A 57,671-nucleotide genomic window follows, 5' to 3' on the forward strand; every position below is an offset into this window, starting at 1 on the left:
GTGCGGCCTTGTCGATCTGGACGACCTCGGCGAGATAGCGGGAGAGCTCCTCGCGCAGGTCGTCGCGGGCCAGCGCGAAGGCCACCGTGGCCTGCAGGAACCCGGCCTTGGAGCCGCAGTCGAAGCGCTGGCCGCGGAACCGGTAGCCATAGACCGGCACGTCGTTCGCCAGATCCTCGGCGATCGCGTCGGTCAGCTGGATCTCGCCCCCCGCCCCGGTGCGCATCCGGTTCAGGTTGCGCAGCACCGAGGGGCCCAGAATGTAGCGCCCGATCACCGCCAGGTTCGACGGCGCCGTCCCCGGCTCGGGCTTTTCCACCATGCCGCGCGCCCGCACCACCTGGCCCATGTCCTCGGCCACGTCCAGCACGCCATAGGCGCTCGCCTTCTCCGGCGGCACCTCCATCGCGGCCACCATGTTGCCGCCGGTCTCCTCGTAGGCCTCGATCATCTGTTTCAGGCAGGGCGTCTCCGCCGCGATCACGTCGTCCGGCAGGATCACCGCGAAGGGCTCGTTGGCGATCAGACGCCGCGCGCACCACACCGCGTGGCCCAGACCCAGCGCCTGGTGCTGGCGCACATAGGCGATCTCGCCCGAGTCCATGTTGGTCGCCCGCAGCTCCTCCAGAAGCGCCGTCTTGCCCTTCTTCTTCAGCTGGTGCTCCAGCATCGGCGAATGGTCGAAGTAATCCTCCAGCGCCGACTTGCCGCGCGAGGTCACGAAGATGAATTCCTTGATCCCCGCCGCCCGCGCCTCGTCGATCGCGTATTGCACCAGCGGACGGTCAACCAGCGTCATGATCTCCTTGGGAACCGACTTCGTCGCCGGCAAGAACCGTGTCCCCAGACCCGCGACCGGAAAAATCGCCTTCGTCACTTTCTTGCGCATGAAATCCTCAATTCAAATACTGTCCCCCGCCCCGGCGGTACCAAAATCTCCCCGCCGGGTTCCCGATGTGTAGCCCCCGGCCCGCCGCGACGCAATCGCCCCGCCCGCGGGCCCGGCCGGGTCGGCCTTTTCCCGCCCGCTCAAAACCCGCTCACCGATCCCGGCGAAACAGGTTTCCGATGGTCTGGAACACCAGGTCGAAATCGTAGCAGACGCCCTGATGGCGCTGATAGATCAGGTCCAGCCGCGCCTTCATCGGCACGCAGACGCGGGAATAGACGGCGTCGGTTTCTTCCGGCGTCTCGCAGCGCGCCAGCAGCGCCGCCTCGTGCCGGTGATAGGCGATCGAGGCCAGCCCGGTGACCCCGGGGCGCGATTTGAGCACCTCGGCGTAGATCTCCGGGTGGCGCTCGACATATTCGCGCAGCGGCGGGCGCGGCCCGACAAAGCTCAGATCGCCGCGCAGGATGTTCCACAGCTGCGGCAGCTCGTCCAGCCGCCGGGCGCGCAGCCAGACCCCGGTGGGGGTGATGCGCGCCGCCTTGTCGCCGCCCGAGACCCCGGTATCGGTCTGCACCACGCGCATGGTGCGCAGCTTCCACAGCATGAAGGGCTCATCCACCCCCTTCATCCGCTCGGCCACATAGAACAGCGGCCGCCCCTCTTTCCACAACAGCCAGAGCAGCAGCCCCAGCAGGACGGGTCCGAGGATCCCCACCAGCAGCGAGGCGAAGACCAGATCGAAGATGCGTTTGCGCCAGGTCATGGGGCCGGCTTTTGCGCCAAAGCCCGCCATTCGGCAACCAGCTTCTCCGCCGTCCCGGCCGCCGGGTCGAGGGCGACCAGCCGCCCCAGCGCCGCCACGTCCAGCGCCACCTCCGGGATCGCCCCCGCCGGTGCCGGGCGCGGCGTCCAGACCAGACCGGCCGCGTCGAGCAGCGCGCCCATCTCCACCGTGCCGGGCGCGGCGATGTTGAGACAGCCCGGCAGATCGCCGCGCCGCGCCGCGCGGCCGGCCAGGGCCGCCAGCACATCCGCCAGGCTCGCCGGGCCGATATAGCTGCGCCGCGGCGTGCGCCCGTCGGCGAAGCGGTCAAGCGTGAAACCCGGCCGCCAGCCGCCGAGGATCGCATCGGCCCCGGCCACATTGCCGATCCTGAGCGATGTGACGGGAACGCCCAGCTCCGCCCCCAGGGCGGCGGCGCGGATCTCCATTTCCGCCTTGGCGCGGCCGTAGTCATTGACCGGGGCAAGCCGGGCGGCTTCGGACAAAAGCCCGCCCTGGGCGCCGTAGACGGCGGCCGAGGAGGCCAGCAGCACCGGCGCCCCGGCCCCGCTGTTTCCTTTTGCGCCGGCGCGCACCGCGGCCAGCCCCAGGGCGGCATTATCGCCCAGATCGGCCCCCCGCGCGGCCGCCGCCGGGGTGACGCCGGCCAGGCACAAAATCGCTGCCGCCCGTTCCGCCGCCGCCGCCAGCGCCGCCGAATCGCTCAGCGGGTCGAGCCGCAGCCAATCCGCGCCCTGGTCCGCGACCCGGGGCGTGGATTGGGGCGCGGATTGGCCGGTTTGCGCGTCCGGGCGGGCCTGCCACAGCCCCTGCCCCGCGGGCCAGCGCCGGCGCAGCATCGCGCCAAGCCGCCCGGTGGCCCCCAGCACCAGAATCCGCGGAAAATCCATCTTCGTTCCTCCGCACCTTGCCGTAACGGTTGACCGCCCTCAGGCTGGCAGTATCTTGCACCCGGGAAATTGCAACGGTTTTCCAACGATACGGATTTCCCTGAACGGACAGGCCCCAGGCATATGCGCACAGCTCTCAACCTTCTCGTGATCCTGGGGCTCGTCGCCCTCACCGCCGGCTGCACCGCCCGCGGCCGGCTGCCCGGCGGTGCCCCGGTGCGCGAAGAGGTGCTGCGCCAGTCCTCCGACGAGACCCCGGAGTTCGCCGTCTACGAGGTCACCCGCGCGTTTCTGCCGACGGTGGCGCAATGGCCGGCCACCGGGCCGCAGGAACGGCTGGGCTGGATCGGCACCAGCCGCGGCCCCGGCACCCAGATCATCCAGCCCGGCGATCTGCTCACCATCCGCATCTGGGACAGTTCCGACAATTCGCTGCTGACCGCGCCCGAGCAGAAGGAGACCAGCCTGGAGGCGGTCAAGGTCGCCGCCAACGGCACCATCTTCGTGCCCTATGTGGGCGACATCACCGTCACCGGGCTGACCCCGGACCTGGCCCGGGCCGAGCTGCAAGGCGCGCTGGAGGCAATCGTGCCCTCGGCCCAGGTGCAGCTCAACATGGCCGAAGGGCGGGCCAATTCAGTCGATCTGGTCGGCGGCGTCGGCCGCCCCGGCAGCTATCCGATGCCCGACCGCAACTATACCGTGCTCGGCCTGCTGGCCGCCGGCGGCGGGGTGAACGAAAGCCTGGTCAACCCGCAGATCCGGCTGATGCGCGGCGGCGCCATCTACGGCACCTCGGTCGACACGCTGCTGAACAATCCCCGGCTCGACACCCGCCTGCGCGGCGGCGATCAGGTCTTCGTCGAGGCCGACACCCGCTATTTCCTCTCCTTCGGGGCCTCGGGCACCGAGGATCTGCACCGGTTCCGCAAAGACGATGTCTCGGCGATGGACGCGGTCGCGATCATGGGCGGGGTGAATGACAGCAAGGCCGATCCGCAGGGGCTGCTGGTGCTGCGCGAATATCCCGACACCGCGGTGCGTCCCGGCCAGCGCGGGCCGCGCCAGACGCGGGTGGTGTTCACCGTCGATCTGACCAGCGCCGACGGGCTGTTCTCGGCGCGCAACTTCCTGATCAACCCGGGCGATCTGGTGGTGGCCACCGAATCGCCGATCAACGACGCGCTGACGATCTCCAACATCATCGGCAACTTCTTCGGGGTGTTCAGCCGCGCCGGTGTGCTCTGACCGGAACCGGGGCCGGACCGGGCCCCGGTCCGGCGTTTCGTCTCAGCCCAGCAACCGGGCCAGATACTGTCCGTAGCCGTTCTTCTTGAACAACTCGGCCCGCGCCGCCATCTCCTCGGCCGAGATCCAGCCCTGCTGATAGGCGATCTCCTCCGGGCAGCCGGTCTGCAGGCCTTGGCGTTTTTCCAAGGTGCGCACGAAATTTCCGGCATCGAGCAGGCTGCCATGGGTCCCGGTGTCGAGCCAGGCATAACCGCGGCCCATCCGTTTCATGGTCAGGAGGCCGTCGGCCAGATACAGTTCCAGCAGCGTCGTAATCTCCAGCTCGCCGCGGTCCGACGGGCGCACCGCACGGGCCCGTTCGGGCGCGCTGCCATCCAGGAAATAGAGCCCGGTCACCGCATAATTCGACGGCGGCACCGCCGGCTTCTCGATAATCGCCCGGACGGCGCCGTCGGCGTTGAAATCGACCACGCCATAGCGCTCCGGGTCCGAGACGTGATAGCCGAAGACGGTGCCCCCCACGGCCTGCCGGTCCGCCTCGGCCATCAGGTCCGGCAACCCGTGGCCAAAGAAGATATTATCGCCCAGCACCATCGCCGAGGGCGCGCCGGCCAGGAACTCCTCGGCCAGGATATAGGCCTGGGCCAGACCGTCGGGGCTGGGCTGTTCGACATAGGTGAGCGAGATGCCCCACTGGCTGCCGTCGCCGAGGCTGCGTTCGAACTGCGCGCGATCCTGCGGCGTGGTGATCATGCAGATCTCGCGGATCCCCGCCAGCATCAGCACCGAGATCGGGTAATAGATCATCGGTTTGTCATAGATCGGCAGCAGCTGTTTCGACACCCCCATGGTAATCGGATAAAGCCGCGTGCCGGAACCGCCGGCAAGAATGATACCTTTGCGTTTGGTCATGTGACTGCGTCCAACTCCTTCAGAATACGTGCCAACCCGGCCTTCCAGTCCGGCGGGTCGATATTGAAATCGCGTTGGATCCCGGTGCAATCGAGCCGCGAATTGAGCGGCCGGCGCGCCGGGACCGGATAATCGGATGAGGGAATGCCGCTGACCGCCACCGCGCGGCCCGCCTGCGCGAAAATTTCGCAGGCGAAGTCCTTCCAGCTGACCGCCGGGACCCCGCCGTAATGATAGGTGCCCCCGGCCTGGCCGCCGCCCATCGCCGCCGCCATCTTCAGCAGGGTGGCGGCGATATCGGCCGCCGGGGTCGGCCCGCCGATCTGGTCGTCGACGATGCTCAGCGCGTCGCGGGTCTCGGACAGCCGCAGCATGGTCCGAATGAAATTGGTGCCATGCGCCGACACCACCCAGGAGGTGCGCAGGATCGCGTGGGTGCCGCCGGCGGCCCGCACCCCCTCCTCGCCCGCCAGCTTGGAGCGGCCATAGGCGTTGAGCGGCGCCACCGGTTCCTCGGGCCGCCAGGGCGCCGTGCCGGAGCCGTCAAAGACGTAATCGGTCGAGATATGCAGAAACGGCACGCCTTTTTCGGCGCAAGCCCGCGCCATGGCCGTGGGGGCGGCGCCGTTGATCACCGTGGCAAGCGCCTCGTCCTGCTCGGCCTTGTCGACGGCGGTATAGGCGGCGGCGTTGATCACCGCGGTGGCATCGCAGGCGCGGATCGCTTCGCCGCAGGCCGCGGGATTGGAGAGATCGGCCTCGGCCCGCGACAGGAACCGCGCCTCCGGCGCCAGACGCTGCAGTTCGCGCGCCACCTGCCCGGTCTGGCCGAAGACGAGCAGGCTCACGCCGTCACTCCCAGCCGCTTGCCGACGCCGGCGCGGTCCTGCAGCGCCCGCCACCAGGCCTCGTTGCCCAGATACCACTGCACGGTGCGCCGCAGCCCCTCCTCGACCGTCACGCTGGGCCGCCAGCCCAGCTCGTCGCGGATGCGGGTGGGATCGATCGCATAGCGCGCGTCATGGCCCGGCCGGTCGGTGACGAAACTGATCTGATCGGCATAGGAGCCCGCCGGTTTCGGCCGCAGCTCATCGAGAATGCCGCAAAGCGTCTGCACCAGCTCCAGGTTGCTGCGCTCGTTCTCGCCGCCGATGTTGTAGGAGCGGCCCACCCGCCCCCTTTGCAGCACGGTCAGCAGCGCGTCGGCGTGATCCTCGACATAGAGCCAGTCGCGCACGTTCGAGCCGTCGCCGTAGATCGGCAGCGGCTTGCCCGCGAGCGCATTGAGGATGATCACCGGGATCAGCTTTTCCGGGAAGTGATAGGGCCCGTAATTGTTCGAGCAATTGGTCAGGACGACGGGCAGCCCATAGGTCTCGTGCCAGGCCCGCACCAGATGGTCGGAGCTGGCCTTGGAGGCCGAATAGGGACTGCGCGGATCGTATGGGGTGTCCTCGGTGAATTTCACCGATCTGTCGGCGGGCAGCGAGCCGAAGACCTCGTCGGTCGAGATATGGTGGAAGCGGAACCCCTCCGGCCGGCCCTTGTCCTCCCACAGCCCGCGGGCGGCCTGCAGCAGGTTGTAGGTGCCCATCACGTTGGTCTCGATGAACACGCCGGGCCCGTCGATCGAGCGGTCCACATGGCTCTCGGCGGCCAGATGCATCACCGCGTCGGGGCTGTGCCTGGCGAAGGCCGCCTCCACCGCCGCGGCGTCGCGGATATCGACCTGCTCGAAGGCATAGAGCGGGCTCGCGGCGACGCTGGCGACATTGTCGAGACAGGCGGCATAGGTCAGCGCATCGAGGTTGACCACCTCATGGCCCTGCGCCACGGCCTGGCGCACCACCGCCGATCCGATGAAACCGGCCCCCCCGGTAACAAGAAGTTTCATGATGTCTTACCCTTCAAAAACGAACGGGCTGTCGAACGCCGCAAAGCTCTGGGCGGCGGCATCCTTGCCCGACAGCATCGCATCGCCGGTGAGACCCCAGTCAATACCGATATCCGGATCGTCGAAGCGCACCGCCCCGTCGCACTCGGGCGCGTAGTAGTCGGTGCATTTGTAAAGGATCTCGGTCTCCGGCTCCCGGGTGACAAAGCCGTGCAGAAAGCCCGCCGGGATCAGCATCTGTTTGCCGTTCTGCGCGCTCAGCTCCACACCGAACCAGCGCCCGTAGGTCGGGCTGCCGCGGCGCGCATCCACCGCCACGTCATAGAGCCGCCCGCGCCCGCAGCGCACCAGCTTGGCCTGAGCATGCGGCGGGGCCTGGAAATGGAGCCCGCGCACGGTGTTCGGGGCGGCCGACAGCGAATGGTTGTCCTGCACGAAATCCAGATCGAGCCCCTGTTCGGCCATCCGGCGCCGATTCCAGCTTTCGGAAAAGAACCCGCGGGCGTCGCCGAACCGGTCAGGGATCAGAATTTTCAGGCCGGAAATAAATGTCTCTTCAATCTGCATGGAATTCAAACTCTGTTTCAGTGTCACCGCCCTCAGCGCCGGGGCCGGGAGCGGGCCAGCGCCCCCCCGCATCGCACCGCCGGTCTAACGATCTGGCGTCACGAGGCCAACTTAAAACATTCACCGTTCCCGACGTTTCCCCACCCAGCCCAGAAAGGCCGCGTCGGGGCTGCGCAGCCGCGGCGCGCCGGAGCGCGCCCAGACCGCGCGCCAGTCGGCCTCCAGCGCATAGACGTCCCAGCCCGGCATCAGCACCCGCGCCCGCTCCAGCGCCGCTTCGCTCAGCCGCGGCGGGGTCGCCGGCGCCTCGATCATCCGGTCCCTGGGGGTGAAGCGGATCAGGTCGCCGTCGAGTTCCTCCATCGCGTAATCGGGCAGATGATCGGCCGCGATCATGTCGCGCAGCATGCGCCGGAACACCCGGCGCGGGCTGGCCGAGCCGGATTTCTTCAGCAGCGTCTCGACCGAGACGGTCCAGCCCTCCTGCCGGCCGCAATGCTTGCGGGTCAGCTCGTAGATGCGCCGCTCCAGCGGCTTGCGCAGCCGGAAGTAGTCGCGCGACAGCGTCAGCACCGATTTCGACAGCACCGCGCGATAGAGCCAGTCGCTGAGCGTGACCGAGACCGAAACCATGCGCCCGCCGCGCGTCTTGCGCACGATCTCCCAGGCCTCGATCAGGCCAAAGCCGCTGGTGGTCTCCTGCGCGCCGGTAACGATATTGGTGGTGATGCGGGTGCCGGCCAGCCGCTCAAAGGCCTCGCGCAGCCGCCGGTAGGCATCCCCCGAGGTCTCGCGGTTGGTGGCCATCAGCAGATCATGCGCCTTCAGATGCAGCGTGCGGCTGACCTGCCGGCCGGCGTTGATCGCCGCCATCAGCTGGCTGATGCAGAAGATCAGGATGTCCTTGTCATGGATCGTGGCCAGCCCCTTCACGCTCGGGGTCACGGTGATCTCCACCCCGTTGTGGGCATAGGACAGGATCCTCCGGTCGGGCCGGGTGGCGAGCGAGAACAGCGGATGTTCCATGCTGGCCAGATCGTCCTTGGGAATCGCGTCGAAGATATCGCAGAGGAAGAAATCCCCCTGCCGGTGACGGTCGGGCAACAGCCCCCCTGCCCCGCTGCTGATCGCACTGCTCATGGTCGGTTTCCGACTCGCGTTTTATCGTGGTTTCAATGACGCCCAGCCTAGGGTTATCCACAGGCTGCCGCAACGGGGGTTCGGAATCGGATGATCGGGGGTTCAGAGTCGGATCATCGGGGGTTCGGATTCACAACCGCCCCCAGAGATCGCCGAAAGCCCTTTGTCAACAGCGTCTTATCTGGCAGGCTGTGACTGCGTAACTATAAAATAACACAAAAATAACAGAGCAAAAAAATCAAGACGCCCGGCTCCCCGCCCGCGCGCCCGGAGCCCACCCCCTGAATTTGCTTAGAAAAAAAGGTATTGTGCGCCTTTTGCTTCCATGTGCGGCGTTTTGTGATATTCTGCCAAAAACACGGCATATCGAGCGGTTTTCTTTATGGCAAAAGACAGCGCGGCGCTGCCGCCCTATTTCAACATCGATCCCGACGCGGCGCTGGAGGAGCTGGACAGCGCCACCGACACCGCCGGTTTCGCCGCCATCGCCGAGGCCTGCGCGCGGGGGCGGGCCGATCTGGCCAGCCGGGGCATGGACGAGGCCGGGCGCAAGCAGCTGCGGCTGTTCTCCACCTGGGAAATCACCCGCTATCTGATCCCGGTGGCCAGCGCCCATTTCCGCCGCGTGCTGAAACAGAACCCCGAGCTGCCGCAGGGCCGGTCCGAGACCGAGGGCGGCGCCAAATGGTTCTCGCTCGACGAGGTGCTGCGGCTGCGCGCCTTCTTCGCCGCGCAGGGGTCCAAGGCCAAGAACTACCTGCCCTACCGCCCCGAGGGGCTGCCGGCGAAACTCGTCGCGGTGGCCAACTTCAAGGGCGGCGTCGGCAAGACCTCGACGGCGGCGCATCTGGCGATGTCGGCGGCGCTCGACGGCTACAGGGTGCTGGTGATCGATCTCGACAGCCAGGGCTCCATGACCTCGATCTTCGGCGGCACGGTCGAGGATGAATGGCGCACCGCCTTTCCGCTTCTGGCCCGCCACTACGGCGAGCATCTGCGCGCCGACAACCAGCGCCGGCTCGACCGGGGCGAGGCGCCGCTGCCGCTCGACGATACCCTGGGCGCGGCGATGGACATGACCGCCGGGGACGTGATCCAGTCCACCCATTGGCCCAACATCGACCTGATAGGCGCCCAGTTGAACCTCTACTGGGCCGAGTTCCAGATCCCGGTCTGGCGGATGCAGGCGCGCGGCTGGAAGCTGTGGGATGCGCTGACCGACCGGCTGGCGGCCGACGGGGTGCTGGAGCGCTACGACGTGGTGTTCATCGACACGCCGCCGGCGCTGGGGTACCTGACCATCAACGGGCTGGCCGCGGCCGACATCCTGCTGGTGCCCTTCGGCGCGTCCTTTCTCGAGTTCGATTCGACGGGGCGCTTCTTCGACATGCTGCATTCCACCTTCGCCTCCATCGAGGAGGGCGAGAACATCGCCGCCCGCGCGCTCGGCCGGCCCGGGCTGGCCTTCGAATGGGACGCGGTGCGGGCGGTGATCACCCGGTTCGACGGCGCCCAGCAGGGCGAGCTCTCGGCGCTGATCCAGGCCTATCTGGGCCGCACGCTGTCGCCGCACCGGCAGGATTTCACCGCGCTGATCGGCCAGGCCGGCGAGCAGGTCTCGGGCATCTACGAGGCCGATTACCGCGATTTCAACCGCGAGACCTACGCCCGCGGCCGCGAGACCTTCGACGAGACCTATGCCGCCTTCAAACGCCTGCTGACCGGTGTCTGGCGGCGCGAGGAGCGGGCAATGCGAGAGGCCGAAAAGGCAGAGGCCGCCGCGCGCCCCGTTGAGCCGGGCTTAACCGCAAGCTGACACAGCCGGCGCGACAAGGAGACAGGACATGGCGAAACGCAGGCGACTGACCCCGGCCCAGGCCCATTACCTCGAGTCCGCGCCGGTGCGCCTCACCGGTCCGGGAATCGGCGCCGACGCGGGCACCGCTTCCGCCCCGATCGCTCAGGTCAGCGGCGACGCCTCGGCGCGCGCCGCGCTGGCCGATCTCGCCGCCGAAGTGGAGGCGGCCCGCGCACAGGGTCTGATGCTGGAGCTTTTGCCGCTCGGTGCGATCGACATCGGGCATCTGGTGCGCGACCGCATGGTGCAGGACGAGGACGAGATGACCGCCCTGATGACCAGCCTCGAGGCGCGCGGCCAGCAGACGCCGATCGAGGTGGTCCGCCTGCCCGATCCGCAGGGCGGCCGGACCCACGGGCTGATCTCCGGCTGGCGGCGGCTGACCGCGCTGACCAGACTCTATGAACGGACGAACGACCCGCGCTTTGCCTCGGTCCGCGCGCTGGTGGTCGATCCCGGCAGCGCCCAGGCGGCCTATGTGGCGATGGTCGAAGAGAACGAGATCCGGGTCAACCTCAGCCATTACGAGCGCGCCCGCATCGCCCTGCGCGCGGTGGAGGAGGGCGTCTACGACAGCCGCCGCGCGGCGCTGCTCAGTCTCTACAACGCGGCGCCGCGCGCCAAACGCTCCAAGATCGGCAGCTTCATGGCGCTGGTCGAGGCGCTGGACCCGGCGCTGCGCTTTCCCACCGCGATTCCCGAAAAGCTGGGGCTGGCCCTGACCCGGGCGCTGACCGAGGATCCGGGCCTGGCCCCGCGGCTGACTGCGCGGCTCGCTGCGGCGCAGGCAGGCAGCGCCGAGGCGGAACTGCGGATCCTGGCAGAGGCGGCGGCTCCCCCTGCCCCGGTCCTGAGCCCCGAAGTGCCCGCCGAAGTTTCTGCCGAAGCATCCGCCGAACCATCCCCTGATCCGCGCCCCGGGACGGCCCGGGAAAAAGACTCTAAATCAGGATCAGAGACAGATATCAGCGACACCTATACGGGGCCGCTGCCCTCTGCGCCGCGCTCGGTCCTGGCCGCGCCGGGGGTGCAGCTGAGGTTTGACCGCGCCCGCGGCCGGATCGACCTGAGCGGCGAGGGCGTGGATCAGAGCCTGTTCGAGGCGCTGCAGCTCTGGCTCGCGCAGCGGGACGACTGACAGGTCAGACTCTCTGCCGTTCTGTTTCGCGCGCGAAACCTTTTGCGGTCATGTCCCCGGAGACGGGATTTTGCCGTGAAATCGGTGGCCGAAAATAGGTCAGTAATAATTACCTATTGTTTCGTGCGCGAAACATCGCATGCCCCATCTTCCGGGCTGTCTCCTGTGCCCCGGCGGCTCACAGCCGGTAATAGTCCCGGTACCAGGCGACGAAGCGGCGCAGCCCCTCCTCCACCCCGACCTTCGGCGCATAGCCGGTCAGCTCGGTCAGAAGCCGGGTATCGGCCCAGGTGGCCGGCACGTCGCCGGGCTGCATCGGGTGCATCACCATCGACGCCTCGCGCCCGCAGGCGGCCTCGATGGCGGCGATGAACTCCATCAGCGCGGTGGGCTTGCTGCCGCCGATATTGACGATGCGGAACGGCGCCACCGGGCTGAGGCTGTCCTGCGCCGAGACCGGCGTGTTCCCCGGCACCGCCCCGGCCAGCCCGAGGATGCCGTCCACCAGATCGTCGATATAGGTGAAATCGCGCTGCATTTTCCCGTGGTTATAGACGTCGATCGGCTCGCCGCGCAGGATCGCGCGGGTGAACTTGAAATGCGCCATGTCCGGCCGGCCCCAGGGGCCGTAGACGGTGAAGAAGCGGAACATGGTGGTGGGCAGGCGATAGAGATGGGCATAGGAATGCGCCATCGCCTCGGTCGCCTTCTTGGTGGCGGCATAGAAGGACATCTGCGTATCCGCCTTGTCCCGCTCGCCATAGGGCATGTCCGTGTTGGCGCCATAGACCGAGCTGGTCGAGGCCAGCAGCAGATGCCCGGGCGGATGCGCCCGTGCCGCCTCCAGAAGCTCGAAGGTGCCGATCAGATTGGCCTCGACATAGTCGCGCGGCGCCTCGATCGAATGGCGCACCCCGGCCTGGGCGGCCAGGTGGATGACCAGGTCTGGCGCCGCGTCCCGCATCAGGGTCTTCAGCCGGCCGGGATCCTCCAGCCTGCCGATCACCGGGGTGAAGTTCGGATCGGTTTCCAGCAGCGCGTGACGCCGCCGCTTGAGCTCGACGTCATAGTAATCGGACAGGCAATCGAGCCCGGTCACCTGCCAGCCCTGGGCCAGCAGCCGGGCGCAGAGATGATAGCCGATGAAGCCGGCCGAGCCGGTGATGAGGGCGCTGCGCATGGCGCCTTGGTGGCGCAGCGGGGCGCGGCTGTCAAACAGGTTCGGCGGCGGCGGATCCGACGCGGATTTGACACCGGCGCCGAATTGTGAGTTTTGCGGCGTCAATGCCTGGTCCCGATAGTCAAAACCGGTCCCTTCAGGCAGGCAGGCAAGCAAGAGGCGCACGCCCCGTGAGTGAAGAGCAGATCCGAGAGCCCCAGAGCCTGGTGGCGGTGGTGGTCACCTACAACCGGCTGGACAAGCTCAGGGCGGTGCTGGCGCGGCTGCTGGAGAGCCCGCAGGCCGAGCTGCAGGCGGTGGTGGTGATCGACAACGCCTCCACCGACGGCACCGGGGCCTGGCTGGCGGCACAGCCCGACCCCCGGCTGGTGGTGATGACGAGCGCCGAGAACCTGGGCGGCGCCGGCGGCTTCGAGACCGGCATGCGGCTGGCCTCCGAACGCTTCGATCCCGACTGGATGGTGGTGATGGACGACGATGCCCGCCCCGCCCCCGGCGCGCTGGCCGCCTTTCACGCCGCGGACAAGACCGGCTGCGACGCCGTCGCGGCGGCGGTCTATTTCCCCGACGGGCGCATCTGCGAGATGAACCGCCCCTCGCGCAACCCGTTCTGGCACGGGGGCGCCTTCCTGGGCACCCTGCTGCGCGGCCGCGGCGGCTTTCACATCGCGCCGGACGATTACCGCGGGGAGGGGCGCTGGGTCGATGTCGCCTCCTTCGTCGGGCTCTTCGTGTCGCGCGCCGCCATCGGACTGGCGGGGTATCCGGACGGGCGGCTCTTCGTCTATGGCGAGGACGGCATTTTCACCCTCGCGCTCAGCAAGGCGGGCGGGCGCATCCGGTTTGCACCGGCCATCGCCTTCGAACACGATTGCTCGACGCTTCAGGGCGGCCAGTTCCGGCCGCTGTGGAAGGTCTATTACTATCACCGCAACCTGTTGTTCCTCTACCGCATGGCGGCGGGGCGGCTGTTCTGGCCGGCGCTGCTGATGGTGCTGCCGAAATGGCTGCTGAAACTGTGCCACCATCCGGGCGAGCGGATCACCTTCCTGCGCCTGCTGGGCCGGGCGGTGGCCGACGGGCTGCGGGGCCGGGCGCACCGCCCTCATGGAGAGGTGCTGGCGCTGGCCGGGGCCGCGCTCCCCGGCGACTCGCCGGGCGGGGAGCCTAGCGGTTCAGAATCTCGCGGTGATAGCGCCCCATCAGGATGAGCCCCATCGCCAGCAGGGCGAGCGAGACCCCCAGCACGTAGACATGGCTGACGTACGAGGCGGTGTAGGTGGCGTAAAAGCCGGTCCGCATCAGCCCGGTGATATGCAGCAGCGGGTTGTACCACAGGATCTCCTGGGCCAGCGGTGGCATGGTGTCGTAGAGAAAGAAGACCCCGGAGGCGATGAAGAGCGGCCGGGTGATGATCGACCAGATCGTCTCCCACAGCGGAAACAGCCCCATGATGGCGCAGTTCATCATCCCCACCCCCAGTCCCAGCAGCATCGCCAGCCCCATCGCCTCGACCGCCGGCGGCAGGTTCAGAACGGTGCGGCTGTCGATCACCGCCAGAATGCCGGCGATCAGCAGGATGGTCACCAGAATCCCGGTCAGGCTGTTGAGCAGAAACCGGGCCAGCACCGCGTCGAGCCAGGTGACGGCGGGGTATTTCAGCAGCGGCTTGGAAAAATTGATCGCCTTGCCGATCGTGTTTGCCAGTGTCTGATACAGGTCGAAAGGCATGTAACCGGTGGCGTAGAACAGGATGAAACTGGTTCCCAGCGGCGGGGTGCGGATCACCAGCGAGAAGCCCACGCTCAGCACCAGGATCGCGCCCAGGGGTTCCAGGATCGCCCAGGCATAGCCGCCCGGGGTGCGCCCATAGCTGGTGGACATTTCGCGCAGGATCAGCGCGAACACCGTGCGCAGCGTCGCAAAGCGGCGCGGGCCGGCCTGGGCGGGGGGCGGCGCAGAGGGCTGGGCGGGGAGCGCCGGGGGGGGCAGGGCGGCCATTGAAAAAGCGTTCCGATACTGGCGTTTATCCTGGCTGTTATGTAAGAAACAGGAAAGAAGATCAAACGGCTTCGCGCCGGGACAGGCCGCCATGAACGACAAGACATCCCTTGCCGATCCGTCTTCGGAGGCAGAGGCTCCTTCGGAGCTCGACATGCCCGCCGGGGCGCAGGCCCTGGCCCGCGCGAAACCGGGCGGACGCACAGGCCGGAAAACCGGCCGGAAAAACGCCGGAAAGGCGGGCAAGTCGGGGATGGCGGCCGAGCCCGCCCCGGTGGCGGTGCAGCCGATCGCGCGGCCGGCCCGGCTGAAGAAACGTCACTGGGGGCTGCTGGCCAGCTTCGTGCTGATTGTGCTGGCCCCGCTGGTGGCGACGGTCTTCTATCTCTGGACCCAGGCCAGCGATCAGTACATGTCGACCACCGGCTTTACCGTGCGCAGCCAGGAAAGCGGCGGCGCCACCGAGCTGCTGGGCGGGCTGGCGCAATTCGCCGGCGGTTCGACCGCCTCGGACAGCGACATTCTCTATGAATTCATCCAGAGCCAGGAGATGGTCGAGGCGGTCGATGCCCGGATCGACCTGCGCGCCCATTACGGCGCGCCCTGGCCCGGGGACTGGGCCTTTGCGCTCTGGCCCGACGCCACGCTGGAGGATCTGGTCTGGTACTGGCAGCGCATCGTCGGCATCTCTTATGATTCCGGCACCGGGCTGATCGAGGTGCGGGCCCAGGCCTTCGATCCGGAAATCGCCCGGGCGGTGACAACCGCCATCCTGAGCGAAAGCCAGGACCGGATCAACGCGCTGAACAACCAGGCGCGCGAGGATGCGATGCGCTATGCCCGCGACGATCTGGACAAGGCCATCGCCCGGCTGAAGGGCGCGCGCGAGGCGCTGACCCGGTTCCGCACCCGCACCCGGATCGTCGACCCGGCGGCCGATATCCAGGGCCGCATGGGGGTGATGAACAACCTGCAGCAGCAGCTGGCCGCGGCGCTGATCGAATACGACCTGCTGCGCGGCACCACCGGCGACACCGATCCGCGTCTGACCAAGGCGCAGCAGCGCATCGACGTGATCCGCGACCGCATCCGGATCGAGCGGCAGACCTTTACCAGCGAGAACACCGATACCGGCGCGGTGGGCGAGGATTACCCGACCCTGATCGCCGAGTTCGAGAGCCTGAACGTGGACCTGCAATATGCCGAGGAAACCTATCGCGCGGCGCTGACCGCGCTGGAGGTGGCGCGCGAGGACGCCGCCCGTCAGAGCCGCTATCTGGCCACCTATATCAAGCCGACCCTGGCGCAGGAGGCGGAATATCCCCAGCGCGGGATCCTGGCCGGGCTGATGGGGCTGTTCCTGCTCTTGATCTGGTCGATCGGCGCCCTGATCTATTACTCGATCCGCGACCGGAGCTGAGCGCGGCAGAGGAGAGCCTGGGGGCATGATGAGACAGAAACCTGCGCCGCAGAGTCTTTCGGGCCTGGCGCGGCACGCCGCCGCCGGTCCCCGGCGGGCCGGAAGGGGGCGCCGGTGATCCGGTTCGAGCACCTCACCAAGAGCTTCCGCCTGCGCGGCGAGCGCAAGGTGGTGATCGACGATCTGAACCTGACCCTGCCCACCGGCAAGTCGCTGGCGCTGCTGGGGCGCAACGGGGCGGGCAAGTCGACGCTGCTGGAAATGATCGCCGGCACCATGCGCCCGGATTCGGGCCGCATCGTCACCGACGGCTCGATCTCCTGGCCGGTGGGGTTCGGCGGCTCGTTTCACAAGGATCTGACTGGCGCCGAGAACGTGCGCTTCATCGCCCGGATCTACGGGGTGGACACCGACGGGCTGCTGGATTTTGTCGAGGATTTCGCCGAGCTGGGCAAATTCTTCTACATGCCGGTGCGCAGCTATTCCTCGGGGATGAGATCGCGGCTGACCTTCGGCGCCTCGATGGGGATCCATTTCGACACCTATCTGGTCGACGAGGTGACCGCGGTGGGCGATGCCAGCTTCAAGCGCAAGAGCCGCGCGGTCTTCGCCGACCGGATGCAGACCTCGAGCGCGATCATGGTCAACCACTCGATGGGCCAGATCCGGCAGTTCTGCGATGCCGGCATCGTGCTGGAGAACGGCCAGATGCAGTATTTCGACGACCTCGAGGAGGCGATCGCGGTGCATGAGGCGATCATGGCGGCCTGATACGGCGCCCCGGCGCCCCGGCCCCGGCCGCCGTTGCATTTTCATCGCCGCCCGCGCGCCCCGTGCCGGCGCGCGGCGATCGGGAGTTGCGCCGCCGATCCCGGCTCCAGTAAGAGGGCGGCGGCGCGGCCGCCCCGGCGGCGTGCGCCGGCAGATCACCGGCAGATCAGAGGACACCGACACATGCAGGACCAGGCCCCCCCCCAGGCAGTGACCACCTTGCAGAGCCTGATCTGGCCGGAACAGGGGATCTGCACCGAACGCGATCTCTATGTCCGCCTGAGCGGGCCCGCGGGCCTGTCGGAGCGCCGCCACGAGCTGCGCTTTGCCGTCGGCGGGCGGGCGCTGTTCGACACCTGGTTCAACCTGTTCAACATCGGCAAGTGGCGGCAGCAGTGCGGATTGCGCGATCTGCGCCTGGCGCTCGAGGGCGAGGGGCGGTTCGAGCTGGCGGTGATGCTGGCCTTTCCGCACCGCTCCTGGGAGCGGATCTGCAACGATGTGATCACACTCGATCCCGAGGCGCCCTTTGTGCTCGACCTGTCACCGCTGCTGGACCTGGAGGCGGGCCAGGGGGTGATCTTCTTCGAGCTCATCGCCCTGGAAGAGGGGCGGCTGAGCGGGGCGCAGTGGCAGACCGCGGAGGCGCCGCGGCGGACCCCCGAGCTGATGCTGTCGATCACCACCTTCAGGCGCGAGGCGGCGGTGGAGCGCACGGTGCGCCGCTTCGAGACCTATATCGCCGCATCGCCGCTGAGGGATCACATCCGCCTGACCGTGGTCGACAACGGCCAGAGCGTAGAGATCCCCGAAAGTTCCCATGTGACGGTGATCCCGAACGAGAACCTGGGCGGGGCAGGGGGGTTCTCCCGCGGGCTGCTGGCGGCGCGCGACAGCGGGGCGAGCCATTGCCTGTTCATGGATGACGACGCCTCGGTGCATATGGAGAGCCTGGACCGCACCTGGCGGATGCTGGCCTATGCGACCGATCCGGCCACCGCGGTGGCCGGCGCGATGATCAACGCCTCGCACCGCTGGGCGATCTGGGAGAACGGGGCGCTGTTCGACAGCCGCTGCCTGCCCCAGCACATGGGCACCGACCTGCGCAATACGGGCCAGAGTTTCGCCATGGAATTCGACACCACCGGGCCGGCGCCGGACAAGCTCTATGGCGGCTGGTGGTATTTCGCCTTTCCGGTCGACAGGGTGGCGCATCAGCCGTTCCCCTTCTTCGTGCGCGGCGACGATGTCAGCTTCAGCCTGGTGCATGAGTTCAACATCGTCCGGCTCAACGGCGTGGTCTCCTTCCAGGACAGTTTCACCGACAAGGAAAGCCCGCTGACCTGGTATCTCGACCTGCGCAGCCACATGGCGCACCACCTGAGCCTGCCGGAGATGGAGATCGGCGCGCTGCGCACGCTGAAGATCGCGGTCTGGTTCTTTCTGCGCAACCTGCCCAGGATGCATTACGAGACGCTGGCGGCGATCAACTTGGCGCTGGCGGATGTGATGAAGGGGCCCGAGTTCTTCGACGCCAACGCCGACATGGCGCAGCGCCGCGCCGACCTCAAGGCGCTGACCAGGCAGGAGGCCTGGACGGCGGCGCCGGGGCATCTGCCTGAAGAGCGGATCCGTAGGGCGCCGCGGGGGCGGCTAATGCGGACGCTGATGAAACTCACCCTGAACGGCCATCTGCTGCCGTTCTTTTCCCGATGGGGCGGTCGCATCGTGCTGCGCGCCGAGGATCGCGGCAAGGTCGGCTGGAGCTGGGGCGCGGCCGAGATCACCTATCTCAGCGCCGATCGGCGGCAATGCTATACGGTGCGCCATTCCAAGCGGGCGTTCCTGCGCGAGGCCGCCCGGTTCACCGCGCTGGCGCTGGCCTTCCTGCTGCGCTATCCGCGGCTGCTGACACGCTACCGCAAGGGCTATGAGCAGATGACCGGCGAGGGCTACTGGCGGGCCAAGCTGAGGATGGAAGGGGCCGGGGCGGAGGGGTCCTGAGGGGCATCTTCGCCCGTATCAGAGCCTGAAAAAGACTCTGAAAAGGGTCTGCGAAGACACGAAGACACCGGGGGCGGCCGACCGCCCGTGTCACGAAAGGCGCATGAAACCTATTTCGCCTGCGCCGCGCGCGCCTTTTCCTTTTCCTTTTGCTTTTCGTGATCGGCGATGATCCCGGCGATCAGGGGGACGATGTAGTCCGTCATCAGCCGGTCGCTGTCGGCGGGCAGAGCCATCCTGGCCAGCGGCGCGTCCGGCCCGGGCAGGGGGTCGGAGAACAGCGTATCGCGGTCGAAATAGCGCTGCGCGATGGCGCGGTTGCCAGCCTCGTATTCCGCCATCAGGGCCGTCCGCTGGTCATGCGGCATCAGCCGCTCGGACTGCTTCGATCCGCCGGTCAGGGCGCGGTCGATCTTGGCGCAGACGGCGGTCAGCCGGCCGCGGTAGCCGGTCTCCGCCGCGTCCAGCGGCAGGCGGCGCATGAATTCCGAGATCTGCGGTGAAAAGCTTTCGTTGATATGGGCCGCCGGCGCGAATCCGGTGCGGTCGGTCAGGCCGATGCGGTCGCAGAAGGCCTCGATCGGGCCATCGGGCATCTGCCCCTTCTCGTGGATGTTGAGGATGATGTTGTCGCGCCCGAACAACCCTTCGAGATGGCGCACATAGCGGTCGTAGTGGATCCAGTGGAAATCCCCGCGCATGTCCATGAACTCATCGAAGGTGCAATGGCTCAGCTTCTCGTTCCACTGCCACTTGATGTTCTGGAAGAACCAGCTTTCCAGCCAGATGTCCTGACGGCGCAGGGTGAAGACGACCTTGACGTCGAAGCTGTCGCGGAACTTGGCCAGCACGCCCAGGTCGCGGCGCATGCAGATATCCTCGTCGCTCAGGATCAGCGTGTGGATGTCCTGCGGCTGCTTGTCGGCGCGCTCGGTGAGGATCCGGGCGACGTTTTCGACCTTCCGGGTCCCGTTGAAGATCTGGTTCATCAGTTTCAGGTGCCGGCGGACCTTGAGCGGGTAGAAAAACCCTTTTTGTTTCAGCGGCTGGAAATTTTCGAAAAGAAAGGCTTGCAGGGCCGAGGTGGCGGTTCGGTGGGCGCCGATGTGAAGAATGAGTCTACGTGTCAACTTGAAGGCCTCTGGTCACTTGAATTCGCGGAACGCGGCCGCGTCCTCTTGACCGGTTCCTTACCCCCATTTCCGGGGAAGGATCAAAGCAAAACATGTCTGACCCGCCGTGTTTCCGGCCCCTGCGCCCCCGCGCATCGCCGGCCGGAGCACCCGGATCAAAGAAGGGTGGCGGCGCCGGATCGCATGCACTAAGACCGGCATGACTGCATTTCCAAGGCCGGCCATGATCAAGACCCTCGTATTTCACATCGGCGACCCCAAGAACGGCTCCTCCTCGATCCAGAAGGCGATGCAGGCAAGGGCCTGCCGGTCCAAAGGGGTCCGCTATGTCAGCCAGCCCGAACTGAACGCCAGCGCCCTGGCCAATGCGATCAACCCGAACAAGGGCACGCCGGAGAAGCGCCTGACGCGGCGCCGGAAGCTGTTCTCGGAAAAGGCGGAATGGGCCCGGACCAATGACGCCGATCTGGGTCTGATCTCGGCGGAATTCTTCAGCTCGGTGCCGCCCAAGGCCCTGATCAAGGCGCTGGATGAATTCATGCCGCAATATACCGATACCGCGCGGATCATCGCCTATGTGCGCCCACATGCCGGGCGGGCGCTGTCGGGCTATGCGCAGCGGGTCAAGACCGGCACCGAGCTGGGCACCCTGGATCAGAGCATCGCCGGTCAGCGCGAACGCCGGATGCTGAAGTATGCGCCGCGCTTTCTGCGCTGGCATGAGGCCTTCGGCGACCGGTTCACCCTGCGCCCGTTCCTGCGCGAAGAGATGCGGGACGGCGACGTGGTCAGCGATTTCTTTCATACCGCGTTGCAGGGCGCGCCCTTCAGCCTCGAGGCGATCCCCAGCACCAATGAATCGCTCGCGCTCGAAGAGGTGGCGGCGATGCGGCGGGTACAGGGGCGTCTGGTCGCCGACGAGGTGCCCGACTTCCTGCGGCTGTCGCTGGGCGGCGCCATCGGCCGCGCCCTGGCCGGGCAGCCGCGGCGGTATCGGACCAGGATAGTGTTGAGCCGCGCCCATGCGCAGGCGCTGCACGCGCTGTTCCTCGAGGATGCGCAACAGCTGGATCAGGTGTTCTTCGGCCGGTCGCTGATGGTGGCGGCGCTGGAGGAGGCGGTCGGGACCGGCGCGGCCGAAGGGCAGAGCCTGGAGCCGCTCGATTATTACTCCGAGGCGCAGCTGCAACGGATGGAAGACATCGCCGGCGAGATCGCCGCGCTGGTCAAGGCCGAGCCGCGGGGCTGGCGGCTGGAGTATCAGCGCCGCACCGGCCAGCGGCAGGACCGGATCGAGGACCAGAAGAAGCCGCAGGTGCTGCGTCAGAACGCGGCCCGGGTCTGGACGCTGCTCGACGAGCTGGTCAGGGAACTGGCCCCGGCGACGGGGACGACTGAGGAATAGACGCCCGGGGGGGCCGGGCGCGGGAACGGGGACGGATTGCGATGAATTTTCTCATGGTTGGCGCGGGGCTCTCCGGCGCGGTGATCGGGCGGCATCTGGCCGAGGCGGGGCATCAGGTCACCGTGGTCGACAGCCGGAGCCATATCGGCGGCAATTGCCATACCGAGCGCGACGCGGACACCGGGGTGATGGTGCATGTCTATGGGCCGCACATCTTTCACACCGACGACGCGGAGGTCTGGGAGTATGTCAACGGGTTCGAGACCTTCCTGCCCTACAAGAACCGGGTGAAGACCACCTCGCGCGATCCCGAAGGCGAGCTCGGGGTGTTCTCGCTGCCGGTGAACCTGCACACCATCAACCAGTTCTTCCGCAAGACCCTGCGCCCGGACGAGGCGCATGATTTCATCACCGGAGAACAGGCCGATACCAGAATCGCCGATCCGCAGACCTTCGAGGAGCAGGCGATGCGGTTCGTCGGCCGCGACCTCTACGAGGCCTTCTTCAAGGGCTACACGATGAAGCAATGGGGCTGTCACCCCTCCGAGCTGCCGGCGAGCATTCTCAAGCGGCTGCCGGTGCGCTTCAACTACGACGACAACTATTTCTTTCACAAGTTCCAGGGCATGCCCGAGAACGGCTATACCGCGCTGATCGGCAAGATCCTCGATCATCCGGGCATAACGGTCCATTTAGAGACTGTTTTCGACCGGAGCCAGGCCGGCGATTATGACCATGTGTTCTATTCCGGCCCGCTGGATGGCTGGTTCGGCTACGAGCTGGGGCGGCTGGGGTATCGCACGCTGGATTTCGAACGCTTCACCTATGAAGGCGATTACCAGGGCTGCGCGGTGATGAATTACGGCGAGGTCGATGTGCCCTATACCCGGATCACCGAGCACAAGCATTTCGCCCCCTGGGAAAGCCATGAGGGATCGGTGCTCTACCGCGAGTTCTCCCGCGCGGCAGAGCCGCAGGACATCCCCTATTACCCGATCCGCCAGGTCGCGGAAAAGGCGCTGCTGTCCGACTATGTGACGCTGGCCGAGGCGACCTCCGGCGTCACCTTTGTCGGCCGTCTGGGCACCTATCGCTATCTCGACATGGACGTGACCATCCGCGAGGCGCTGGACACCGCGCGCCGGTTCGTCGCCTGTCTGGACAAGGGCGAGACGGCCCCGGCGTTCTTCACGGCGCCGCTGTGAGGCGGGGGCGGACAGCATGATCGTATCCGACACGGAAAAATTCGTCTTTATCCACAACCCGAAATGCGGCGGGATGAGCAGCCACAACGCGCTGCTGAAATATGACACGCGGGACAATTTCTTTTTCGAGTGGAAGACGGTGAATGACGCCGGCAAGGTCATCGACATGGCCCATATCACCCCGTTTCAGATGCGCAGGTTCTTTCCCAAAGCCTTCCGCGAGGTGCGCGATTACCTGAAGTTCGCCTTTGTCCGGAACCCCTATCACCGGTATCTCTCGGCGGTCTCGCAGCATCTGAAACTGGGCACACCCCATATGCGCGCCGCGGTGCTGGCCGATCCGGAGGCCTTTTATCGGGTGGCGGCGAGCTTTGCGGTCACTGCCCTGCAGCCGCATCCGGTGGAGAACGATCACAGGCTGGTGCATTTCCGCCTGCAGTGCAATTTCGTCAATCTCGACGGGCACCGATGGGCCAACCACGTGTTCCGGCTGGAACACCTCGAGAGCATGCAGGGCACGCCGGTGGCGGGCTGGTTGCCGGACATGGCGCGGCAGCGGGCGAACCCGACCGAGGGGGGCGCGGTCGCGGACGGCTATGAGGTGGCGCGGCTGGGCTCCGAGGCGATCGCGGCGCTGAACGAATTCTACGCCCGCGATTTCGAGGCCTTCGGCTACGACCGGGTGTGAGGAACGGCGGACCGGTGCCTCAGTCGGTGCCTCTGTCGCCGCCTGAGGCGTCGTCGGGGTGGCTCCTGGAGAGCATGTCGGCAGAGGTCCGGGCCCAGGCGGTGACCTGACGCATCTGGCCGGCATCCAGATGCCGGGCCGCGTCGATCGCCTGCGGCTCCGGGATCGCGCCCTCCAGGGCCCGGCGCAGGGCGGTCTGCATGGGGCTGTCGGTGAAGAAGTCCCGGTCCAGCGCGGCGGCATCCTCGTGATAGGTGGCGAGCACGTCTTCGGCGAGGCTGCGGTGCAGGGCCAGCCTGGTGCCGCCGGGGTGAGCCGGGCTGGTCAGGGCCTGGGCCAGTTTCAGGCCGAACCGTTCCTGCAGCCGGGGCGGCAGGCCAAGGTCGCGGGTGGTGAGGTGAAAGTGCCGCACAACCGCCAGATCCTCCAGTGTGGGCGAGCTGTTCTTCTCCGCCGCCGGCGCCAGGGAGAACGGGCGGTCGTCCAGGATCTGCTGGAAGAAGTCCGCCACCACATCCGAGCGGAACAGAAGATCGCGGATCATCGGACGCACCGTCAGGCGGCTGCCGAAGACGTCGCGCCATTGCCACAGTCGCGGATGATAGAAAAACCCCCGCTGGTGGGGGCGGTTCAGCGTTCTGGTCTTGCGGTGCAGCTCTTCGAGGTCGCCCAGAAACAGCCCGTGTTTGACGCGTTCGGCATAGCCCGAGATCAGCCGCTCCGCATGTGGGCGCACATAGAAGACGATCCGGACGTGATCGGCGAAGTCCGGGAAATATTCCCGGATGCAGGCCTCCAGGGCCCGCGGGTCGACATATTCGAATTTCTCCGCGGAGATCACGGTGACATCGGCCCCGATGGTGCGCATGTGGTCGGCGACGCGGGTGAATTGCTTGTGTTTCCTGCGTCTCTTCGTCTTCGACGGCAGCAGCGCGTCGGCGAGGGAGCCGTGCTGGCCGCGGGTCTTTTCGGGCCCTTCTTTCGGGCTGATGCCGGGGTAGAGGATGCTGCAGCCGGCGCAGTCACAGCTCTTGCTTGCCAGAGCCGACTGGATCGCCGTGCTGCCGCCCTTGAAACTGCCGGTGTGGAAGACGAGCCTGGGGTGCATGGGGGGCCTTTCCGAGGGCGGTGAAGCAGCGGCCGGGTCAGGACCGGTGCGAAGGGGGGGACAGCTGTGCGATCAGCCGCAGCAGGTCTTGCGGGTCGAGGGACGGGGGGGCCAGCCGCGCCGGGCGGCCCTGGGGCACGGGCGGGAAGAACGCCTCGACGGCGATGCCGCTTCCTGCCAGCGCGGTGGCGTTGTCGTCGTGAAAATGGGTCCGCAGGATCTCGGCCTGTTCCGAGGAGAGCTGCATTTTCCGTCTGGTATCCGCCGCCGCCAGAAGATGGCTGAAGGTGGCGGCCAGTTTCCGGGCCTTGACCCGCGGCAGGGCGGCGGCCTGCGTCCCGGACTCGAGCAGGTTGAGCTGGCGCATGAATTCGACGGCGCGGTAATCGAGCCCCTCGTTCTCGGGGGGCTCGGGGGTCATGGCGGCGGTGTCCGCGCCGATCGTCCGGAGAAAGTCGAAGAACAATTCCCCCTCGGGCCAGACCTGCGGATCGAAGGGCCGCACGATGACCTTCTCCGACCCGAAGACGGCGCGCCAGGGGGCCAGCCTGCGGCCGAAATAGAGATCCTTCGCATCGGCATGGTCGGCAAAGTCGAACGGCCGGGTGCGCCCGGCCTTGATCCCCTCCTGATAGGCCGAGAGGAAATAGGCGTCCTGGCGCCGGATATAGGCGATGACGGAGATATCGAAGCCGGGGAACTGCCGCTTCAGCCAGCGGATCTTTTCCTGCCCCATGGCGGTTTCGCCGAACCCTTCCGAGGAGAGGAGCAGCGTCTCGAACGCGCCGTGCTCGAGCCGGCCTCGCAGGGTCGGAAAGGCCTCGGTCAGGGTTGCCCGTTTTTTCGGCACCAGCCAGGACAGGGTGCGCCCGGGCACGGCGGCGGCCAGCGGCGCATGCTGCCAGCGCTGCATATAGGGGGCCTGCGGATCGTAGGGGTAGAGAATGCCCTGCTCTGCCAGCGCGCCGGCATTGCGGGCCAGGGTCTTCTGCAGGCTGGTCGAGCCGGTCTTGTTGAAACCGATGTGAAGAAAAAGCCGTTTCAAGTCCGACCTCCTAGTCTCGGGAAATCCTGGCGGACGCCGTGGCCGGCGGGGACATGCGGGTCCGGCTCTGCGCGGAACCGGGGGCAGTCCGGGTTCTGCGGGCGCATTGTGTTTTCATGTCCGTCTGGGGGGCCGCTGAGTGTGTCAAGGGCGGTCTGCCGGTCCGGCAGGGGGGGAGACGTGGCTGCGGACCCATTCCCAGCTGTCGTCAATCCCGTCCTGCAGGCCGATCTCGGGGGCCCAGCCGATCTCGCTTCGGGCGCGGGTGATGTCGAGCACCACGCGCGGCACATCGAAGCTGCGGCCGGGTTTGTAGATGGGGGTGACCGGAGCGCCGCCGGTGGCCCGCACCGAGCGGTTGATGGCCTCGACGATCTGGTTGACCGAGGTGCCTTCGCCGCTGCCGGCATTGAAGCAGCCGGTCACCTCTGACAGGATCGCCTTGACACACAGCCTGGCGAGGTCGCGCACATGGATGAAATCGCGTACGACGCTGCCGTCTCCCCAGACCTCGATCGGCTCGTTGCGGGCGATGCGCCACAGGTGGGTTCCGATGATCCCCTGGATGCCGGTATGGCCTTGGCGCGGCCCATAGGGGTTGGAGGCGCGCAGGATCACATGCTGCAGCCCGTGCAGCTTGTGCTCCATGAAAAGGTAATTCTCGATCGCGACCTTGACGATCCCGTAAGAGTTGATCGGGTGCAGGGGGTGGGTCTCGGCGACGGGGTCCGTCTCCGGCACACCGTAAACAGTGCCGCCGGAGGAGAGGTAGACGAGTTTGCGGATATCGGTCGCGCGCATCATCTCGAGCAGGCGGACGGTGGCGATCAGGTTGCCGGTGATGTCGGCGACCGGATTGAGATTGGCGGTCGAGGGCACCGTCGTGCTGGCCAGGTGGATGATCGCCTGCACGCCGTTTGCCGCCTCGTAGAGCTGGGTCGTGTCGGCCAGATCTCCCATACGATAGTCGACACCGGGGACCGGGGGGCGGAACCTCTCCGGCTGGCGGTCATATACACGCACCTGCAGCCCCTGCGCGACGAGGTGATCAATCACGTGCGACCCTATGAAGCCGCAACCTCCGATCAAGAGTACTTTCACCGCCAATCTCCGAAAATAGTGAAGCCGAAGTTGCCCAATTGTTACCCGCCTCAAAGAAGTTGAATTCTAAAAAAACATTCTCAGAGCACCAAACATAGGAGGCTGATGATATCAAGTGGACAGCCCTTGGCAGGGGAGATACCAACGCCGCGACAGAGGGGAAAGGTCGTCTTTTTATGTTTTCTCGAATTGTATTTAACGAGAGCCGCTCATGTTGATCGTGACCACAGATGCCCTGCCGGGAGATCTGAACCACTCGGTGGGAGACCTGCCGGAGAAGACGTCCTGGCGGGGTCTCAAGGCGCTGGTGATTTTGCCGGATGCAGGTGTATCGCGCGACACGGCAGAGACCCTGAGCAAGGATTTTTTCATCATCGAACATCTGCAGCGGCCTGCGGGCAGCAGCGACATTCTGTGCGATGCGCTGGGTTGGCTGCGGATGGCCTGGCGGCAGGCCGACGGGCCTCTGCTCTATCTCGACCGGCCGTTCGACGCGGCCGAACTGGAGGCGCAGGCCGACCGCGGCTGGACCCGGGTGCACGATGTGGAGGCGGACCTGTCCGCCGATGGCCGGCTCGGCCTGCTGCGGCTGGGGCGGATGGTGGCGACCAGCCCGCTGTTGCCTGAGTTTATCGAGTTCATGACAGGGCGCGCGGTCGGGGACGCGATGTTTGTCGACCTGCTGCGTGACACATTCGTTTGGGACGACAACGCATGATTGATCTGGATCGCATCTGGCAGAAATACGCGGTGGTTGCCGGGGTTTTCGAGGACCGCCCCGATTTCCGCTTCGACCCGGAACGATACGGCGACCAGGTTCCCGATCTGGCCGGGGATCCCGAGGGCCTGCGCCAGCATTTCGAGGACCAGGGCCGGGCCGATGGTCGTCTGCCGACGTTTTACGCCGAGATTCATGAGAAAACCCCTGAAATAGACACTGTTCTGGCCGATCTTGTCATCGATCCGGATCTCAGAACCGCCATCTCCGAGGGGCAGCCGGACGCGTGCCACCTGGCCTGCGAGATCATTCACCTGGGCGATCCGGTCGATGCCCAGGTGTCAGATTTCTCGATGAGCCAGTACTGGGAGGACCATATCGATATCGGGCGGGTCAAGATGGATCCGCTGCTGCATTACCTGCTTTATGGCGCGGCCGAGGGCCGGACCACGCTGGGCGATCTGCGCGAGCGGTTGCGGCACGGACGCGGCCGCTATTCCCCCGACCGGCCGACCTGCATCATCGCGGTGCATGAATTCTCCCGCACGGGGGCGCCGGTCGTCGGGCTCGATCTGGTGCGCGAAGCGGCGCGCAGCCACAATGTGATCGTCCTGTCCCGGCGCGACGGGCCGCTGCTGGAGGATTTCCTGGATCACGCCTGCGAGGTGCTGATCACCGACCAGCCGCTGAAGGAATATGGTTTCTATTCCGAAGAGATTTTCTCGAAGGTCGAGTTTGCCATTCTCAATTCGGTGGAATGCTATGTCTTCGTGCCGCTGCTGGTGGCGCGCGATATTCCGTTCCTGGCCTATGTGCATGAATATGTCGAATATACCTTTCCGGCCTATAAATCGACCTTCACGGCGTTGTTGACGGATCTTCTGGTGTTCTCCTCGGAGCATGTGCGCGACAGCTGGGCGGGGCGGCTGAAGGACATCGAGTTCGACCTGGCCCGCGACACGGCGGTGCTGCCGCAGCGGGATTTTGCCATCGGCGGGGTCGGCGCGGCGGATAAGGCCGAGGCGCGGGCGCGTCTGTCCGAGCTTGTCGGGCGCGATCTGTCGGAGGCGCGGCTGATTTGCGGGGCCGGCCACCTGCAATGGCGCAAGGGCACGGACATCTTCGCGATGGCGGCGCAGATCTGCCGGTCCCGCGATCCCGATACCGTGTTCCTGTGGATCGGCGACGGGCTGAACTTCGAGGATATGCACTTTGGCGCCTGGATAAGCTATCATCTGGGCCAGATCGGCGCCGACGATCCGGCGGGCAACCTGTTCCTGCTGCCGGCCGGCCCGGCCTATCCCGATGTGCTGGCGGCCTCGGATGCGATGTTCGTCTCCTCCCGGCTCGATCCGCTGCCGAACGTGGTCTTCGACGCGCTCGACCGCGGCTGCCGGATCGTGCAGTTCGAGGGCGCCTCGGGATTCGGCGATCCGGTCTACCGCGCCTCGGATCATTTCACCGCGGTCGAATACGGCAATCCGGAGGCCGCTGCCACGGCGCTCCTGGCGCTTCCGCGCAAGGAGGCCACCGCCGAGAAGACCGCGCCGCCGCCGCGGCCGAAGCTGTTCGCGCGGCTGCGCGACGCGCTGTACCAGCGACTGGCGCAGCAGCGCTATTTCGTCCGCGGGGCGAGCGAGATCGCCGTGCCGGTGATCTTTGCCGCAGAAGACGACGACTCACCGCTGCGCATCCGCGAGCGCGAGAAGATGCTGCGCTATCGCCGCCGGCTGATCTGGCGCGATCTGACCGAGGTGGAGGAGGAGCTGGAGCGGTCCGACAACTGGATCCACCGCAACTGCCGGGTGGCGCCCTTTGGCACCGTAACCGCCGCGGAGGTGCCCGATTTCTCGATGCACATTCACGCCTATTACACCGACGATCTGGCCGAGGATATGCAAAGCTATCGCGCCTACCACCTGGCGCAGCGGATCGTGGTGACCACCGACAGCGAGAAGAAGGCCGACGAGATCCGCACCATCATGGGCGTCGAGGGGCTGGACCCCGAGGTGGTGCTGGTGCCGAACCGGGGCCGCGACATCCTGCCGTTCATGGAGCTGTTCCATGAGGGCGGCGCCGCCGGCAGCGATGAGATCTGGTGCCACCTGCACCAGAAGAAGTCGCTCTCTACCAGCGATAGGGGGGACATCTGGCGGCGGTTCCTGATGCGCATTCTTCTGGGCGACGCGTCGCGGATCTCGGGGGCAATCGCGCGGATCGGCGAGGCGGGGACCGGACTGGTCGCGCCCTTCGATCCCTATCACGTCCCCTGGAACGCCTCGCGCGCGCTGCTGCCCAAATTCGCCGACCGCCTGCCGGGGCCGATGCCGGGCAATCCGCTGCTGTTCCCGGTCGGAAACATGTTCTGGACCCGGCGCCCGGTTGTGCTGGCGATGAACGAGGTTTTCGGGCAGAACTACCCCTGGCCCAACGAGCCGATCGCCAATGACGGAACGGAATTCCACCTGATCGAGCGGCTCTGGCCCGCGATGGCCGCCCATCTGGGGATGGAGGCGGTCTTTGTGCACAAGTTGGACGAGCAGAGGGTCTGAGGCTGAATGGAAGTCATCCTGCATATTGGCATGGGGAAAACAGGGACGTCTTCCATTCAGACGGCCTTGGCGAATAGCGGGGGGCAACTCGCCGAAAGGGGGTACAGCTATCTGGGGATGTGGTTCGACCTTATCGAGCCGCGCTTTCATGGAATCGCGGGGCAGGGCGCCTTCTTTCAGTCTGCGCCGGAGGAGATGAAGGATCACGCCCGGAAATTCCTCGCCGCCCTGCGGGAAAAGGCGGCACAGAGCGGGGTGAACCGTTTTATCCTGTCGAACGAGGACATTTATGCGGGGGTCTGCCAAATCGCGCCCTTCGTATCCGAACTGAGACAGCATGCTGCGGTCCGCCTGATCGCTTATGTCCGCGATCCCTATGAGTGGCTGCCTTCCGCCTATAGCCAGTGGGCAATCTTTCACAAACTGCATCCCGGCAGGATTCAGTCGTATCAGGAGTTCTCCCGCCATATCGTGAAGGTCTATTCCGGGTTTCAGCTCTGGGAAGCTGATTTTCACGACATCCTCACCGTCCGGCCCTTCATGAAGTCCGGCAATGTGGTCGAGGATTTCTCCGCGGTTCTGGGACTGCCGCTCGAGGTTCCGGAGCAACGGATGCTGGAGCAGATCGACGTGGCCGAGGGCGTGCTGCGTGCCATTTACAATGACAGGCTGCGGGACGGCGTGGTTCCTGAGGTTTTCCAGAACGCGTTTCGCGGTGTTAATTTCAGCAAAACGCCGAGGGTCGAGGAGATTCTGGACCGGTCGTTCTCTTATCAGGACACCGGGCAGGTCATCCTCGAAAACAAACATCTGTTTGAGTTCATAAATGAGAAATTTAGCATTGATTTCACCCGGCAGGTTCATACGCCGCCGGCGCCGCCCGATGCCGCGGCGGCCAGAGAGCGTTTGCTTGAGCATGTTCTGCAAATCGTGGTGCAACAGGCCGACCGGATCACGGAGCTTGAGCGGGCCGTCACCCGACTCCAGAACGAACAAGTAAAGCCATGATGAAAATCTGGATGAAGCACCGGCCTCTCCAGGCATCGCTCAGCTATGGAAAATAATATGACATCCCGTAAATCGACTAAGGCCAAAGGTTCCCGCCGCGGCCGCTCCCGCGCCCCCGCCCGCACCGCCCTTGTCGTCCTCGGCATGCATCGCTCCGGCACCTCGGCCCTGGCCGGGGTTCTGGGGCATATGGGCGGCGATCTGCCGAAGGATCTGATGGGGCCCGCCGACATGAATGCAAAGGGTTTTTTCGAATCCAACCGCATTACCGGGCTCAATGACAAGCTGCTCGCCTCCGCCGGGTATACCTGGTTCAGCCTGCCGCGGTTTCCGGCGACCTGGTTCGCCTCGCCCAAGGCGGATGAATTCCTCGAACAGACGGTGGAGGCGATCGAGGCCGAATACGGCCGGTCTCATCTTTTCGTGATGAAGGATCCGCGTCTTTGCCGTCTCATGCCCTTCTGGCAGCGGGCCCTGTCCGATGCGGGATGCCGCCCGGTCTATGCCTGCATCCACAGGCATCCGCTTGCGGTCGCGGCATCGCTGGCCCATTGGGCCAATTATGAACAGGGGTATGGTCTGCTGCTGTGGCTGCGCCATGTCCTCGATGCCGAGGCGGAAACCCGCGGCAGTCCTCGCGTCTTTACCTCTTATGACCGGCTGATGACCGACTGGGGGCAGGAGGTCGAGCGAATCGGGTCCGGGCTGGACATCGCATGGCCCCGCGACATTGCGACGGCCGCCCCGTCTGTGAACAGCTTTCTGAGCGACAGCCTTCGCCATTTCTCGAATGGCGATCAGGCCATTCAGTATAGCCACAGTCTGCCGGAAAGAATCGAAGAGACCTTCTCGATTCTGGAATCCTGGGCGGCCGGGGGGGAGGACGCGGCAGACCATGAAACCCTGGACAGGATCCGTTCAAGCCTTGATCTGTCCGAGTCTTCTTTCGTGGGGGCGGTGTGCCGGGGGCAGGAATTGCGTCTGCATGGCCAGCACTTGCAGCGGCAGATCGAGGAGCTGTCCGGTGAACTGGAGAAGGTCAGAGCGCAATCGCAGTCTCATGCCGTCAATCACGCCACCGAACAGAAAAGCCGGGGCGCCGCTGAGCAGAGGCTGAAAGAGGTCTCCGAGGCCCTGGAGCAGACGCGTCTGGACGCCAGCGGTCTCGGTGAAAGGATGGCGGCGGAACTGGCGGCCCGAACTGCAGCCGAACAGGAGGTGGAACAGCTGGCCACCGCTTTGGCGGAAAGCAGGGGCGAAGGTCACAGATTGAATGCCCACGTCCAGGCGGTGGAAGCTGAGCGGGCGGATCTGGAAACTGCCGTCGAGAGCCAGCGGCAAGCCCTAACCGAGGCGGAACAGGCCAATCATCACCTGCAGAGCGCCCTGGCACAACGCAGCCAGGAGGCGGAGGACCTCCACCGTCAGCATCTCGGGGACCGCGAGAAAATCGCCGGCCTGGAGGCCGCCGTCGCCGCGGTCCGGAAGGACTACGAGGATGTCACCAGGCGCGCGGACCGGGATGCCGAGCATCTGCAGGACATGACCAGGCGCTACGCGTTGATCATGCAGGACCGGCTGAATGAGCGGCTGAACCGCAGCGATCCCGGTGAGAAGCTGGCCGAAATGGAGAAGAAATTCAATCTGCGGCTGGAACAGCTGTCGGAAGAGAACGACAGCTTGCGCGGCCGGCTCGATGAGACCCGGCGCCTGGCCGAGGAAGACAAGCGTGCGACATCCGCCGAACACGAGCGGATACGGGGACAGTACGACGCGCAGCTCAGGGATCTCGAAGCCGAGCGCGAAGAGCTGCGCGCCCGTGTCGAGCAGGAGCGGACTGACCTGGGGGGCAGGATCAGCGAACTTGAGCAGTATGTTCAGGCACTTCTGCAGAGCACCTCCTGGCGCGTTACCGGACCTTTGCGCCGGGTGTCCCGGCTGCTGCGTAAATGACCGGACGTGGACGTGCCGCCGCGCTGGTCGCGGCGGCGGCCTCCTAGTGTCTGAGCCGGTGGCCGAGAATCTCCTGCACGCGCTCGGGATCCGGAACCTCGCCGAGGAAATCGAAGATTTCCGTCACATAGCTTATGCCGGCGGCGAATTTCTCATACTGGATGGTAAAGCAGCATTCGGGATGGCTGACTGAAAAACTGCGGAAAAGCGTTTCCGCGCGGCTCAGGATGCTCTCGATTTTCGCCGCCGGGAGCTTGCTCCACCAACTGGAATTGGCGACCGCCGCATGATCGCGGGTCTGGAACAGGAACCGGCTGTTCGGAAACGCTCTTCTGAGGGTTTCGAGGTGAGCGGTGAAGAACGCCGGATCTTCGTGAAAGCGGATTTCCTTGAAGCCGCAGACGCGGCACCCCGGCCCCGGGCGGAGAACCTGGTTGACGAACATATCCATCAGCGCGCGTTCCATCGCATCGGGATCGACGTTTTCGGCCCCGTACCAGGGATCCTTGGCGGTCCCGAGGATGTCCTGCAGGAAGCTGTGCCGCCCGGCCTCCGGCTTGAGAATGTCCTCTCGCCGCCAGACGTAATTCTCGTTGTCCCGCACGTAACTGGACACCTTCGACAGGAAATAGGTCAGATTCCCGTTTTCCCCGCGGATGCAGTAGCCGGGGATGGAGTTGAGGAGCCGTTGAGTCAGGGTCGAGCCCGAGCGCCCGTAGGTGACCAGGAAAACATAGCCCTCCGAGGGCGCGTATAGGGTCGGGTAGAGGGGGGGGCCCATCGGTACTCCAGTCTGTCCTGTGTGTCTTGCGATCCGGCCGGGGGGCAGGTTTCAGGCCTCCCCCCCAGTCTTGCCGCCTGTCTTGCCGCCTGTTTTGCCCGCGCGGCGTCTCAGGCCGGGACGCGTCTGGGCGCGCGCAGCCTGGTGATCAGATCCTCAAGGGCCGTGATGTTCCGGTCCCATTGCAGGTTTCGGGCGTGGGCCACCGCGGCCGCCGCCATATCGATGACGCGGGCTCTGTCACCGGCCAGAGTCTTCAAAAGGGCTTCGGCCTGCTCGACATAGGAGTCCTCCGCCAGCAGGAAGCCGTTGCGGTCATGCAGGACGACCTCTTCGATCGCCCCGACATCGGTGGCGATCACCGGCACGCCGTTGGACATGGCATCGATGATCGCCAAGGGCAGCCCCTCGTAGCGGGACGGGTGGATCAGCACATCCGCCCAGGCGAGGGTCGCCCTCACCTGGGCGCTGTTGTAGAGCGGCGGCTCGACCTCGATGCCGCTGGCGCTGGGGTAGACGTGCTCCTTGCCGGTGACGATCGCCTTGCCGATGATCCGCCATTCGACCCAGTCCCCCTGCGTCCGGTCGATCAGCCTGATCAGGCGGTCCATCCCCTTCTGGTACTCCAGCCGGCCGAGGAACAGCGCCCGAAGCGGACGCTCCGCTTCGTCCGCCGGGTTGCGGGCCGCAACCCGTTCGGCAACCTGGTCCAGATCCGCCGTGCGGGTCAGGATACCCGGTCCGTTCCGCACCTTGACCAGTTTCTCAGAAGGGATGCCATTGCGGTGGAACCAGTCGGCGAGTTGTTGCGAGCAGGTCAGGATGGCCTCGCAGGCGTGTTCGAAAGCCAGGCTCTGGAGCGGGTAGCCGACGGGCTGGCCCTCACTCGTCAGCTCGAGGATGTGCTGGTGGTCGAGGCACAGGACGCCGGCGCGTTTCAGGTCGCCGGCGAGGTTGTAGAAATCCGAACTGTGGCAGTTGATGGCGACGTCGATCCCCTCGAACAGGCTGGCCGCGATACGGGCCTCCTTCCTGCCGAGTTCCGCGGCGAGAAAGGTCCCCAGGTAGGGGCCGCGCGCGAATTTGGTCAGCGCGTCGGAATGGTACCAGCTGATCGTCCTGAAGGCGGAACGGAACTCGTCCGGGATGTGCATGTTGCCGGAGCCGAGGCAGACCAGATGGCAGTCATAGAGGGTTCCGGGCAGCGTGTTGGCGATCTGATAGGCGACGCGCTCCACCCCTCCGAAATCGGCGATCGGCACCACAAAGGCGATCTGCGTCCGGCCGGCGTTCTGCACCGGCCGGGCGATCTGGACCGAATCCTCGCGCTCGGGGTCGAAGCTGCGGACCCGCCCTTTGCGGTTCTTCGGGCCATTGGTTTGGGGAACCCAGAACCGGGCCTCCCCGGAATTGTAATTGTCATCAAAGATCTTCAGGCCCACCGAGGCGGCAAGAAGGGTTGAATCCCCGAACGTTTCATCGCGCCCGGACCCGATGCGTATTGTCCGGAGCGAGTGCTTTGGCTTGGGCGCGGCCGTGCAGATGGAACTGAACCACTGGCTGCCCTTGTCCCGGCTGATTTTCGACAGGACTTTCGCGGATATCATGGTCAGGTCGGGCGGCATCTGCGCGCTGCCCTTGGCCGCGATCTGCTCCGCGTCGAAGGACAGCCCGATCTCCCTGTTTTGCTCCAGTCGCAGGGAGGCGGCCTTGGCGCCTGTCTCCAGGCGTTGTTCCAGATCCCAGACCGCCCAGGGCAACAGACCTTCCGTCTCGAGCGCGGACAGCGCCGGCCGGCTGGAGAAGAGGATCTTTCCGGGAAACCCGTAGGCGCCTTGCTTTTCCCGCCACCGGTAGAAATCCTCCTTGAGGCGGTCCAGGGGGAAGGTCTCGAAGTCGGTCCGGGCCTCGTTCAGATAACAGGCCCCCTCCGGCGTGATCAGGGCGAATTTCGCCTCGGGATCATCGTCGCGGTTCCGGGTCAGATCGCGCGGGCGATCGAGCCAGCGGTGTTTCGAGAGCATATACGCCCGGATCTTCTGATCCGAGCGTATGGATTCGCGCAACATGCTTTCCGGGCGTTGCCGGTATCTGAAATCGATCCCGGGAAGATACTGACCGGTCACAAACCCCGCATCGATTGCCGAGAACCAGAAATCCCAGTCCTCGTAGCCGTGTTTCATCGCCTCGTCGTAGCGGACCCCCGCGTCGAATACCCGCCTGCGGACAAGGCTTCCGGCCTCGCAGATGTTCAGCTCGGCGTGCAGGGCGGTATTGTAGCGGCCCTGCATGCTGCACATGTTGTTGAGGCCGATCATCTTGATATCGGGATAGAACCAGTCCGCCTCGGGATGCGCGTCGAGGGCGTCGAGCATGTTGCGGACGGACCGCCGCGAGAGGCGGTTGTCGGCGTCGAGAAAATAGATCCCCTCCAGATCGGGCCACGTCGCCAGGGCCACGTCGATCCCGGTGTTGCGGGCGCCACTGAGTCCCTGGTTGGTCTGCCGGATATAGCGGAACGGAACCGGGGCGGCGGCGGCGGCGGCCAGCCCGGCCCTGTGGCTGGACGCAAATGGGCAGCCATCGTTGACCAGGACGATGCCGTATCTGTTTTCGCCGTTCTGATCGAGCGCGCTGGCCAGCGCCTCCCAGACCAGCCCCGAATGCTTGAAGAGTGGTATGACGATGGCAAGGCGCGGCGGGGTGGAGGGGCGGCCGGGATCACTCATGAGAGACTGATCCTTGCAACCGAGGCCCAGGCCCAGGCCGGCGATTTGTCGTCGGCCATGCGGGTGGCCACGACAATGCGTTTCAGCCCGTCGGACGGCAGATCGGGGGCGGCGTTGGCCTCGACCCATTCCAGGGGGTCGACACGATGCCACGGCCCCAGATAGCGCAGGAGGTCGTCGTCGGGGGCGGATTCGGGCGCGAGGCCTATGGCGACCTCGACCGGGTTGCAGTCCTTGTAGGCCAGATGGAACAGACCGGTCACCCGGTTGATCCTGCCGGCTTCGATCCCGTCGACGACGGCGGTGACCGGCGCGCCGGCGACCGGGTGGACCGTGATCAGCCCCTCGGCCTCCTTGATTGAAACGATCATGGCAGGGGCTGTTTCCGGTTTCTCCCCGACGAACCGGAGGCTGGAGAGCTGCCCCCAGGACAGATCGCCGCGCAAGGTCTTGCCCATCGCGGTGTCCGGCGCCGTGATCCCGTCCAGCTTGTCGACGGTGACGCTGGGATGGGTGAGGGCGCCGGGCTCGGCCTTCCAGACCCGCATTGCGAGCGGCGCCGGCAGCTGGGTGCCGTTGAGGACAACCCGGGCTTCCGGCAGCGGGTTCGGGCGGCCGAGCGCGAGGGCGGGGGCATGGGCGTCCTCCCCGGTCCAGTGCAGATAGATGTCGGCCATTGCGGAATCGTCCAGGAGCGCGCGGGGGAAGCGGAAGGCGTTCCAGCCGGTTCCCAACTGATCCGCTGAGAGGCTGACGGAGTGCTGTATATCCGTATGCCGAAGTCCGAGCGTGAGCACCAGGTCGCCGGCGCCGCCATGGTCCGGGACATCGGGTATGTAAAGCTCGATTTCAGACAGGCCCATGGGCTGGCCGGGCAGCATCTGGCTCAGGGCGTTCTGCTCCGGCGTCGGGCGGACCGTGGCTGCGGTCGGCTGGACGCGGCCGGCGACGATACGGTTGGGCGCGCGGACGGCACCATGGCGGCGCACCAGGGTTTCAAAGCGCTCCAGCAGCGTCTGGTAGTCCACCCGCACGCGCGCGAGATTGAGCTCTGCCGATCCCAGGGCGGCGAAAGCCCCGGCCGCGAGCGTCAGGCTGCGGTCCTTCAGCCAGGCTTCGAAATCCCGGGGCGCCTTGCCCGGCGGCACAACCCAGATCCCGGCTTCGGTGTCGAAATCCCGGTCAAAGCGGGTGAGAGCCGCAGCAAGGTCGGCCCGGCGCGCCGGTGTGGAACAGATCGCGCCAAGACAATAGAGGTTTGGGGACGCCGTGCTGGATCGCGCTTCGCTGGATCCCTCCGGCGCGGGAACGGTTTGCAGCGCGCCCCGCGCCTCTGCTACGAGCGGGTGAAGGAGAGGTTTCTCCTGTTCAAGACAATAGAGAAAGAACGCGCCGGATTCTGCCAAAGCCTACCTCTTGGAAAAATGCTTTTGTAAAGGGGTGCGGGGTCGGTTACGTGCCACAATCGATTTCGATCTTTTGAAAGTTTTAGGAGGGCCTTCGTGCCACGCCACAAGAGGTGATTAGAGCAGATAGACGGTCGTTTCAACTGAGCTGAACGCTTTGCTCCGGCGATCCCGGCCGCCCCGCCTTGACATCCACTCCCCGGCAGGCTTTCGAAGACCCGTGTTCGGACAAAGAGGTATTCCCATGCTGCAAGACGCCGTGCTCATGCCCGGGCTCGAGATCAGGATCGACTTTTCCGGCCCCAACGGGTTTGTCCGGCTGCTCGATGCGGAGGCGCAGCATCTGCTGCTGAACATGCGGTTTTCGGCGCCCGACGGGATGCTGTATCTCAATACCCAGACCGATGGCGTCTGGGGCAAGCCGGAACAGATGCCCCTGCCCGAAAAGGAGGGGCCGGCGCGCCATAGGGTGTTTTTCAGGCTGACGGATGTGCTCGAGATCTGGAACGCCGAGCACAGGCACCGGTTCGAACGCTTTGATGCCGGGGTGGCCGGACAGGTCCGGTTCAGCGTGTTCAGGAACGCCGTCAACCCGGGCGAGACGCTGAAGCTGTCGGTGCCCCGCCCCGAGGAGATGGCGGCGCAGATCGCCGCGCAGGTGGCGATGCGGCGTCTGGACATGCTGGAGCGGAAACTGCAGGACGGGGCTGGCGGCGAGCCGGCCGGAATCTGAGCGCGCAGAGGGCGGGGATATGACAGAACTGGAAGCCGGGCAGGGCGCGCCGGAGTGTTTGGCCACGATCGCGATCTGCACCTACAACCGCATCACGACCCTGCCGCGCACGCTGCGGTCGCTGCAGGCGCTGCGCGGCGATTTCACCTTCGAGGTGCTGGTGGTCAACGGCCCCTCGACGGACGGAACCACGGAGTATCTCGAGACCTGCCCGGGGGTCCGGGTGCTGCAGAACCCCGAGGTCAACCTGTCGGTGTCGCGCAATATCGCGATCGCCAACGCCGCCGGCAGATACATCAGCTTCATCGATGACGACGCCATCCCCGAGGCCGACTGGCTGGAGCTGGTGGTGGCGCGGCTGGAGGCCGATCCGGGCCTGTCGGCTCTGGGCGGGTTCATCCGCGATGCCGACGGCATCAACTATCAGGCCCGCTATGTCACCTGCGATGCGCTGGGGCGGACCTATTTCGGCGACGATCCCGATTACGTCGCGCTGCTGTCGGGCGATGTGCACACCTTTCCCAGCCTGACCGGGACCAATGTCACCTTCCGGCTGGAGGATCTGCGCCGGATCGGCGGGTTCGACGAGGTCTATGCCTATTTCTACGACGAGACCGACGTGAACAAGCGGATGGACGATGCCGGACTGCGCGCCGAGGTGCTGCCGCAGGCGGAGATCCATCACAAATACGCCCCCAGCCACCTGCGGACCGAAAAGAAGGTGGCCACCAACATGTACCCGATTGCGAAAAGCACGGCCTATTTCGCGATTCGCCATGGCGGCCCCGCGCTTGGCTGGACGGCGGCGGTGGAGCGGCTGCAGAGCTTTTACGCCAACGAGTTCAAGTGGAAGGTGGAAACCCTGGCGGCCGGCAATCTGAACCATACCGGGTTCCGGGCGCTGATGAACCAGACCCGGCGCGGGATCATCGACGGCATCGACGCCGCGATGGAGGCGCTCGAGGCCGGCACCGGGACAGGCACCGGGACAGGCGACGGGGCCGATCCGCAGGCCCGGCTGGCGCGGCATGCCGTGCCGGCGCCGGCGGTGCTGCGGCGCGCCAACGGGCCGGACCGCGATCTGCTGCGGCTGTGCATGTTCTCGCAGGACCACGGGTTTGCCCAGCAGGGCGGCATCGGGCGCTGGAGCAACCTGGTGGCGCGCGGCCTGGCCGAGCGGGGCCACGAGGTGACGGTTCTGGGTCATCTGGGGCGCCAGCGGCCGCAGGAATTCTGCGATTTCACCGAACACGGCTACTGGAGCCACAACCTGGGCCGGTTCGAGCGCGAGGCCGGGCAGGAGCGCGACTGCCTGGGGCTGCCGGCGATCGCCGCCAATGCCTCCAAGCGGATGCTGTCCGAGATCGAGCGGATCCAGCCGCGCCGGCGGTTCCAGGTGGCCAGCTCGCCGATCTGGGATGTCGAGGGCGCGGCGCTGATCGCCGCCGGCACCCTTCCCACGGTGCTGAGCCTGCACACCTGCACCGGGCTGATCCTGCCGTCGAAACCCGAGTGGCGCGAGAACGAGGAATTCTATCGCAACCACGTGCTGCGGGTGATGAACGCCGAGATCCAGGCGCTGAAGCGCTGCCCGATGATCCTGGCCAACTCCACCGCCATCCTCAGGGATATCTCCGGGGTCTACGGCATGGACCTGTTCGACCGGCCGCATGCGGTGGTGCCGCACGGGCTGGCCGATATCGAGGCGCCCGGGGGGCTGCTGGAGGCGCGCCAGGCGGCGCGGGCAGAGGGCGCGCCGCTGCGGGTCCTGTTCCTGGGGCGGCTGGAGACGCGCAAGGGCATCGCCCATCTGGTGCCGGCGCTGCACCGGCTGCTGGAGACGCATGAGGACGTCGTCGTCGACCTGATCGGCGCCAAGGTCGACGAGGAGAATTTCAGGCTGGTCAGGGATCTCTGCGCCGCCTGGCCGGAGCGGGTGGTCTGGCACGGGTTCCTGGCCGACGAGGAGACCGACGCGCTGATGCGGCAGGCCGATATCTTCGTGGCGCCCTCGCTCTATGAATCCTTCGGGCTGATCTATATCGAGGCCGCGCGCTATGCGATCCCCTCGGTGGGCTTCGCCGTCGGCGGCGTGCCCGAGGTGGTCGAGGACGGCGCCGACGGGCTGCTGGTGCCCGAGGGCGACGAGCGGGCGCTGTGCGCCGCGCTGTCGCGGCTGGTCGGGGACGACGATCTGCGCGACCGGATGTCGCGCGCCGCGCGGGCCGGCTTCGAGGCGAAATTCGGCTATCAGCTGATGGCCGAGCGGCTGGAGCGGGTCTATCGCGACACCATCGGAGGAGAGCCGGAGGCGTGACGGACGGGGGCCGCCCCGGGGGGGGGGGCTGTCAGTCCAGGCTGTCCACGTAGTAGGCGGGTATCTCGCCTTCCTTGACGAGGGTCTGGAGGGCGCCCCGCACCTGCGGGAAATTACTGATGGTCTCTGACATTTTATCGCGCTGTTTCGAAAGCTGCGGCTGCAGGTCGAATCCTTTCGAATCGATCCGCAGCATTTTGGAAATATCGGTGAAAATCCGGGGCCGGAAGCTGCCGTCTTCGGTGAACATGTCCTCATAGACGAGGGTCAGCTTGTTTTTCATGGTCTGGGTCTGTTCGAGAAAATAGGTGTCTTGGGCCATTTCCTGCTGCAGCTTCAGGCCCAGGGTCACCGGGCTGATGAACACTTCGACCTTCTTTTTCTCGCCCGCCCCGGCGGACAGTTCCCACTGGTTTGTCTTCAGGGCGACGCGTTCGGAGACCAGCAGTTTCAGCTTGTTGCGCCGGATGATCTGGATGACGCGGGCGTTCTTTGCGGCCAGATGCTGCAGCAGGGCATTCTCCGGGCGCCCTCCCTTGAAGGTGGTCCCGAAGGACAGCGTCATGTTGTATTTGAGATCAATGATATACCGCTGCGAGGGCGGGTCATTCTTTGATACCTGCTGCAGGGTTTCGGTCAAGATCTGCAGCCACTTGTTGTGTGCGCCTTGGGGTAGATCCTGATTCAGCCTTTTGCAGAGTTGACTGTAGAACCCGTTCTGATGCGCGGGGTGCATGATCTCTCCCAAATCATGCACTTGGGGATGGCTCGCCAGGCTCCGGCGCAGGACGGTGGTTCCGGATCGCTGTCTTCCAATCAGGAATACACAACGTTTTAGCAAGTCTTCCAAGCCTGTCACCCTTTCCGCTGCCCGTCTTTGGATCCTGTTGCCTGCCTCACTCAGCATCGTGAACAGGTCAAGCCTTTTGAGGAATTTTCTGCGCTGGGATCTGTCGGTCTGGAACCGTGGCGGCCATCCCCCTGAAGGCTATCCCGACATTAGACCATGAACGACCTGGTGCGGTTCTTTATCCCGTGCAGCATGTCCGGGTCTCCGGGGATTGCTTTTGGCGGGAGAATCGGGGGCGATGTCATTTAAGTCTCAGTCTCGGCGTCGGACCGTGTCAGCAGGGCAAGCAGCCGCTGGATTGCCTGTCGCTGAAACCGCGTCCGCATATTTTCTTTCGGGTACATGGAAAAATCTAGGGAGAAGGCTTCGTCCTCGGCCTTCAGCCGCCGGAACAGGGCCTGATTGTCGGCGTGGAAATGAGCGTAGAACCGCTCGGCCTGTGCCCGGCTAGAAATATAGCGCAGGGTGCTGTCGTTCTGGAGGACAAGCTGGTCCTTGAGTCGTTCGATGCCGGCTGGATCGGGGTTTTGTGTCAGGGCGTTGTAATTCTGCAGGATGATCTGATTGACGGCATCCAGGCTGACATGCTGCCGCTGGACCATCTGATAGGCCGCGGCATCGAGCCCGAGGATGCCGCAGAAGGTCCGCACTGAGTTGAAGCCCGCGCGGGAGGGCCGTTCGGGAAAGCGCCGCAGGATCACGTTCGCGTCTCCGACCGCGTCGGCCCAGAGCCCGATGTTGTGGGCGTAATCGTAGTAGGGAGGTGTGGTGAGTTGATCGACGGTCGGAAGAATCTGAACGGCCTGGCTGCCGCCGAGCACGAAGCTGTAATAGCGACTGGACGCCATCAGATCCTGCCGCCGGGTGAGCACGATGATCCTGAGCTCTTTGCAGAAGGGGCGCAGCAGATCGACCACCCGGCCGACCTCGCGGGCGGTATAGAGCCGGGAGAGATCCTCGGAGGAGATCACCCCCACCTGCGCGGCGGAGTCCGAAACCTCCCGGCTGAGCGCGGCCGCGACCCCGGCGCGGTAGGCCTCGACGCTGCCGCTTTTGTGAGGCGCGCGCACCGACGTCACCGAAATGTCCCCCGACCCCTCGTCGAAGGCATAGGCGGCCAGGGCTTTGTGGTTCTCGCGGCCGAGGGACCGGGGGGTGAAGATCCCGGCATCCCGCAGGGCGTCGCGGTTGGCGTGCAGGAAACTCTGGATCGAGGTGGTGCCGGTCTTTTCCTGACCGATGTGGAGGTAGAGCGTCGAGAACATATCGTGTGGATCCTGCTGGGCCGGCAGACCGTCCGGCTCGGGACGCCTTAGCAATTCGGGCCCGCTTTGCCCAGTGGGGCGCGGCGGGACGGGGCGGGGCGGGGAAATCCGCCCGGTCTTCGGCTTGCAACGGCAGGTGGGGCATTTTATGCGGGGAGGGCAGAGGCAGGAGACGAATTCATGGACGCGACGCAGACGCTGCTCACCAAGATTGCAGAGGCCTTCGAGGCCGGCGCGAAGCCCTTCGCGGCGCAGAATGCGCGGCTGGCGGCGCTGGGGCGTGACGTGGCTCCGGTTGAGACCCCGGAGCCGCGCCATGAGCTCGCCCCCGGCATCTGGCTGGATTTTCTGGCCGGAAGCGGCGTGGTCACCGCGGTCGGGCCGGCGGAGACGGGCGAGGGGCTGCGGCTGCAGCTGTCCGACCGCGGCGACAGCCCCTGGTATTCGCTGTCCTACGATCTGGCCCCCGAAACCCTGCAGGACGCCCGCTATCTGGGCCATTTCCTGCGCTGCGACAGCGACGGGCCGGCGCGCTTCCGGGTCTGCCTTCGCCACATGCTGGACGAGGGGTTCCGCGATGTCTTTGCCCGCGACCTGGTGGTGCTGACCGGGGGAGAGCAGGAGGATCTGGTCTTCATCCGGCTCGATCCGGAGCTCATGGCGCAGACCCGCGCGGCCGAGGTGCTGTTCTTCTTCGAGGGCCGCAGCTTCGACGTGACGCTGCGCGCCATCGAAGCGCTCAAGATCTGACGGGCGGCAGGCCGTGATCGCGCGCAGCTACAGTTTTGTCATCCCCGCCTATAACGACCGGGACGGGATCGCGCGGCATCTGGAGTATTTCCGGGGGGTGGCCGATCCGGTGCAGCTGGTGATCGTCGACGATTGCTCCGAGGACGACACCGCCGATCTGGTCGCCGCCGCCGAGATGCCTGATCACGTCGAGATCACCTATCACCGCCAGGCCGAGAACGGCGGCCCGGCGGCGGCGCGCAATACCGGGCTGGGACTGGCCACGCGCGACTATGCGATGTTCCTCGACGCCGACGACCTGCTGGCGCCCTGTTTCTTCGACGTGATGCGGCTGGCCCCCTTCGGGCCGGGGGTGGATTTCGTGATGTTCAAGCATCACCTCAGCACCCGTGCCGATCTCCGCTTCACCTACGACATGCATCAGGTGGACCGGGTGTTCTTCAGCCGCGATCCCCACAGCCCCTTTCCGGCGCAGACCTTCCGGCTGAAGGAGCGTCCGGGGGCGCTGGCGACGGTGAACTTTCCCTGGAACAAGCTTTATCGCCGCGCCTTCCTGCAGCGGGCCGCGATCACCTTTCCCGACCTGCGCATGCATGAGGACATCGCCCCGCATTGGCAGAGCTTCCTGCGCAGCGAAAGCTTCGGCATCCTCTACTGGGCGCCGCCGCTGCTGACCCATTACGAGATCCCGCATGCCGACCGGGCGACGCAATATGTGGGCGAAAAGCGCATGGACGTCTTCGCCGAACTGTCCCGGATCGAGGACGAACTTCTGGCCCATCCCGACGCCGGGGTGCTGCAACCGGTTTTCGCCGACTTCTGCGACAACCTGTTCGGCTGGCTGACCGGCCCGCTCTGCGCCGCGGGCGACGACGCGGCGCGGCTGTGGCAGGCGCAGTACCGGGAGGCGGTCGAGGCCTTCTGGGAGGCGGCGCAGACGCCGCGCCCGGGAGAGACCGCATGACCCGGATCAGCGCCATCATCACCACCTATAATGTCGAGGCCTTCATCGCCACGGCGATGCAGTCGGTGATCGACACCGGCTTCGACGATCTAGAGCTGATCGTGGTCGACGACGGCTCCACCGATGCCACCCGGCAGGTGGCCGACGTGATCGGCGCGGCGGCGCCGGCCGGCCGGGTGCGCTATGAGCCGGTCTATTTCTCGCGCAACACGCCGGGCGGCGTGGCCAGCGCGGCCAATGCCGGGCTCGACCGGGCCAGCGGCGAGGTGGTGATCTTCGTCGACGGCGATGACTGGGTGCTGCCTCATGCGCTGCGCCGGGCGACGGCGCTGCATCTGGGCAAGGCGCCGGATGTGACGGTCTGCGGCTGCAAGGAATACTGGAACGACAGCGGCGCCTACACCCGCTATCCCGAGGCGCAGGTCTGGAACACCCTGCCCGAGGCGCGCAGCCTGACGGCCAGGCGCGAGGCGGTGCTGCGGCTGGCCCCCTTCCCGTGGCGCAAGATCTACAGCCGGGATTTTCTGGAGCGCCACCGCATCCGGTTCCCGGTGGGGGATTTCTTCTACGAGGACAACCCCTTCCATTGGGAGACGACATTGCGGGCCGAGCGGTTTGCCTTCTTCAGCCCGGTCACCCATGTCCACCGCATGGCCCGCGCGGGCCAGACCGTTTCGGACATGGGGCTGAAGCCGTTGAAGATCTTCGAACACGCCGAGACCATCCGCGGCCATCTGGAGGCGACCGGGCAGGACGCGGCGCTGCGCGCGCGCTATCTGCACTGGCTGATCGAGCATGTGCTGTGGTGCTGCCGCCACGTGCCCGCGCATGGGCTGAACCAGGTTTTCGACCGGGCGCGGGCCGATCTGGCCGGGCTGCCGGAAGATGAATTCTGGACGCGTCTCGGCGAGCAGCCCCGCAACACCGTCGAAATCCGCCGGCTCACCGCCATCTACCTGGGTGACCGGCTGGGATTTCTGCGTGAGTTCTGAGGCCGTCTTGCGGCCGCTGCGGTTCCAATCGCAACCCGGCGGTGTCAGGATGGCCGCAGCCATGGGAGACAGAGCATGACCAAGCGCGCCCTTATCACCGGGATCACCGGTCAGGACGGATCCTATCTGGCCGAATTTCTGCTGGAGAAGGGCTATGAAGTGCATGGCATCAAGCGCCGCGCCTCGCTGTTCAACACCCAGCGGATCGACCATATCTTTCAGGATCCGCATGAAAGTCACGCCCGGCTCAGGCTGCATTACGGCGATCTGACCGACAGCTCGAACCTGACCCGCATCCTTTCGGAGGTGCGCCCGGACGAGGTCTACAACCTCGGCGCGCAGAGCCATGTGGCGGTCAGTTTCGAGGCCCCCGAATATACCGCCGACGTGGATGCCATGGGCGCGCTGCGGCTGCTGGAGGCGATCCGCTTTCTCGGGCTGGAGAAGACCACGCGGTTCTATCAGGCCTCGACCTCGGAACTCTACGGGAAGGTGGCAGAGACGCCGCAGACCGAAACCACCCCCTTCCACCCGCGCTCGCCTTACGCGGTGGCCAAGATGTATGCCTACTGGATCACGGTGAACTACCGCGAGGCCTATGGCATCTATGCCTGCAACGGCATCCTGTTCAACCACGAGAGCCCGCGCCGCGGCGAGACCTTCGTCACCCGCAAGATCACCCGGGGGCTCGCCAATATCGCCCAGGGCCTCGATTCCTGTCTCTACATGGGCAATATCGACGCGCTGCGCGACTGGGGCCATGCCAAGGATTACGTGCGCATGCAGTGGATGATGCTGCAGCAGGAGGCGCCCGATGATTTCGTCATCGCCACCGGCAAGCAGTATTCGGTGCGCCAGTTCATCCAGTGGAGCGCCGGGGAACTGGGGATCGCGCTGCGCTTCGAGGGCGACGGCGTCGACGAGATCGCCGTGGTCGAGGCGGTCAGCGGCGACAAGGCGCCGGCGCTCAGGCCCGGCGACGTGGTGCTGCGCATCGACCCGCGGTATTTCCGCCCCGCCGAGGTGGAGACGCTGCTGGGCGATCCGTCGAAAGCCAGGGCAAAGCTGGGCTGGGAGCCGGAGATCACCGCGCAGGCGATGTGCGCCGAGATGGTGGCCGCGGATCTCGAGGCGGCGCGGCGCGCCCGCATCCTGGCCGATCACGGCTACAGCGCCCCGATGTCGCGGGAGGACTGAGGCGATGGGGGCGAGGGGCCGCCTGCTGCTGACCGGCGGGACCGGCATGGTGGGGCGCAACATCCTGGCGCATCCGGCGGCGCGGGACTGGACCGTCCTGGCGCCGGGCAGCGCCGAGCTGGACCTGACCGATGCCGGCGCGGTGACGGATTTTTTCGACCGGCACCGCCCCGACATGGTGATCCATGCCGCCGGCCGGGTCGGCGGCATCCAGGCCAACATGGCGCATCCGGTCGCCTTTCTCGACCAGAACATGACCATGGGGCGCAATGTGGTGATGGCGGCGCATCGGGCCGGCGTCCGGCGCCTGCTGAATCTGGCCTCGACCTGCATGTATCCGCGCGCCGCGCCCAACCCGCTGAGCGAGGAGATGATCCTGACCGGAGAGCTGGAGCCGACCAACGAAGGCTATGCGCTGGCCAAGATCATGACCATGCGGCTGTGCGACTATATCCGCCGCGAGGATGCGCAGGCGCAGTACAAGACGCTGATCCCCTGCAACCTCTACGGGCTCTATGACACGTTCGATCCCGGCCGCTCGCATCTGGTGCCCGCCATCATCCACAAGGTGCATGAGGCAAAGACCCGGGGCCTCGGGTCCGTCGAGATCTGGGGCGACGGCACCGCCCGGCGCGAATTCATGTTCGCCGGCGATCTGGCCGATGCGATCTGGAAGGCGGCCGCCGGGATCGAGGCCCTGCCCGGGGCGATGAACATCGGGCTGGGGCACGATCATGCGATCAACGACTATTACGCCGCCGTGGCCGGGGTGATCGGCTGGGCCGGCATCTTCACCCACGATCTTTCCAGGCCGGTGGGGATGAAACGGAAACTCTGCGCGACCACCCGTCAGACCGCCTGGGGCTGGACGGCGCCGACCACGCTGCGGGACGGCCTCGCGCAGACCTACCGCCATTACCTGGAGCATTACGCCGCATGAGTGTTCTCTATCCGCTTGCCACCTCGTCCTGGGATCAGGAGGAATATGACGCGCTGCAGCGCGTGATCGCCTCGGACATGTATTCCATGGGCCCCGAGGTCGCCGCCTTCGAGGCGGAGTTTGCCGCCCATTTCGGCTCGAACCACGCGGTCATGGTCAATTCCGGCTCCTCCGCCAACCTGCTGATGATCGCGGCGCTGTTCTTCACCGGGAACGAAACGCTGAAACTGCGGCGCGGCGACGAGATCATCGTGCCGGCGGTGAGCTGGTCGACCACCTACTTCCCGCTCTGCCAATACGGGCTGAAGGTGAAATTCGTCGATATCGACCTGGCGACGCTGAACTACGATCTCGACGCGCTGGCGGCGGCGGTCAGCGACCGGACCCGTGCCATCATGGTGGTCAACCTGCTGGGCAACCCCAACGACTTCGACCGGATCGCGGCGATCACCCAGGGCCGCGACATCGTGGTGGTCGAGGACAATTGCGAAAGCATGGGCGCCACCTTCAACGGCGGGCAGGCCGGCACCTTCGGGGTGATGGGCAGCTATTCGGCCTTCTTCTCGCATCACATCTCGACGATGGAAGGCGGTATCGTGGCGGTGGACGACGAGGAGCTCTATCATGTGATGCTGAGCCTGCGCGCCCATGGCTGGACCCGCAATCTGCCCAAGTTCAACCATGTGACCGGCGAGAAGAGCGACGATCCCTTCGAGGAGAGCTTCCGCTTCGTGCTGCCGGGCTACAACCTGCGGCCGCTGGAGATGTCCGGCGCGCTGGGGCGGGCGCAGCTGAAGAAGCTGCCCGGGCTGATCGCCGGGCGCCGCGCCAACGGCGCGCTGCTGCAGGCGCAGCTGGGCAACCATCCCAGGTTCATGATCCAGAAGGAGATCGGCCAGAGCTCGTGGTTCGGCTTCAGCCTGGTGCTGCGCCCGGGGCTGGACCTGGACCGGCGCGAGGTGGTGCGCGAGCTGAACGCGGCCGGCTTCGAATGCCGCCCGATCGTGGCCGGCAATTTCGCCAAGAACGAGGTCCTGAAATATTTCGACTATGAAATCCACGGGCCGCTGAAGAACGCCGACTATATCGACGCCAACGGGCTTTTCGTGGGCAACCATCATTATCCGATTCCCGAGGCGATCGAGGCGCTGAGCCGGATCTGAGATCGCCCGGACATCACCCGCGCCGCGGCCGGGACATGATTTGGAAAAGGTATGCTTTGAAATGACAGATTCTGTTTCGCCGATGATCACCCCCATCCTTCTGTGCGGCGGCTCCGGCACCCGGCTCTGGCCGCTGTCGCGCAAGAGCTATCCGAAACAATTCGTGCCGCTGGTCGGGGACAGGACGCTGTTCCAGGCCTCGGCGGCGCGGCTCTCGGGGGAGGGGTTCGCGCCGCCCGTGGTGCTGACCAATTCCGATTTCCGCTTCATCGTGACCGAGCAGCTGGCCGGGGCGGGCATCGATCCCGGCGCGGTGCTGATCGAGCCGCAGGGGCGCAATACGGCGCCGGCGGTGCTGGCCGCCGCGCTCTGGCTGGAAAAGAGCGATCCCGAGGGGCTGATGCTGGTGGCGCCCTCGGATCACGTGGTGCCCGACGCGCCCGCCTTCCGCGCCGCGGTGGCGGCCGGGGTGCCCGCCGCCCGTGCCGGCCAGCTGGTGACCTTCGGCATCAAGCCGACGCATGCGGAAACCGGATATGGCTATCTTGAGCTTTCCGAGGATCCCGGCGATTTCGCCGCCCGGCCGCTGGCGCTGAAACGGTTTGTCGAGAAACCCGATGCCGCCCGCGCCGAGGACATGGTGCAGGCCGGCAGCTACCTGTGGAACGCCGGCATCTTCCTGTTCGCGGTCAAGACCATTCTCGCCGCGTTCCGCGCCCATGCGCCGGAGCTGATCGCCCCGGTGCAGGCGGCGCTGGAGCGGGGGCGGCCCGACCTGGGCTTCTTCCGGCTCGACCCGGAGGCCTGGGCGGGGGCCGGCGACATCTCGATCGACTACGCGGTGATGGAGCGGGCGGCGAACCTCTCGGTGGTGCCCTTCGCGGCCGGCTGGTCCGACCTCGGCGGCTGGGACGCGGTCTGGCGCGAGACCGGGCCGGACGCCGCCGGCGTCGTCACCACCGGGGCGGCCACCGCGATCGACTGCGAGAACACGCTGCTGCGCTCGGAGGATGCCAGCCTCGAGGTGGTGGGGATCGGGCTGAAGAACATCATCGCGGTGGCGATGCCCGACGCGGTGCTGGTGGCCGACGTCTCCCGCGCCCAGGACGTGAAACAGGCGGTCGCCGCGCTGAAGGCGAAACAGGCCAAGCAGGCCGAGTCCTTTCCCAAGGATCACCGCCCCTGGGGCTGGTTCGAGACCCTGGTGCTGGGGGACCGCTTCCAGGTGAAGCGGATCCACGTGCACCCCGGCGCGGCGTTGTCGCTGCAGAGCCACCACCACCGGTCCGAGCACTGGATCGTGGTCGAGGGCACCGCCAGGGTGACGGTGGACGATGAGGTTAAACTGATCAGCGAGAACCAATCGGTCTATATCCCGCTCGGCGCGGTGCACCGGATGGAGAACCCGGGCAAGGTGCCGATGGTGCTGATCGAGGTGCAGACCGGAACCTACCTCGGCGAGGACGACATCATCCGCTATGAGGATGTCTACGCCCGGGGGTGAGCACCTGCCGGCGCGAGGAAAGAGCTGCGCTTGGCGGTCCAACTGGCAATGCCTGCGCCACAAGGTGCTGGAACGCATCTACATCGGCCGCCGCTTCCGCAACGATACCGAACGGTCGGAAAAGCTGTTCGAGATGTACACCAAGATGACGACGAAGGTGGCAGCGTGAGCGAAATTGACAGTAAGCGATGGGGTGGACGCCCCCCGGCGGCATCGAATGTGCCAAGGTGGGTCTGCGATGAACCACAAAGGAGGACGGTCACATCATCAGAGCCTCTTCAATCCTCTACAGGCCGTAATCGCGACCGGCATCGTCGCGGTCGCGCCCCCGCTCCTCGGCGCGCTCGAAAGCCTCGATCCGGGTCCGGTAGGTGGCGGCGGGTTCGCTGTCGCGGCCGGCAATGTCATCACCGGCATCCACTGCGGCGATGGCCTTCAACTCTGAGAACACGGCTTGTCGCAGACCGGGGTCTTCGATGCGGTCCATAAGCGGATCGATCCGGCCAGCGGCCAGCTGATCCATATCCCCGTCGCGCAGGTCTTGCCGCACTTCGGAGATCAGCTTGTCCAGCGTCGCGATGTCGGCAAGGCGGCTGCCTTGCCCCGCGTCGAGAATGTCCTGACGCGCCAGATCCGCCAAAAGATCACGATCCATGCGCAGCCCCGCAAAAACATCACGCGCGCGCGCCTGCAGATCGCGCTCCATGCCAAGCCAGTCCGCGCGCTCCTGGGCGTCCACTGGACGTGACGCTTCGAGTTGCGCCTCGCTGCGATGGGGTGCGATGAAACGGGCAGCAACTTCTTCGATGCTGCTTCCCGCCTCCTCAAGCCTTGCCTCCATCGGCGCCAAAGCCCGCGACAATTCCGCTCGGAAACTACCCAGTGCAGCACCGGCCTCAGCCGAGAGCGGATTGCCCTCCTCTCCTGCCCGTGCCGCCAGGCCCACGATCCCCTGCACACTGTAGGGATCGCGCTCCGGCGACACCGGTGAATAATAATCCGCAAGAAAGTCGCGGCCCAGAAGCGTGCCCATTTCGCGGGCCTGCCCGGCAAAGAGCCGTTCCAGTTCTACCTTCTCGGCACCGGGCGCCATGTCCTGAATGGCGCTCCAGGCGGTGTCGGCCTCAGCCTGCAATGTCTCGCGGGCGGCGATCAGACGACCGATCACATCCGCTCCGGCCACGGGGATATCAGCCCCTTCGGCAAACCCTTCTTTCACCGGCAGTCCTTTCATCAAGTTGTTGGCGGCATGCTGTGCTCCCTCCGCGATGCGTCCGAGCCATGCATTCGGAGAGACGTCGGCCCCCACGCTCATCCCGGCAAGCTGTGCCAGCTGCCGATACCCCTCGGCATACCCACGCATCTCGGCCTCTCGCAGAGCGCGGCTTGCAGGATCCAGCGGCGCCACCACAGGCTCCCGCTCCTCCTTGCGGGCCGCCTGCAAATCGGTGTCCCGTGGCGCGTTTTCCATGATGCCGCGCGACAGGCGGGAAGAGGCGTTCAGCACCAGCCCGTGCTCACCCGCGATCTGCGCATGCAACTCGCGCATCATGTCATAGCTGATCTCGGAATGACGGCTAATCGAGAGGAACTTGCCATCCTCCATTCCCACCTTGTCGACAAGAACATGGGCATGCACGTGGTCGGTGTTGCAGTGAAGGGCTGCCACATACCGATATCGATCCCGGTAATCCCCGCCAAAGACCTCCTGCGCCCACTCGCGCGAGATAGCTTCCGCCAACTCCGCCTCGGTTCCCTTGGGAAAGGACAGGATGATGTGATCGGTGTGACCCCGTTTAGGGGCACCGCACCAGGATGCGCTCCAATCGGCAATGACACTTTCCATGCCACGCTCGCCAAAGACACGGTCGATGCCGATCTGGTTCGACCAGGCTGCGACCCGCGCCTCGTCGCGCAGGATATACTTCATCTGTCGGCGTAACTCTTTGGGCGAATGACACCCGCCAGCGCCAACCCGCTTCACCACGCTTTGCGGCACCCGCAGCGCGTTCCAGGCTATCACCGTAACGGCCCCGCCAGAGGAACCACGCCGACGGCCCGACGATACGCGCGCTTCTCCTGCCATGGCAGCAGACCGCCGCCCCACATGAGGCAATATCTCGCCCAATACCACCTGCTGGAGGGTGCGTGTTTCAGCCATCGTACTGACCCTCCCCGACGTCCCGAAGATCGGACACCCGGACAAAGGCCCCGCGCAATGAGGCCGCACGCAAGGCCTGCACCGCCCGGGCCACCTCTTCGGCCCGATCCGCAAGCCGACCGACCAGTGCCGCGTCGCGCGTGTTCCACCGCAACTTACCCGCATGGGCAAGCTTCAGCATCTGCACAAGGTTGCGCGCCAGGGCATTGAGCTGACTGGTTGACGTCTTGAGCGCTACAACCTCGTCCCGGCGAAACGCGACAATGCCGGATGACAGACGGATCATGTGCCGGAGCAGACCCGACGTGGTCATGCCCGTCTCGGCCACCAGCGCCTCGAATGCTTCGGCCTCACGGGCGGACACCCGAACCTGCAGCACGCGGCCCTTTGTTGTGCGATCCGTCACCACACCGCGCGCCCGCACCCGGGCGACAGTGGGCCTGGAGCAGCCCACACACACGGCGATCTCGGCATCGCCAAGCCCTTGAGCGGCAAGCCGGCGAACCTCTTGTCGGGCTGTGGTGGAGAGGCGTTTGGACATAGGCGGCAAGATTTATCTTTAGATAGTTTTTGTAAACACGAAAACTCTAATGAGTCGCCGCACAAGTTTTGTCATACACAATACCGTTCCTGTCAACGTCCCTACGGTCCGTTGTCGCACCTTCGGTGATCAGCACGCAGGGCCTTGGCCATACGTGCTGCAAACCCCGCGCGACAACGAACAGACCGGAGGGACACCGCTTCCCCGCGCCGCGATCCGGGACCCTGTCCCGGATCCTGAACAGGCGCGGGAATCACGTCGGCGCAGCCGACACAACATCGTTTCATTGGCGTTGAATGCTGCGAGGGGATTATCCCGGGAAGAGGGGAAGACCTTGTGGGGTTGGAACGCCTGCGCGGCACCATGCGTCATCCGTTGGTGCCGACGCGAATGGTCGAGGATCATTCGCCAAACGCCATAAGGCCCGTGCGACCCAACACCCTGAAGGTTTAGGGCATCACTGGATGCATTGGCGCAACCGCGCGATGGCGCAAGCCATGCATGCCGCAACGCCTCTTTGCATGCATGCTCGATTGACCGAACGCGTACGCGGATGATTGCAGCAATAGTGCATCGGCTCAACAGCGGTCCGTCTTTCTGACCCAAGGGTTGAACACCTGTATCGCACAAGGTCTGGACGCCATCCCGAGGCGGCGACCTGCTGATCGGCGGCAGGGGCCGTGACCGCTTCGTTTTTGGCGAGGATCACGGCGACGACTATATCGCCGATTTCAACCCGGGCCAGGATCAGATCCGGTTCAGGATTTCGGGGCTCAGTTTCGACGATCTGGAGATCCGCGCGGTGGACGACGGGACCGAGATCGACACCGGCGCCGGCACAATTCTGCTGGACGGGATCGACGCCGACGATCTCGACCCCGCGCATTTCCTGTTCTCGTAAGGGGACGGCCCCCTTATTTTGCATAACATGGATTATGCAGCACCGCCTGAGAGGCGCCGCCGCACCGCGCCCCTCAGGCAGCGCTGCGGACGCTCTGCACGATGCGGTCGAGCACCTTGTCGAGCAGAACCATATCCTCGGCCTCGCCCATCACCCGGATCACCGGTTCGGTGCCGGATTTGCGGATCAGCAGCCGGCCGCCCGCGCCCAGGGCCTTTTCGCCCGCGGCGATCGCCGCCTGCACCGCTTCGCTCTCCAGCGGCGCGCTCTGCGGGGCAAAGCGGATATTGACCAGCTTCTGCGGCACCGGCTCGAAGACACGGGCCAGTTCGCTCGCGGTCTTGCCGGTCTCGACCATCGCGGCAAGGAACTGCAGCCCGCCGATCAGCCCGTCGCCGGTGGTGGCGTAATCGCTCAGCACCAGATGGCCCGACTGCTCGCCGCCCAGGTTGAAATCGCCCGCGCGCATGCGCTCGACCACATAGCGGTCGCCGACGCCGGTGCGCTCCAGCCCGATGCCGCGCGCCTCCAGGAATCGCTCCAGCCCCAGGTTGGACATCACCGTCGCCACCAGCGCGCCGCCGCGCAAACGCCCCGCCTCGGCCCAGCGGGAGGCGATCAGCGCCATGATCTGGTCGCCGTCGGCCACCTTGCCGGTCTCGTCCAGCACGATCACCCGGTCGGCATCCCCATCCAGGCAGATGCCGACATCGGCGCGGGTCTCGCGCACCCGCCGGGCCGCCGCCTCCGGGTGGGTCGAGCCGCAGTCGGCATTGATGTTGAACCCGTCGGGCTCCACCCCCATCGGGATCACCTCGGCGCCCAGTTCCCACAGCACGGCGGGCGCGGTGCGATAGGCCGCGCCATTGGCGCAATCGACCACGATGCGCAGCCCGTCGAGCCGCTGGCCGGCCGGAAAGGTCGTCTTGGCATATTCGATATAGCGCCCGCGCGCGTCGTCGAACCGCTTGGCCCGCCCGATCGAATCGGGCCGCGCTGGGGCGACGCCGGCGTTGAACAGGCGGGTGATCTCGGCTTCGGCGGCATCCGACAGCTTGAACCCGTCGGGGCCGAAGAACTTGATCCCGTTGTCATGGGCCGGGTTGTGGCTGGCCGAGATCATCACCCCCACATCGGCGCGCAGCGAATGGGTCAGATAGCCCACCGCCGGGGTCGGCACCGGCCCCAGAAGAAAGACGTTCATCCCCGTCGAGGTGAAGCCCGCGGTCAGCGCGGTTTCCAGCATGTAGCCCGACAGCCGCGTGTCCTTGCCGATCACCACCCGGTGTTCCTGCTTGTCGGTGCGGAAATAGCGCCCCGCCGCCGCCGCCAGCCGCAGCGCCGCATCCGCGGTCATCGGCCAGGTATTTGCCTGCCCGCGCACCCCGTCGGTGCCGAAAAGTCGCTCTGCCATATGTTCCTTGCCTTTCGCCGGTCCGGCCCGCGGCCACTGTCTCCGGCGCCTCCGGTCTATACGTCTTGGACCCGGACGCCAAGTTGCAGAACATGCGGCCCCCAAAAGGAACGGGCGGGAGGCTGTGGCCCCCCGCCCGTGTCAGGCATTGCGCGTTCAGGCCGCGCCTCAGACGAAGAGGTCGCCGTCCGAGAAGCTCAGGCTCTCGATGTTGAACAGCGTGTCGACATCGCCGTTGGCCAGATCGGTGACGATCCAGGAGCCGCCGCCGTTGTTGACCACGTCGAAATCGGCCTGGGCGCCGCCGAATTCGGCCACGTCGTTGCCGCCGCTGCCGTCCATCGTGTCGCTGCCGGCCCCGAAGAGGAAGGTATCCCCGCCCAGACCGCCGAACAGCGTGTCGTCGCCGAAGCCGCCGTCGAGCGTGTCGTTGCCCTTGTTGCCGATCAGCGTGTCGTCGCCGAAGCCGCCGAGCAGCGTATCGCCACCCTGCTGGCCGGTCAGCGTGTCGCTGCCGGCGCGGCCGGCCAGGACGTTGTCGCCGTCATCGCCAATCAGGATGTCGTCCTCGCCCGTACCGATCAGGTTCTCGATCCCGGTCAGGGTATCGCCATTCGCGCGGCCGCCGCTGCCGGTGCCGTCCTCCAGGCTCACGGTGACGCCCTTGGGCGAGTCGGAGTAATCGGCGGTGTCGATCCCGTCGCCCCCGATCAGCGTGTCGGCGCCGATATTGCCGGACAGCCGGTCGTTGCCGGCGCCGCCGTTCAGCGTGTCCTTGCCGCGGTTGCCATAGAGCGTGTCGTCGCCGTCCAGCCCGAGGATGGCATCGGCGATGGCAAACCCGCTGATGGTGTTGGCGCCGGCGTCGCCGACGAGATAATCGGCACCGGCGGTGCCGGTGATCCCGGGCGTCGAGAAGCGGTTGATCAGCAGGAAGTCCTCCAGCCCCAGCGTCTCGGTCACACCGGAGAGCAGCGCCACCTCATAACCGCCCAGGCTGACATGCAGCCCGTCCGCCCCGACACTCTGCGAGACCAGCTCATAGAAGTTGGTGTCGGTCACGCCCAGGTCGATCAGGCCAAGCTCGTCCTCGCCGGCCTGGAAATCGGTGACCGTGCTGCTGGCGATCCCGGTGTAGTTGTTGGTCACGCCATAGGACAGAACGAAGAGGTCATTGCCGGCGCCGCCGGTCATGGTGTTGTCGCCCTGACCCACGAGGTAATCGTCACCGGCCGCGCCGGTGAGGGTCTCGCCCGCGCCGCTGATCGCGATTTCCTCATAGCTCATGACCAGCTCGGTGTTGTAGAGCGTGGCCGGCTTGATGTCGCCCTTCACGTAGAAGGCCACATCGAAGTTTTCCGTCATGTTCAGCCCGTTGACCGAAACCGTGTCGGACGCGTTCTGCCAGCCGGCGCTGATCGACAGCGGCGAGACCGCGGTGCCCCAGTCGAGCAGGTTGATGACGGTCTCGGTGTCCTCGCCGACCTCGTATTTCACCTGGTCCTTGGTCGGGTTCGCGGTGACGCGCGGATCGATCGGCATCACCACGCCGGGCAGGTCCTGGCCGTATTTGTCGGTCTGCAGGCGCCAGCGCGGCCCGGTGACATATTCACCGTCCCCGTCCAGTTCGGCGGTGAAGGGCTCCCGGTCCATGGTGGTGTACCAGGCGTTGGTAAGACCGGTGTCCAGATCGGCCGAGGTCGCGCCGATCTGGGCCAGCAGCGAGTCCTCCACCAGCCCCGGCAGCGAGGCGTCCTTCAGCACGGTGCCGGCCGGGTAGAAGGTGCCGTCGCCGGCATAGAAGCCTTCGGTCGAGAGCCAGTTGCCGTCCGCGTCCACCTCATAGGAGGGAAGCTGGCCGATCGCCGCCTCGTTCTCGAAATCCTCGGGGCGGATCTGGTCGTTGGGGTTGTTGGTGATGGTGTGGCGGGTGACCAGCTCGGCCGCGGTGATGCGATAGAGCGGGATCAGACCGTCCGACCCGTCCGGCGCCGACCATTCATCGGGCAGCGGCATCTCCACTTCCATGCGGACATCGTTGGGCCGCTTGACCATGTTGCCCCAGCGATAGAGCAGCTTGCCGTCGTCCTTCAGCGTCACCGAATAATCGTCGCCATAGGCGATGTTGTTCTGGATGGTGCTTTCGTTCGGCGTGAGGATGTCGCGGATGCCCGCATCGGCGCCATAGCCGTTGAGGCCGCCGTCGATCAGGTCCCATTCGCCGTCGCCGTCCAGGTCGACCGCGCCAACCTCGATCGCGGTGCCGGGGGCGGTCACCGTGAGCGTGTCGAAGCTGTCCGCCACGCCGTCGCGGTTGAAGTCGATATCGTCATGGGCCACGGTGCCGCTGCCGACGGTGTCGATCGCGCGCTGCAGCGCCTCGGAGAGCTCCTTCACGTAGTAATCATGCATGAGGCCGGGATTGCCCGCCTCGTCCAGATCGAT

General features: G+C 65.9%; 46 protein-coding genes (1 of these 46 running past the window's edge). 23 read left to right on the forward strand and 23 right to left on the reverse strand.

Annotated features, from left to right (window positions below; all coding sequences use genetic code 11):
- From galU to E1832_RS04870, 3 genes are all read right to left on the reverse strand, one after another.
- The coding region (gene galU / locus E1832_RS04860) for a UTP--glucose-1-phosphate uridylyltransferase GalU (RefSeq protein ID WP_133358608.1) at nucleotides 1-889 on the reverse strand (889 nt) is incomplete at its 3' end.
- Between the two features lie 151 nt (nucleotides 890-1,040).
- Nucleotides 1,041-1,655, reverse strand: coding sequence for a sugar transferase (locus E1832_RS04865; RefSeq protein WP_133358609.1), 615 nt, complete (start codon nucleotides 1,653-1,655; stop codon nucleotides 1,041-1,043).
- Nucleotides 1,652-2,566, reverse strand: coding sequence for an NAD-dependent epimerase/dehydratase family protein (locus tag E1832_RS04870; protein ID WP_133358610.1), 915 nt, complete (start codon nucleotides 2,564-2,566; stop codon nucleotides 1,652-1,654). Before E1832_RS04870 ends, E1832_RS04865 begins: the two co-directional genes overlap by 4 nt.
- Nucleotides 2,567-2,689: 123 nt before the next feature.
- Between E1832_RS04870 and E1832_RS04875 the strand changes: the two genes are divergently transcribed.
- The gene (locus E1832_RS04875; protein ID WP_133358611.1) at nucleotides 2,690-3,814 is read left to right on the forward strand and encodes a polysaccharide biosynthesis/export family protein; all 1,125 of its coding nucleotides are present in this window, start codon (nucleotides 2,690-2,692) and stop codon (nucleotides 3,812-3,814) included.
- Between the two features lie 42 nt (nucleotides 3,815-3,856).
- On the opposite strand, the gene rfbA is transcribed toward E1832_RS04875, so the two are convergent.
- The 5 genes from rfbA to E1832_RS04900 form a co-directional block, all read right to left on the reverse strand.
- Entirely contained in the window at nucleotides 3,857-4,729 is an 873-nt protein-coding gene (rfbA, locus tag E1832_RS04880; protein ID WP_133358612.1) for a glucose-1-phosphate thymidylyltransferase RfbA, read from the reverse strand.
- Nucleotides 4,726-5,577 carry a dTDP-4-dehydrorhamnose reductase gene (rfbD, locus tag E1832_RS04885; RefSeq protein ID WP_133358613.1) on the reverse strand — a complete coding sequence of 284 codons (852 nt, stop codon included), beginning with the start codon at nucleotides 5,575-5,577 and terminating at the stop codon, nucleotides 4,726-4,728. Before rfbD ends, rfbA begins: the two co-directional genes overlap by 4 nt.
- Complete coding sequence (gene rfbB / locus E1832_RS04890) at nucleotides 5,574-6,623, reverse strand: dTDP-glucose 4,6-dehydratase (protein ID WP_133358614.1); 1,050 nt, start codon at nucleotides 6,621-6,623, stop codon at nucleotides 5,574-5,576. The genes rfbD and rfbB overlap by 4 nt, the downstream gene beginning before the upstream one ends.
- Before the next feature lie 6 nt (nucleotides 6,624-6,629).
- The gene (gene rfbC / locus E1832_RS04895; protein WP_133358615.1) at nucleotides 6,630-7,190 is read right to left on the reverse strand and encodes a dTDP-4-dehydrorhamnose 3,5-epimerase; all 561 of its coding nucleotides are present in this window, start codon (nucleotides 7,188-7,190) and stop codon (nucleotides 6,630-6,632) included.
- Between the two features lie 120 nt (nucleotides 7,191-7,310).
- Nucleotides 7,311-8,330, reverse strand: a complete 1,020-nt coding sequence (locus tag E1832_RS04900) for a replication initiator protein A (RefSeq protein WP_133358616.1) — start codon at nucleotides 8,328-8,330, stop codon at nucleotides 7,311-7,313.
- 382 nt (nucleotides 8,331-8,712) lie between these two features.
- Here E1832_RS04900 and E1832_RS04905 point away from each other — a divergent pair, with 382 nt between their 5' ends.
- The gene (locus tag E1832_RS04905; protein ID WP_133358617.1) at nucleotides 8,713-10,146 is read left to right on the forward strand and encodes an AAA family ATPase; all 1,434 of its coding nucleotides are present in this window, start codon (nucleotides 8,713-8,715) and stop codon (nucleotides 10,144-10,146) included.
- Nucleotides 10,147-10,174: 28 nt separating this feature from the next.
- Nucleotides 10,175-11,326 carry a ParB/RepB/Spo0J family partition protein gene (locus E1832_RS04910; RefSeq protein ID WP_133358618.1) on the forward strand — a complete coding sequence of 384 codons (1,152 nt, stop codon included), beginning with the start codon at nucleotides 10,175-10,177 and terminating at the stop codon, nucleotides 11,324-11,326.
- 178 nt (nucleotides 11,327-11,504) lie between these two features.
- Here E1832_RS04910 and E1832_RS04915 read toward each other — a convergent pair whose 3' ends face one another.
- A complete protein-coding gene (locus tag E1832_RS04915; RefSeq protein WP_133358619.1) occupies nucleotides 11,505-12,506 on the reverse strand; it encodes an NAD-dependent epimerase/dehydratase family protein in 1,002 nt (333 codons plus the stop codon).
- Between the two features lie 170 nt (nucleotides 12,507-12,676).
- Here E1832_RS04915 and E1832_RS04920 point away from each other — a divergent pair, with 170 nt between their 5' ends.
- Nucleotides 12,677-13,717: a glycosyltransferase gene (locus tag E1832_RS04920; protein WP_245513830.1), complete on the forward strand. Its 1,041-nt coding sequence runs from the start codon at nucleotides 12,677-12,679 to the stop codon at nucleotides 13,715-13,717.
- Here E1832_RS04920 and E1832_RS04925 read toward each other — a convergent pair.
- Nucleotides 13,674-14,507, reverse strand: a complete 834-nt coding sequence (locus tag E1832_RS04925) for an ABC transporter permease (protein WP_133358621.1) — start codon at nucleotides 14,505-14,507, stop codon at nucleotides 13,674-13,676. The genes E1832_RS04920 and E1832_RS04925 overlap by 44 nt on opposite strands.
- 91 nt (nucleotides 14,508-14,598) lie before the next feature.
- Between E1832_RS04925 and E1832_RS04930 the strand changes: the two genes are divergently transcribed.
- From E1832_RS04930 to E1832_RS04940, 3 genes are all read left to right on the forward strand, one after another.
- Entirely contained in the window at nucleotides 14,599-15,927 is a 1,329-nt protein-coding gene (locus tag E1832_RS04930; RefSeq protein WP_245513832.1) for a KpsE/RkpR family capsule polysaccharide export protein, read from the forward strand.
- Nucleotides 15,928-16,041: 114 nt separating this feature from the next.
- Nucleotides 16,042-16,698, forward strand: a complete 657-nt coding sequence (locus E1832_RS04935) for an ABC transporter ATP-binding protein (protein ID WP_133358622.1) — start codon at nucleotides 16,042-16,044, stop codon at nucleotides 16,696-16,698.
- Nucleotides 16,699-16,881: 183 nt separating this feature from the next.
- Nucleotides 16,882-18,702: a glycosyltransferase family 2 protein gene (locus E1832_RS04940; RefSeq protein ID WP_133358623.1), complete on the forward strand. Its 1,821-nt coding sequence runs from the start codon at nucleotides 16,882-16,884 to the stop codon at nucleotides 18,700-18,702.
- Between the two features lie 110 nt (nucleotides 18,703-18,812).
- On the opposite strand, the gene E1832_RS04945 is transcribed toward E1832_RS04940, so the two are convergent.
- The gene (locus E1832_RS04945; RefSeq protein ID WP_133358624.1) at nucleotides 18,813-19,832 is read right to left on the reverse strand and encodes a hypothetical protein; all 1,020 of its coding nucleotides are present in this window, start codon (nucleotides 19,830-19,832) and stop codon (nucleotides 18,813-18,815) included.
- Between the two features lie 226 nt (nucleotides 19,833-20,058).
- On the opposite strand from E1832_RS04945, the gene E1832_RS04950 reads away from it, so the two are divergent.
- The 3 genes from E1832_RS04950 to E1832_RS04960 are packed head-to-tail and all read left to right on the forward strand — an operon-like array spanning nucleotide 20,059 to nucleotide 23,133.
- On the forward strand, nucleotides 20,059-21,240 hold the full coding sequence (locus tag E1832_RS04950) for a hypothetical protein (protein ID WP_133358625.1): 1,182 nt from the start codon (nucleotides 20,059-20,061) through the stop codon (nucleotides 21,238-21,240).
- Between the two features lie 41 nt (nucleotides 21,241-21,281).
- Nucleotides 21,282-22,445 (forward strand): UDP-galactopyranose/dTDP-fucopyranose mutase family protein, encoded by a 1,164-nt coding sequence (locus tag E1832_RS04955; protein WP_133358626.1) that lies wholly within the window; start codon nucleotides 21,282-21,284, stop codon nucleotides 22,443-22,445.
- Between the two features lie 16 nt (nucleotides 22,446-22,461).
- Nucleotides 22,462-23,133: a sulfotransferase family 2 domain-containing protein gene (locus E1832_RS04960; protein ID WP_133358627.1), complete on the forward strand. Its 672-nt coding sequence runs from the start codon at nucleotides 22,462-22,464 to the stop codon at nucleotides 23,131-23,133.
- 19 nt (nucleotides 23,134-23,152) lie between these two features.
- Here the strand turns inward: E1832_RS04960 and E1832_RS04965 are convergent, their stop codons facing one another.
- The 3 genes from E1832_RS04965 to E1832_RS04975 all read right to left on the reverse strand — a co-directional run bounded on the left by E1832_RS04965 (nucleotide 23,153) and on the right by E1832_RS04975 (nucleotide 26,342).
- A complete protein-coding gene (locus E1832_RS04965) occupies nucleotides 23,153-24,241 on the reverse strand; it encodes a hypothetical protein (protein ID WP_133358628.1) in 1,089 nt (362 codons plus the stop codon).
- Nucleotides 24,242-24,278: 37 nt separating this feature from the next.
- Nucleotides 24,279-25,286 (reverse strand): type 2 periplasmic-binding domain-containing protein, encoded by a 1,008-nt coding sequence (locus E1832_RS04970; protein ID WP_133358629.1) that lies wholly within the window; start codon nucleotides 25,284-25,286, stop codon nucleotides 24,279-24,281.
- Between the two features lie 144 nt (nucleotides 25,287-25,430).
- Nucleotides 25,431-26,342, reverse strand: coding sequence for an NAD-dependent epimerase/dehydratase family protein (locus E1832_RS04975; protein WP_245513834.1), 912 nt, complete (start codon nucleotides 26,340-26,342; stop codon nucleotides 25,431-25,433).
- A 256-nt stretch (nucleotides 26,343-26,598) separates the two neighbouring features.
- Here E1832_RS04975 and E1832_RS04980 point away from each other — a divergent pair, with 256 nt between their 5' ends.
- From E1832_RS04980 to E1832_RS04995, 4 genes are read left to right on the forward strand one after another with little or no spacing between them, the layout of a single operon-like run.
- Nucleotides 26,599-27,105 carry a hypothetical protein gene (locus E1832_RS04980; protein WP_133358631.1) on the forward strand — a complete coding sequence of 169 codons (507 nt, stop codon included), beginning with the start codon at nucleotides 26,599-26,601 and terminating at the stop codon, nucleotides 27,103-27,105.
- Nucleotides 27,102-29,657 carry a rhamnan synthesis F family protein gene (locus E1832_RS04985; RefSeq protein ID WP_133358632.1) on the forward strand — a complete coding sequence of 852 codons (2,556 nt, stop codon included), beginning with the start codon at nucleotides 27,102-27,104 and terminating at the stop codon, nucleotides 29,655-29,657. The genes E1832_RS04980 and E1832_RS04985 overlap by 4 nt, the downstream gene beginning before the upstream one ends.
- A gap of 6 nt (nucleotides 29,658-29,663) precedes the next feature.
- Nucleotides 29,664-30,665 carry a sulfotransferase family protein gene (locus E1832_RS04990; RefSeq protein ID WP_133358633.1) on the forward strand — a complete coding sequence of 334 codons (1,002 nt, stop codon included), beginning with the start codon at nucleotides 29,664-29,666 and terminating at the stop codon, nucleotides 30,663-30,665.
- Between the two features lie 57 nt (nucleotides 30,666-30,722).
- Nucleotides 30,723-32,618: a hypothetical protein gene (locus E1832_RS04995; RefSeq protein WP_133358634.1), complete on the forward strand. Its 1,896-nt coding sequence runs from the start codon at nucleotides 30,723-30,725 to the stop codon at nucleotides 32,616-32,618.
- A gap of 43 nt (nucleotides 32,619-32,661) precedes the next feature.
- On the opposite strand, the gene E1832_RS05000 is transcribed toward E1832_RS04995, so the two are convergent.
- The 3 genes from E1832_RS05000 to E1832_RS22420 form a co-directional block, all read right to left on the reverse strand.
- Nucleotides 32,662-33,399 carry a sulfotransferase gene (locus E1832_RS05000; RefSeq protein ID WP_133358635.1) on the reverse strand — a complete coding sequence of 246 codons (738 nt, stop codon included), beginning with the start codon at nucleotides 33,397-33,399 and terminating at the stop codon, nucleotides 32,662-32,664.
- A gap of 110 nt (nucleotides 33,400-33,509) precedes the next feature.
- The gene (locus E1832_RS05005) at nucleotides 33,510-36,128 is read right to left on the reverse strand and encodes a glycosyltransferase (protein WP_165978797.1); all 2,619 of its coding nucleotides are present in this window, start codon (nucleotides 36,126-36,128) and stop codon (nucleotides 33,510-33,512) included.
- Nucleotides 36,125-37,534: a DUF6212 domain-containing protein gene (locus E1832_RS22420; protein WP_165978798.1), complete on the reverse strand. Its 1,410-nt coding sequence runs from the start codon at nucleotides 37,532-37,534 to the stop codon at nucleotides 36,125-36,127. Before E1832_RS22420 ends, E1832_RS05005 begins: the two co-directional genes overlap by 4 nt.
- A 244-nt stretch (nucleotides 37,535-37,778) precedes the next feature.
- Here E1832_RS22420 and E1832_RS05010 point away from each other — a divergent pair, with 244 nt between their 5' ends.
- Nucleotides 37,779-38,267 carry a hypothetical protein gene (locus tag E1832_RS05010; protein WP_133358637.1) on the forward strand — a complete coding sequence of 163 codons (489 nt, stop codon included), beginning with the start codon at nucleotides 37,779-37,781 and terminating at the stop codon, nucleotides 38,265-38,267.
- Nucleotides 38,268-38,286: 19 nt separating this feature from the next.
- A complete protein-coding gene (locus E1832_RS05015; RefSeq protein WP_133358638.1) occupies nucleotides 38,287-40,584 on the forward strand; it encodes a glycosyltransferase in 2,298 nt (765 codons plus the stop codon).
- A gap of 31 nt (nucleotides 40,585-40,615) precedes the next feature.
- On the opposite strand, the gene E1832_RS05020 is transcribed toward E1832_RS05015, so the two are convergent.
- Complete coding sequence (locus tag E1832_RS05020) at nucleotides 40,616-41,491, reverse strand: sulfotransferase (protein WP_133358639.1); 876 nt, start codon at nucleotides 41,489-41,491, stop codon at nucleotides 40,616-40,618.
- 188 nt (nucleotides 41,492-41,679) lie between these two features.
- Nucleotides 41,680-42,699, reverse strand: coding sequence for a hypothetical protein (locus tag E1832_RS05025; RefSeq protein ID WP_133358640.1), 1,020 nt, complete (start codon nucleotides 42,697-42,699; stop codon nucleotides 41,680-41,682).
- 180 nt (nucleotides 42,700-42,879) lie between these two features.
- Here E1832_RS05025 and E1832_RS05030 point away from each other — a divergent pair, with 180 nt between their 5' ends.
- The 7 genes from E1832_RS05030 to E1832_RS05060 all read left to right on the forward strand — a co-directional run bounded on the left by E1832_RS05030 (nucleotide 42,880) and on the right by E1832_RS05060 (nucleotide 50,209).
- The gene (locus tag E1832_RS05030) at nucleotides 42,880-43,449 is read left to right on the forward strand and encodes a hypothetical protein (RefSeq protein ID WP_133358641.1); all 570 of its coding nucleotides are present in this window, start codon (nucleotides 42,880-42,882) and stop codon (nucleotides 43,447-43,449) included.
- A 13-nt stretch (nucleotides 43,450-43,462) separates the two neighbouring features.
- Nucleotides 43,463-44,413 (forward strand): glycosyltransferase family 2 protein, encoded by a 951-nt coding sequence (locus tag E1832_RS05035; RefSeq protein WP_133358642.1) that lies wholly within the window; start codon nucleotides 43,463-43,465, stop codon nucleotides 44,411-44,413.
- Nucleotides 44,410-45,405 (forward strand): glycosyltransferase family 2 protein, encoded by a 996-nt coding sequence (locus E1832_RS05040; RefSeq protein WP_133358643.1) that lies wholly within the window; start codon nucleotides 44,410-44,412, stop codon nucleotides 45,403-45,405. The genes E1832_RS05035 and E1832_RS05040 overlap by 4 nt, the downstream gene beginning before the upstream one ends.
- A gap of 75 nt (nucleotides 45,406-45,480) precedes the next feature.
- Nucleotides 45,481-46,602, forward strand: a complete 1,122-nt coding sequence (gene gmd, locus E1832_RS05045) for a GDP-mannose 4,6-dehydratase (RefSeq protein WP_133358644.1) — start codon at nucleotides 45,481-45,483, stop codon at nucleotides 46,600-46,602.
- 4 nt (nucleotides 46,603-46,606) lie between these two features.
- A complete protein-coding gene (locus E1832_RS05050; protein ID WP_133358645.1) occupies nucleotides 46,607-47,542 on the forward strand; it encodes a GDP-L-fucose synthase family protein in 936 nt (311 codons plus the stop codon).
- Nucleotides 47,539-48,705, forward strand: coding sequence for a DegT/DnrJ/EryC1/StrS family aminotransferase (locus E1832_RS05055; RefSeq protein WP_133358646.1), 1,167 nt, complete (start codon nucleotides 47,539-47,541; stop codon nucleotides 48,703-48,705). The genes E1832_RS05050 and E1832_RS05055 overlap by 4 nt, the downstream gene beginning before the upstream one ends.
- Before the next feature lie 82 nt (nucleotides 48,706-48,787).
- Complete coding sequence (locus E1832_RS05060) at nucleotides 48,788-50,209, forward strand: mannose-1-phosphate guanylyltransferase/mannose-6-phosphate isomerase (RefSeq protein WP_133358655.1); 1,422 nt, start codon at nucleotides 48,788-48,790, stop codon at nucleotides 50,207-50,209.
- 286 nt (nucleotides 50,210-50,495) lie between these two features.
- On the opposite strand, the gene E1832_RS05065 is transcribed toward E1832_RS05060, so the two are convergent.
- The 4 genes from E1832_RS05065 to E1832_RS05075 all read right to left on the reverse strand — a co-directional run.
- Entirely contained in the window at nucleotides 50,496-52,370 is a 1,875-nt protein-coding gene (locus E1832_RS05065) for a relaxase/mobilization nuclease domain-containing protein (protein WP_165978799.1), read from the reverse strand.
- The gene (locus E1832_RS22425) at nucleotides 52,363-52,911 is read right to left on the reverse strand and encodes a plasmid mobilization protein (protein ID WP_165978800.1); all 549 of its coding nucleotides are present in this window, start codon (nucleotides 52,909-52,911) and stop codon (nucleotides 52,363-52,365) included. The genes E1832_RS05065 and E1832_RS22425 overlap by 8 nt, the downstream gene beginning before the upstream one ends.
- A gap of 974 nt (nucleotides 52,912-53,885) precedes the next feature.
- Nucleotides 53,886-55,226, reverse strand: a complete 1,341-nt coding sequence (glmM, locus tag E1832_RS05070; protein WP_133358648.1) for a phosphoglucosamine mutase — start codon at nucleotides 55,224-55,226, stop codon at nucleotides 53,886-53,888.
- Between the two features lie 168 nt (nucleotides 55,227-55,394).
- Nucleotides 55,395-57,671 carry the 3' portion of a calcium-binding protein gene (locus E1832_RS05075; protein WP_133358649.1) on the reverse strand. It continues 480 nt past the right edge of the window, so the window shows 2,277 of its 2,757 coding nt (coding positions 481-2,757); the start codon falls outside the window, past its right edge; its stop codon occupies nucleotides 55,395-55,397.

Source organism: Antarcticimicrobium luteum, from assembly GCF_004358185.1.
In the GTDB taxonomy this organism is placed as follows: domain Bacteria; phylum Pseudomonadota; class Alphaproteobacteria; order Rhodobacterales; family Rhodobacteraceae; genus Antarcticimicrobium; species Antarcticimicrobium luteum.

What these genes read in the sequence shown, in the direction of transcription:
- E1832_RS05065 (WP_165978799.1), bottom strand. Translation starts at nt 52,370, where the DNA reads ATGGCTGAAACACGCACCCTCCAGCAGGTGGTATTGGGCGAGATATTG.
- E1832_RS04960 (WP_133358627.1), top strand. Translation starts at nt 22,462, where the DNA reads ATGATCGTATCCGACACGGAAAAATTCGTCTTTATCCACAACCCGAAA.
- rfbB (WP_133358614.1), bottom strand. Translation starts at nt 6,623, where the DNA reads ATGAAACTTCTTGTTACCGGGGGGGCCGGTTTCATCGGATCGGCGGTG.
- E1832_RS04965 (WP_133358628.1), bottom strand. Translation starts at nt 24,241, where the DNA reads ATGCACCCCAGGCTCGTCTTCCACACCGGCAGTTTCAAGGGCGGCAGC.
- E1832_RS04940 (WP_133358623.1), top strand. Translation starts at nt 16,882, where the DNA reads ATGCAGGACCAGGCCCCCCCCCAGGCAGTGACCACCTTGCAGAGCCTG.
- E1832_RS04955 (WP_133358626.1), top strand. Translation starts at nt 21,282, where the DNA reads ATGAATTTTCTCATGGTTGGCGCGGGGCTCTCCGGCGCGGTGATCGGG.
- E1832_RS04910 (WP_133358618.1), top strand. Translation starts at nt 10,175, where the DNA reads ATGGCGAAACGCAGGCGACTGACCCCGGCCCAGGCCCATTACCTCGAG.
- E1832_RS04925 (WP_133358621.1), bottom strand. Translation starts at nt 14,507, where the DNA reads ATGGCCGCCCTGCCCCCCCCGGCGCTCCCCGCCCAGCCCTCTGCGCCG.
- E1832_RS04995 (WP_133358634.1), top strand. Translation starts at nt 30,723, where the DNA reads ATGACATCCCGTAAATCGACTAAGGCCAAAGGTTCCCGCCGCGGCCGC.
- E1832_RS05020 (WP_133358639.1), bottom strand. Translation starts at nt 41,491, where the DNA reads ATGCTGAGTGAGGCAGGCAACAGGATCCAAAGACGGGCAGCGGAAAGG.
- E1832_RS04865 (WP_133358609.1), bottom strand. Translation starts at nt 1,655, where the DNA reads ATGACCTGGCGCAAACGCATCTTCGATCTGGTCTTCGCCTCGCTGCTG.
- E1832_RS05055 (WP_133358646.1), top strand. Translation starts at nt 47,539, where the DNA reads ATGAGTGTTCTCTATCCGCTTGCCACCTCGTCCTGGGATCAGGAGGAA.
- E1832_RS04905 (WP_133358617.1), top strand. Translation starts at nt 8,713, where the DNA reads ATGGCAAAAGACAGCGCGGCGCTGCCGCCCTATTTCAACATCGATCCC.
- E1832_RS05050 (WP_133358645.1), top strand. Translation starts at nt 46,607, where the DNA reads ATGGGGGCGAGGGGCCGCCTGCTGCTGACCGGCGGGACCGGCATGGTG.
- E1832_RS04900 (WP_133358616.1), bottom strand. Translation starts at nt 8,330, where the DNA reads ATGAGCAGTGCGATCAGCAGCGGGGCAGGGGGGCTGTTGCCCGACCGT.
- E1832_RS05015 (WP_133358638.1), top strand. Translation starts at nt 38,287, where the DNA reads ATGACAGAACTGGAAGCCGGGCAGGGCGCGCCGGAGTGTTTGGCCACG.
- E1832_RS05040 (WP_133358643.1), top strand. Translation starts at nt 44,410, where the DNA reads ATGACCCGGATCAGCGCCATCATCACCACCTATAATGTCGAGGCCTTC.
- E1832_RS05000 (WP_133358635.1), bottom strand. Translation starts at nt 33,399, where the DNA reads ATGGGCCCCCCCCTCTACCCGACCCTATACGCGCCCTCGGAGGGCTAT.
- E1832_RS04930 (WP_245513832.1), top strand. Translation starts at nt 14,599, where the DNA reads ATGAACGACAAGACATCCCTTGCCGATCCGTCTTCGGAGGCAGAGGCT.
- E1832_RS04950 (WP_133358625.1), top strand. Translation starts at nt 20,059, where the DNA reads ATGATCAAGACCCTCGTATTTCACATCGGCGACCCCAAGAACGGCTCC.
- gmd (WP_133358644.1), top strand. Translation starts at nt 45,481, where the DNA reads ATGACCAAGCGCGCCCTTATCACCGGGATCACCGGTCAGGACGGATCC.
- E1832_RS05030 (WP_133358641.1), top strand. Translation starts at nt 42,880, where the DNA reads ATGGACGCGACGCAGACGCTGCTCACCAAGATTGCAGAGGCCTTCGAG.
- E1832_RS05025 (WP_133358640.1), bottom strand. Translation starts at nt 42,699, where the DNA reads ATGTTCTCGACGCTCTACCTCCACATCGGTCAGGAAAAGACCGGCACC.
- rfbC (WP_133358615.1), bottom strand. Translation starts at nt 7,190, where the DNA reads ATGCAGATTGAAGAGACATTTATTTCCGGCCTGAAAATTCTGATCCCT.
- E1832_RS05010 (WP_133358637.1), top strand. Translation starts at nt 37,779, where the DNA reads ATGCTGCAAGACGCCGTGCTCATGCCCGGGCTCGAGATCAGGATCGAC.
- E1832_RS04915 (WP_133358619.1), bottom strand. Translation starts at nt 12,506, where the DNA reads ATGCGCAGCGCCCTCATCACCGGCTCGGCCGGCTTCATCGGCTATCAT.
- glmM (WP_133358648.1), bottom strand. Translation starts at nt 55,226, where the DNA reads ATGGCAGAGCGACTTTTCGGCACCGACGGGGTGCGCGGGCAGGCAAAT.
- E1832_RS04985 (WP_133358632.1), top strand. Translation starts at nt 27,102, where the DNA reads ATGATTGATCTGGATCGCATCTGGCAGAAATACGCGGTGGTTGCCGGG.
- E1832_RS05060 (WP_133358655.1), top strand. Translation starts at nt 48,788, where the DNA reads ATGATCACCCCCATCCTTCTGTGCGGCGGCTCCGGCACCCGGCTCTGG.
- E1832_RS22425 (WP_165978800.1), bottom strand. Translation starts at nt 52,911, where the DNA reads ATGTCCAAACGCCTCTCCACCACAGCCCGACAAGAGGTTCGCCGGCTT.
- rfbA (WP_133358612.1), bottom strand. Translation starts at nt 4,729, where the DNA reads ATGACCAAACGCAAAGGTATCATTCTTGCCGGCGGTTCCGGCACGCGG.
- E1832_RS05005 (WP_165978797.1), bottom strand. Translation starts at nt 36,128, where the DNA reads ATGAGTGATCCCGGCCGCCCCTCCACCCCGCCGCGCCTTGCCATCGTC.
- E1832_RS04980 (WP_133358631.1), top strand. Translation starts at nt 26,599, where the DNA reads ATGTTGATCGTGACCACAGATGCCCTGCCGGGAGATCTGAACCACTCG.
- E1832_RS04990 (WP_133358633.1), top strand. Translation starts at nt 29,664, where the DNA reads ATGGAAGTCATCCTGCATATTGGCATGGGGAAAACAGGGACGTCTTCC.
- E1832_RS04870 (WP_133358610.1), bottom strand. Translation starts at nt 2,566, where the DNA reads ATGGATTTTCCGCGGATTCTGGTGCTGGGGGCCACCGGGCGGCTTGGC.
- E1832_RS04875 (WP_133358611.1), top strand. Translation starts at nt 2,690, where the DNA reads ATGCGCACAGCTCTCAACCTTCTCGTGATCCTGGGGCTCGTCGCCCTC.